We start from the raw sequence: 57,671 nt of genomic DNA on the forward strand, positions 1-57,671 counted from the left end.
GCGATTTTCTGATACTACATTGCCAAGGTTATTCAACGTTGTTGCTACATAAGGTTGGTATACCGCTGGATTATCTTTAGCAAGCGTGCGGCGAATGTTTAAAGCTTCCGTGTATAGGGCTTCGGCCTCCTTAAACCGCTGACCGTCTGCCACCACCAAGCCGCCAAGATTAGTTAATGTTGTCGCCACAGCAGGCAGGTGTACCGCCGAGTTATCCTTGGCAAGTGTGCGGTCGATGCCCAATGCTTCGGTGTACAACGTTTCCGCTTCCTTACGTCGCTGGCTGTCTGCTGATACTAAAATACCCAAATTGGTTAACGTACTTGCTATCTCTGGCTGATATGTTTCTGAATTATCTTTGGCAAGTTTGCGGTAACAGTCTAATGCCTCAGTGTAAAAGGCTTCTGCTTCATTGCGTCGTTGATTGTCGGCTGTCAACAACAAACCAAGATTGTTAAGCGAGCCTGCCATATCCGGCTGATAAAGTATCGGATTTTCCTTGGCAAGCTTGCGGCGGATAGCTAGGGCTTCAGCGTACAGGGCTTCTGCTTCCTTAAATCGTTGGCTGTCTGCTGCCACCAAGATGCCAAGGTTGTTCAGCGTATGCGCTACGTTCGGCTGGTAGGACGCTGGGTTGTCCTTGGCAAGCGTGCGGTAGTAATCCAGTGCCTCGGTGTACAGGGTTTCTGCTTCCTTAAATCGCTGGTTGTCTGCTGCCACCAAGATGCCAAGGTTGTTCAGCGTACTCGCTACATCAGACTGGTATACTGCTGGGTCGCTTTTAGCAAGCTTGCGATAGCTATCCAGTGCCTCGCGGTACAATGTCTCTGCTTGCTGATATTGATTGTTGTCTTGCAAAAAATGGGCGTAAACAAACAGGTGGTAAGGAGTACGTTCTGCTTTAAGTACTTGATCAAAATACTCACTGGTTCGTGCAATACGTTGGTCGCCTAAGCTGTAATCCTCTGCTGCTTGCTGCGCTTTTACCAACCAATCGGTTGCTGTTGCCTTAGTAGCTTGTTCTAGTAACTCCAGTGTGGAATGGTATTTACCCTCAAAAATTTTCGGGTGCTGTTTGGCTAAAGGGGCATACAGCTCGACGGCTTCTTGCAACAGTGGCAGGGCTTCAGTGGGTTCGTCCCAATCCAGATAAGCCGACCCAAAGACCCACAGTGTCTCTGCAATCTCAGGTTGGTATACCGCTGGGTCGTACTGGACAAGCGGGCGGTAAATGTCCAGTGCCTCGGTATAAAAAGCTTTGGCTTTCTCGCGTCGCTGGTTGTCCGCAGACACTAAATTACCAAGGTTATGCAGTGTGGCTGCCAAAGCAGGCTGATAGACCACCGGGTTATACTGGGCAAGCGGGCGTTGGATAGTGAGGGCTTCGGTGTACAAGGCTTCAGCCTCTTTCAACCGTTGGCTGTTGGTTGCCACCACAGTGCCAAGGTTGCTTAGCGTTGTTGCCACGGCCGGTAAGTACACATCAGGGTTGTTTTTGGCAAGTTGACGACGGATATCCAAGGCTTCACGGTACTGGGTTTCAGCTTCGTCACTCCGCTGGCTGTCTTTTTTCACCAAGTTGCCAAGGTTGTTCAGCGCGATTGCCACATCCGGCAAATACACTTCCGGCTTGTCTTCGGCAAGTTGGCGGTAGCTGACCAGTGCCTCACGAAAAAGGGCTTCGGCTTCGTCACCCCGCTGGCTGTTATTTGCTACTAAGTTACCGAGATTGCTTAGAGCCGTTGCCACTGCGTGTGCGTAAGCTGGCTGGATTGCCGTGGGCATCTGACGGTAAATGGCCAGTACCTCGCGGTAGAGGGCTTCGGCTTCCTCGCGCCGCTGGCTATCAGCCGCTACCAAGATAGCAAGATTGTTCAGGGTCATTGCCACAAAAGATATGTATACCGTTGGGTGCATCAGCTCTGATTGATCTGGGTCGATTACTACAAAGTCCACATCCTTTGAAACACCTTGGGCAAGTTGACGATAGTTAGTCAGTGCTTCGCGAAACAGGGCTTCAGCTTCCTCACGCCGCTGGCTGTCTGCTGATACTACGATGCCAAGGTCGCTGAGTATGCCTGCTATCGTTAGAGTGTAAGCCGCTGGATTGCCTTTGGTTAGCTGGCGGTAGCTGGTTAGTGCTTCATTGTAGAGGTTTTCCGCTTCCCGGTACTGATTGTTTGCTCGTAAAAATTCAGCATAGTCAAGCAGGTGTTCTGCCGTTCTGCCAGACTTGAGGACTTGCTCAAAATACTCGCTGGCTCGTGCAATGCGCTGGTCGCCTAAGCTGTAATCTACAGCCGCTTGCTGAGCTTTTGCTAGTAAGTTTTCTGCGGTTGCCTCGGTGGCCTGAGTGGTTTGTTTTGGTTCCTGTATCGCTGTTTTCTCAGATGGGGTTTTATCACTGCATCCGTTCAGGAATGGAATCAACAACAGGAGTAGTGCCAATGGACGAAAAGAGGATATGGATGGACGCATTCGCGTATTGCCTCATGCTAGTTTCACGGTTTTGTGGTTTTGGGTTGTAATGACCAAGTAAATTAGGACAATACTTTTAAGCCTATGTCTGCCACGATTGCTTTTTTGATAAAACAACCATGCCAGTATGGTTATACGTTTTGGATAGCAAAATGGGGTTAAATGCTCTTGCCTAGATATTAGCTCTTTTTAAATAAGCTGCATTGGTTTGGCGATAATTTATTCGTGCTTACTATTCCTGCTGATCCACAAACCACACCGCTGCTTCTACCCGCGACCGCAGGTTGAGTTTGCGTAGTAAATGCTTAACGTGAACTTTGACCGTGCCTTCGGTAATGCCCAGTTCCCTCGCGACCAGTTTGTTGCTTTTGCCTGCCGCGATCCGCTCCAAAATACGCTGTTCCTGCTCGGTCAAACCGGCTTCGGAGCTGGTTTTGGGGTGAATCGCGTCGTGGCGCATGGCGTGTGCCAGCAAGTTGATCAGGCGTTCGGTCAGGGTAATCCGGCCTGCTGCCGCTTCCGCCAGCTTTTCCACCAAATCTTCGGGTTCCATTTCCTTGAGCAAATAGCCGTCTGCACCCGCACGTAACGCTGCCACCAAATCACTCGCCTGATCGGAAACGGTCAGCATCACTACCCGTGCATCGCTGCCAGAGGCTTTGATGACTTTCAACACCTCAATGCCGCTCATGTCCTTCATGTTCAGGTCGAGCAGGATCATGTCAGGGGCAAGCTCCAATGCCATGTTGATGCCCTCCTGCCCGTAGGAGGCTTCGCCGACGATGATGAAATCAGGAACCATATTGACCAAATAGCGCACGCCTTTGCGAAACAAGGGATGATCGTCCACGATCAGCAGGCTTTGCGGGGTTTCAGGCGGCATGGACAATCCTTGTTTTGGGGGTGAAATCGAGTTGTACGCAAGTACCGCCGTTCGTGCGCGGTAAATATTGCAGTATGCCATGCAAGGCGCGGGCGCGTTCGTCCATAATCGCCATGCCGTAATGGTGCAGGTTGGCGGTTTTTTGGATACCTGCGCCGTCATCTTCGATGCGCAATTGCAGGCTATTGTTATCGTCTTGGCGTTGCAACGATACCCACGCTTGGCTGGCGTGCGCGTGTTTGAGGGTATTGGATAAGGCTTCGCGCACGATTTGCAACAGGTGAATTTCTTCGTTGGGGGTCAGGTTGAGGTTGCCTAGACTGACCTCCAGCGCAATCGGCAAGTTGCCGCGTTCGGCAAATTCGGTGGTGGTTTGTGCCAGTGCCATGCCTAAATCGTCGTCTTCCATACGCAAACGGAAGGTGGAGAGCAACTCGCGCAATTGCTGGTAGGAACTGTTGAGTCCATCGCGTAATTCTTCCAACGCGGCGGTGACTTCGGTGGTATCCGCCGGATTTTTTACAGCAGTGCGCAAGCGGCTGACTTGGATTTTCATGTACGCCAGCGATTGCGCCAAGGAATCGTGCAGTTCGCGGGCGATGACGGCACGTTCTTCCAGCAAGGAAACGCGGCGGTGCTGTTCGCTGCGTTGTTCGGAGGCAATGGTGACACCGATGTGGCGCGACAGGGCTTCCAGCAATTGCACTTGCCAGCGTTCGGCGGTGGTGTTGGCGGGGACATCGACAGCTAACATGCCGTAGCGTTTTTCTGCATCGGTAAGCGGCATCCGCAAGATTTGGCGACCGTCGGGGAGCGTGTCCATGCGGGCGGCGTGCGGGTCGTGGCATTCGGCGCAACTGTTGGCGCGTTGGCACAGGGGGCTTTTGCCATCACTGGCGGTGGTGGCGACGACATCGCCTTGTTGGTCGTTGTCTTCTTTGAGGCAAATCGTGCCATTGCCCAAGCCCAGCACCGCTTCGGCATCTTTCAACACGTTGTGGAAAACGGCGCGGTCGGGGGCAATGCCGTGCAAACGGGTGATGGAGCGGTACAGCAAATCCAGCGAACGGTTGCTGCGGGTAAGTTCGGCGGTTTTTTGTTCGACCCGTGCTTCAAGGTCTTGGTAAAGTTTGGAGAGATCTTCTGCCATAAGGTTAAAGGCTTTTCCCAATTGCCCGATTTCGTCTTCACCGCCGAGTTCGGTACGCACTGCGAGATTGCCTTGGCGAATCTGGTCGGTTAGTCCCAATAGCCCTTTGAGCGGGGTGACGAGAATGTTATTGACCAAGTAAATGGAGAGGATGACGGCGAGGATCGTGCCAATCACGGCAACGCCTAAAATGACCCGTAACACGAAAATTTTGGCTTCGGTGGCTTCTTCAATTTGCTTGACCAAATCATTGATGTGGGCAACGAATTGCGGGATGGCATCAAGTAACGCGGTATCGGCGGCAGTGGTGGTGCTCGTGGTCAGCAAGGGAATGAGGTCGGGTTTGATGCGTTGTTGCCAGTCGGTTTCGACTTGCCGATACACTTGTTTGAGCGGGGTGGTTTCGTCGGCGGGCAATACGGAGAGGATCGAGTTCGCCGCCAAATCGGTTTCAAAGCGTTGGATGGCTTGCTGCAAGTCGCTGCGGTGCGTGGGGTTGGGGTCATGCAGGATGCGTTGGTAGAATGATGCCATGCGCCAGCTTTGCATCCGCAAACTTCCGGCAACGTTGATGGCTTCGCCGTTGCCTTGGGTGGTTTCCGCGACCATCCATGACGTGGACATGCCGACAATCGCCAGAACCGTGATGGCAGCGATCATCCCGCCCAGCCGTAGCAGCAAGGAATTTGGGAGTTTTTTCCACAGAATGCGGTTCACTTTTCTTTCACGACCTCGACATCTTCTCCATTGGTGAGTACTACCCACACGCTGAGTTTGGGAAGCACCGCAATGGTCGGTAATTGCAAATACTCGTGTACCTGCTCAATGCCTTCTTGCCGCTTGGCATTCCAACCTTCAGCTTTGGCAGATTTTTTCGCGTATTTCAGTTCGATCAAATGCTGATGTGGAACGCTATAGGGGCTGCGTTCCAGCAGTAAAATATCGGGGTAACGCTGATTCATTTCACGTTCGCTCTGGATGAAGTACACCGGAGATTGGTAAAGCAACGTCAGTAAGAGCGTTTTGACGTGTTTTTCATCCATTTTGACAAAATCACGGTTGGACAGTAGCTGCAAAACGCCTTGCATTTCATTGATCAGCGGTTGGATGTCATCGTGCAAAGCCAGCGTTTCAATGGCTTGCAGCACCGCCTGATCAGGAATGCGGATTTGATTACGGCGTTCCAGTTCGACCTTGAAATACTGAAAGTACAGTTCGCGGATAACGTGATTGGGGATAGTAAAGACGGTCTGGGTCAAGGTGCTGCCCGCGATAGTGACAAACCCCATGTAGGCTAACAGGCTGATGAAATCGTCACGGTTGAAGGCTTTATCCAGTTCAAACTTGCGTTGTTGTTGTGCGGTTACTGTGCCTACGTTGATGAGTTCATCCAGCACTTGATAATTGGCTTCACGGTCGCCGATGTGGAATAACGCCATGATTTTACGGTAATCCGAGGCGATATTGTCATCCAACATCAGCTCAGGGTAGGCACAACTCTCCATCCTGAAGTTATCAAGGAAATACAATACCATGTTGGCGTTGTAGACGGTTTCTGTGGCTTTGGAGTGAAAGCGGTAGCCGTTATACCAGTGCGCCATGTCACCGAGTAATGTGTCAGCATCCAGCTTGCATTGCTCAACCAGCGGTTGTAACAGGCTAATGACTTCGGTCTGGGTGAATCCCATAGCGGTGTTGAAGTCGTGGTGTAGTGAAAGGTTTTTACCGATGTTAAAACCGCTAGTTAGGCTATCAAGCATTAGCGGCGTAACGCCTGTGATGAACAGCCTGTCTACCGTGCCGCGTTGGGTTGCCGTTTTGATGGTTTCGTAAAAACTACGCACGAACCCACCTTTGCCCATAACGCTTTGGAACAAGCCTTGGTCTTCAGCGAGGAGTGCGTTGGCAAAGTGGTCGTATTCGTCGATCAGCAGCAGGATTTTCTGGTTACTCGCCAAGGTGAACACATATTTCATCTTGTCCGCAGGTGTTTGGTAGTTTGCCAACCCCACTATTGCGGCATCCCCATAGCCGTAGCGTTCGAGAAATGCCTGCAAGTGCAGGCTGGTATTGGCATTGAAACCATTAAATACCTGTGCGTGGCTACCTGTCTCAATCCCGCTGAACTCCATGAACAGCACCTGATAGGTGTTTTTTAATGGGGTTGGGTGCTGACCGATGTAGAGCTTGCCAAACAGCGCCGCGAATTCATCCGTGCGTTGCACATCGTAGTAATGTTCCAGCATCGAAATGAACAGGCTTTTACCGAAACGGCGCGGGCGCAACAGAAAGTGGTAGCTGCCATGATCCTCCAGCTTAGCGATGTAAGCTGTTTTGTCGATGTAGATGAAACCTTGGCTGATGACTTTCTTGAAGTTACTTTCGCCGTAGGGAGTTTTCATGGGTGTTCCTGCGTGTGGCTGCATGGGGCAATCATAGCATTTCCGCCGAAGCGTTGCTGTAGTTGCCATGCCACCTGCTTCGTAGCCAAAACGTGCAACGGGAATGTATGGCTAAGTCTGGTGAAGATAGCGAGCGCATCCAGCAAGCGATTGATAGCCAACAATTGCAAGTCATCTCCAGTGATGCCATCTCCTCTATGGTTTTGCCCCGTAGCTTAGGTGATGGGGAAAAAGAAGCCATTTGTCTGGCAATTCAACATGAAAACTCCCTGCTGATCGTGGATGACCAGCTAGCGCGTCGGCAAGCTGCGAAATTAGGGCTGACGTTTATCGGTTTGGTGCGTTTGCTGGCGATTGCCGAGCAGCAAGGTATGGTGGATTAGAAGGTGTACCACCTCTATGCCGCCACCACCAAAATCCAATCAGAGCCTTAATGAAAATTCAAATTAAAACAGTTGCTTAGATAATTTTCCATGTACCACTAAAGTGGTATTTTCTATCCTTTACCCACCATTACCCCCACTAGAATCAGGAATTCATCAGCCTAGAATCACCTTGAAACCACTAACGGTTTTGTTACGAGGTGAATTATGGCAACGCAGCAATACAAGGCATGGTCGGTCGTCATCATGAGTACGCTGGCTTTTACGGTGTGCTTCATGATCTGGATGATGTTTGCCGTCATCGGGATTCCTATCAAGGCAACCTTGGGTCTGAACGAAACCCAGTTCGGGATTTTGATCGCAACACCGGTACTGACCGGCTCGTTGATCCGTGTGCCGCTAGGGATGTGGACGGATAAATTCGGTGGGCGCATCGTGTTCACCATTCTGATGCTATCCACGGTGCTGCCGATCTGGATGATTTCGCAGGCAACCCAATTCTGGCATTTCCTCGTAACCGGCTTGTTTGTCGGCGTAGCGGGTGGTTCATTCACGGTCGGTATCGCCTATTGCGCCCGCTGGTTTCCGAAGGAACGCCAAGGCTTGGCGATGGGGATTTTCGGCGCAGGCAATACCGGCGCGGCTGTCACCAAGTTGCTTGCGCCCATTATTGTGGTGGGCTATGGCTGGACGATGGTGCCCAAAGTCTACGCCGTGTTGATGCTGGTTATGGCGATTGTGTTCTGGTTTTTCACCTTCAGCGAACCGAGCCACAAAGTGGGTAAATCGGTCACGGTGCGCGAACAGCTTGCGGTATTCAAAGACCCCAAGGTGTGGCGTTACAGCCAATATTATTCCATCGTGTTCGGCGGCTACGTTGCGCTGGCGTTGTGGATGACCAAATATTATGTCAGCGAATACGGTTTCGACCTGAAAACTGCTGCGTTTTTAGCCGCCGCGTTCAGTATTCCTGGCGGTTTGTTGCGGGCGGTCGGTGGTTATTTCTCCGACAAACTCGGCGCACACACCATGACTTGGTGGGTATTGTGGGTGTCACTGGTGTGCTTGTTCTTCCTGTCTTACCCGCAAAGCGACATTACGATTCAAACCCTGAATGGGGCAAAAACCTTTCACTTCGGGCTGACCCCGACCGTCTTCACCATCATCCTGTTTACCCTTGGCGTGGTTTTCGCTGTCGGTAAAGCCTCGGTTTTCAAGTACATATCCGACGATTACCCCGACAACATTGGCGTGGTATCCGGCGTGGTGGGCTTGGCGGGCGGTTTGGGTGGTTTCCTGATGCCGATCATGTTTGGCGCATTGGTGGATCTCACCGGCATTCGCTCTTCCGCCTTCATGCTGATGTTCGGAATCGTGTGGGTATCGCTGATGTGGATGTATTTCACCGAAGTGCGCCCGGTTCATGCCGATTTACACGCAAAGTCCCTCACCACAACCGTTTAACGCGAGGAATACCTGATGACTGATATTAAAAATTGGGACGTGGAAGACACCACGTTCTGGGAAAGCACCGGCAAGAAGATTGCCAACCGCAATTTGTGGATTTCGATCCCCAGTCTGTTGATGGGATTTGCCATCTGGTTGATGTGGGGAATTATTACCGTACAGATGTCGAATCTGGGCTTTCCGTTTAAGACCGAAGAATTGTTTACCTTGACTGCTATTGCTGGTTTGTCGGGCGCGACCCTGCGGATTCCGGCTTCGTTTTTCATTCGTATTGCGGGTGGGCGTAACACCATTTTCCTGACCACGGCCTTGCTGATGATTCCGGCATTAGGCACGGGGATCGCCTTGCAGGATAAAGATACGCCGCTGCTGACATTCCAATTGTTGGCACTGCTTTCCGGTATCGGTGGCGGTAACTTTGCCTGCTCGATGTCGAATATCAGCACGTTTTTCCCGAAGCGTTTGCAGGGCACAGCATTGGGCTTGAACGCGGGTTTGGGTAATTTCGGTGTGACTACCATGCAAATCCTCATTCCCTTGGTGATGACGATGGGCGTGTTTGGTGTGTTGGGTGGTGATTCTTTGCCACTGGCGAAAGATTCCGGCTGGATTCTGGGCAAGATTACTGCCGGAACACAAACCTGGATTCAAAACGCGGGTTTGGTGTGGCTGGTGTTCCTGATTCCTTTGGCGTTTTTCGGCTTCTTTGGCATGAATAATCTGCTGCCGATTTCCCCGAACATTGGCGGCACGATTCCGGCGTTTATCAAAATCCTGTGGTTGTATGGCTTGGCGTTGGCAACTTCCGTCTTGGGTTTGTACCTCTACTTACCTGCACCCACAGGCTTAGGGGTGCTCAATATGTGGATTGCATTGCCACTGACCATCATCCTGACCTTGGGTGTGATGAAACTGGCAGCTTTTGGTGAGATGAAAGCCAATATCAGCAAGCAATTTGCGATTTTCAGCAACAAGCATACTTGGTCAATGACCGTGTTGTATGTGCTGACGTTCGGTTCATTCATTGGTTTTTCAATGGCTTTGCCGCTGTCCATCAATGTCATTTTCGGGAATACCCATGTGTTTGATGCGACAACGCAAGCGTGGGTACACGCGAAAAATCCGAATGCGATTGCGGTATTTGCTTACGCATGGATTGGCCCGTTCGTGGGGGCATTGATTCGTCCCATCGGTGGTTGGATTTCTGACAAGGTGGGCGGATCTATCGTGACGCAAGTCATTTCAGTGGTGATGGTCGCGGCTTCTGCTTACGCGGGTTACATCATGATGCAGGCTTACCAGTCCGCTACCCCGGAAATCTATTTCAACCAGTTTTTGATCACGTTTGTGGTGTTGTTTGCTGCTACCGGTATTGGTAACGGCTCTACCTTCCGTACCGTTGGGGTCATCTTTGACCGCCTGCAAGCAGGGCCGGTATTGGGCTGGACTTCAGCGGTAGCCGCTTACGGTTCGTTCATTGCGCCGGTGGTGATTGGCGACCAGATCAAAGCGGGTTCACCGGAAAACGCGATGTATGGCTTTGCGATTTTCTACGCGCTCTGCCTGATTTTGAACTGGTGGTTTTATCTGCGCAGTGGCAGCGAGATCAAGAATCCTTAAACCGAAGAACCCCTCACCCCAACCCCTCTCCCGCAAGGGGCGAGGGGCTAAGAATAGGAGCTAAACATGGCAATTCAACAGTATGACGACAATCTGCAAACCAACCCTTACGCGATTTATACCTTGGCGTTGGAAGTGGATGGCAAGCAAGTTCTCACCGATCAGGAAGGCTACATCCAGAACATGGATGACTGGAGCGAAGGTTTCGTGGAAGCCCTCGCCGAACGTGAAGGCTTGGTGCTGACCGACGAACATTGGGAAATCATCGAGTTCCTGCGCAACTACCATCAGGAACACGGCGTGCAAGCCCCGGTGCGCGACATGCTCAAGCACTTCAAGCAAGCGTGGGGTGAAGAGTTTGCCACCAATCATTACCTGCATGAAATTTTCCCCAAAGGCGGCCCGCAAAAGCAGGGCAATCGTCTGGCGGGTATCCGTAGAACCAAAGGGGAGCATTGATTGCCATGAGCCACTTTATTGACCGCCTGAATTTTTTCAAACGTACCCAAACGCCATTTTCCAACGGGCATGGGGCGATGACCGAGGAAAGCCGCGACTGGGAAGACGGCTACCGCAAACGCTGGCAGCACGACAAGGTGGTACGTTCCACCCACGGCGTAAACTGCACGGGTTCGTGTAGCTGGAAAATCTACGTGAAAAACGGCTTGGTGACGTGGGAAACCCAGCAAACAGACTACCCGCGTACCCGCCCTGATTTGCCGAATCATGAGCCGCGTGGCTGTCCGCGTGGCGCAAGCTATTCGTGGTATATGTACAGCGCGAACCGCCTCAAATACCCCTTGATGCGCCGCCAGTTAATGGAATTGTGGCGTTCTGCCAAAGCGAAAAACCCTGATCCGGTCACGGCGTGGGAGTCCATCGTTGAAAATCCAACCACGGCGCAATCTTACAAAACCCGGCGCGGTTTGGGTGGTTTCGTGCGTTCCAACTGGGATGAAGTGAATGAGCTGATTGCAGCGGCGAATGTGTATACCGCCAAACAATACGGCCCGGATCGCGTGATTGGTTTCTCTCCGATTCCGGCAATGTCGATGGTGTCGTATGCGGCGGGTAGCCGTTACCTGTCGTTGATTGGTGGCGTGTGTTTGAGCTTCTACGATTGGTATTGCGACTTGCCGCCTGCGTCGCCGATGGTGTGGGGCGAGCAGACCGACGTTCCCGAATCTGCCGACTGGTACAACAGCAGCTACATCATTGCGTGGGGTTCTAACGTTCCGCAAACCCGTACTCCTGACGCGCATTTCTTTACCGAAGTGCGTTACAAAGGCACGAAAACGGTGGCGATTACGCCGGACTACGCGGAAGTTGCCAAACATGCCGACCAATGGCTGAACCCGAAACAGGGCACGGATGCGGCGTTGGCAATGGCGTTTGGACACGTCATTCTCAAAGAATTCCACGTTGATAAGCCTAGCGAGTATTTCACCGATTACGTGCGCCGTTACACCGACTGGCCGAATCTGGTGTTGCTGGAAGCGCGGGACGATGGCAGTTATCAAGCGGGACGCTTTGCGCGTGCCAGCGATTTCGTAGCGGGTTTGGGCGAAGAGCAAAACCCGGATTGGAAAACGGTGGCAATTGACGATGCCACGGGTGAAATCATTTCCCCGAATGGTTCTATCGGCTACCGCTGGGATGGTAGTGGGCAGTGGAATTTGCAACAGAAAGATGGCAAAACCCACGAAGATGTCAAACTGTCATTGTCCTTGGTTGAGCGTCACGATGAAGTGGTAGACGTTGCACTGCCTTATTTCGGCGGTGTGCCGAGCGATTATTTCCAAGGCAATACGCTGAAAGACATTCTCAAGTACAAGTTGCCTGCCCGCAAAGTGACCTTGGCGGATGGTAGCGAAGGCTTGCTGGTGTCGGTGTACGACCTGAACATGGTCAACTACGGTATCAGCCGTGGCTTGGGCGATGATGACAGTGCTAAAGGTTTCGACGATGCCAAAGCGCCGTACACACCCGCATGGCAGGAAGCAATTACCGGCGTACCGCGTGACAAAGTGATCCGTATTGCGCGGGAATTTGCCGATACCGCCGACAAGACCAAGGGCAAGTCGATGATTATCGTTGGCGCGGGCATGAACCACTGGTATCACATGGACATGAACTACCGTGGCTTGATCAATATGCTCGCCATGTGCGGCTGTGTTGGGCAATCTGGCGGTGGCTGGGCGCATTACGTCGGGCAGGAAAAGCTGCGTCCGCAAACCGGCTGGTTGCCGCTGGCGTTTGGGCTGGACTGGAGTCGTCCACCACGGCAAATGAATAGCACGTCGTTCTTCTACAACCATTCCAGCCAATGGCGTTACGAAAAGCTGGAAATCAAGGAAATCCTTTCCCCGCTGGCGAACAAAGCGCGTCAATCCGGCAACTTGATTGACTACAACGTGCGGGCAGAACGCATGGGCTGGTTGCCTTCCGCACCCCAGCTCAATACCAACCCGTTGCGCATTGCCCAAGCCGCGAAAGATGCGGGCATGAGTCCGGCGGATTACACCGTTGCCAGCCTCAAATCCGGCAAGATCGCGTTTGCGGCGGAAGACCCCGATAACGCGCAAAACTTCCCGCGCAACCTGTTCGTGTGGCGTTCCAACTTACTGGGTTCATCCGGCAAAGGGCATGAATACTTGCTCAAGTATTTGCTGGGCACAAAGCACGGCGTGCAAGGCAAAGACCTCGGCGAAATGGGAGGGGTGAAACCGCAAGAAGTGAAGTGGCATCAAGACGCGCCCGAAGGCAAACTCGATTTGCTGGTGACGCTCGATTTCCGCATGTCCACCACCTGCTTGTATTCCGACATCGTGCTGCCGACCGCGACGTGGTACGAAAAGGATGACCTGAATACCTCCGACATGCACCCGTTCATTCACCCGCTGACCGCCGCCGTTGACCCGTCATGGGAAGCACGCAGCGACTGGGAAATCTACAAAGGCATTGCCAAGGAATTCTCACGGGTATGCGTCGGGCATTTGGGCGTGGAAACCGATTTGGTGACACTGCCATTGTTGCACGATGCGCCAGCCGAACTCGGTCAAGCCTTCGGCGTGAAGGACTGGAAAAAAGGCCAATGCGACCTGATTCCGGGCAAAACCGCGCCCGCGTTGATTGCGGTCGAACGTAATTACCCCGAAACCTACGCCCGCTTCACTTCCATTGGCCCCTTGATGGAAAAGCTCGGTAACGGCGGCAAAGGCATCGGCTGGAATACCGAAACCGAAATCGCCTTCCTCGGCAAGCTCAACCACCAGCACACCAGCGGTACGAATGAAGGTCGTCCGTGCCTGAACACTGCGATTGATGCGGCGGAAATGATCCTCTCACTTGCCCCCGAAACCAACGGGCAAGTGGCGGTGAAAGCGTGGGCAGCCTTGTCGAAAATTACCGGCATTGACCACACCCACCTCGCCTTGAACAAGGAAGACGAGAAAATTCGCTTCCGCGACATCGTGGCACAACCACGCAAAATCATTTCCAGCCCTACTTGGTCGGGTCTGGAAGACGAGCATGTGTCGTACAACGCGGGTTATACCAACGTACACGAGCTGATTCCGTGGCGCACTTTGACGGGTCGGCAACAGTTTTATCTTGACCATGACTGGATGCGTGATTTCGGTGAAAGCATGTTGGTGTATCGCCCGCCGATCAACACCAAGACCATCAAGCCGATGCTCAACCAAAAGTCCAACGGCAACCCCGAACTGGCATTGAACTGGATTACCCCGCACCAAAAATGGGGCATCCACTCTACTTACACCGACAATTTGCTGATGCTCACGCTGTCACGCGGCGGGCCGATTGTGTGGATGAGTGAAGACGATGCCAAACAACTGGGCATTGTCGATAACGACTGGATCGACCTGTTCAACGCCAACGGTGCAATTGCAGCGCGGGCAGTGGTCAGCCAGCGCGTCATGCCGGGGATGGTGATGATGTACCACGCGCAAGAGCGCATTGTGAACGTACCTGGTTCGGCGATTACCGGCGAACGCGGCGGCATTCATAACTCCGTCACTCGCGTTTGCCCGAAACCGACGCACATGATCGGCGGTTACGCGCAACAGGCTTACGGCTTCAACTACTACGGCACGGTCGGCTCTAACCGCGATGAATTCGTCATTGTGCGCAAGATGACCAACGTCGATTGGCTGGACGGCGAAGGTAATGACACGATTCAGGAGGCAGTAAAATGAAAATCCGTTCCCAAGTCGGCATGGTGCTGAATTTAGACAAGTGCATCGGCTGCCATACCTGCTCGATTACTTGCAAAAACGTCTGGACTTCACGCGAAGGCATGGAGTACGCATGGTTCAATAACGTCGAAACCAAACCGGGTATCGGTTATCCCAAAGAATGGGAGAATCAGGACAAGTGGAAAGGCGGCTGGTTACGTCGCGCCGATGGCAAGATTGAGCCGCGCATCGGCGGGCGGTTTCGGGTGCTGGCGAATATCTTTGCCAACCCGGATTTACCCGCGATTGACGATTATTACGAGCCGTTCGATTTCGATTACCAACACTTGCACAACGCACCGGATAGCAAGCATCAGCCGGTGGCACGCCCGCGCTCGCTGATTTCTGGGCAGCGTATGGACAAGATCGAATGGGGGCCAAACTGGGAAGAAATCCTCGGCACGGAATTTTCCAAACGCCGCAAGGATAAAAACTTCGACCAGATTCAGGCGGACATTTACGGTGAATTTGAAAACACCTTTATGTTTACCCTGCCACGTTTGTGCGAACACTGTTTGAATCCGGCGTGTGTCGCGTCTTGCCCCAGCGGTGCAATTTACAAGCGTGACGAAGACGGCATTGTGTTGATCGACCAAGACAAATGCCGGGGCTGGCGCATGTGCGTGAGTGGTTGCCCTTACAAAAAGATTTACTACAACTGGAAATCCGGCAAGTCCGAGAAGTGCATTTTCTGTTACCCACGCATTGAAGCGGGGATGCCGACGGTGTGTTCGGAAACCTGTGTGGGGCGTATCCGTTACCTTGGCGTATTGTTGTATGACGCGGATCAGATTGAGTCCGTCGCCAGCACACCCAACGAAAAGGATTTGTACAAAAAGCAGTTGGAGGTATTCCTTGACCCGTTTGACCCGAAGGTAATTGAGCAGGCGAAGAAAGACGGCATTCCTGACAATGTGCTGAAAGCCGCGCAAGAGTCCCCCGTGTGGAAGCTGGCGATGGATTGGAAGCTGGCACTGCCGTTGCACCCTGAATACCGTACCTTGCCAATGGTGTGGTATGTGCCGCCACTCTCCCCGATTCAATCAGCGGCGGATGCGGGCAAGATAGGCTATGACGGCGTATTGCCGGACGTGGACAGCTTGCGGATTCCGGTGCGTTACTTGGCGAATCTGTTGACAGCGGGTAATGAAGAGCCAGTGAAATTGGCACTCAAACGCCTGATGGCAATGCGCCAATACAAGCGGGCGGAAACCGTGGAAGGCATCCACGATACCCGTGCGTTGGAGCAAGTCGGTTTGTCCGAAGCGCAAGCTAAGGAAATGTACCGTTACCTCGCGATTGCCAATTACGAAGACCGTTACGTGATTCCGACCAGTCACCGCGAACTGGCACGCGAAGCCTTCCCCGAACGCGGCGGCTGCGGTTTCAGCTTCGGCGACGGTTGCGGCACTAGCACAGGAAATAACGAGGTCAACCTGTTCGGTGGGCGCAAGCAAACCGTGACAATGGTGCAGAAAATCGACTTCGTGAAGCAGGAGGTCAAGCCATGATCAAGATTTTTGCCGTACTGGCACGCTTAATGGATTACCCCACGGCGGAACTGATCGACGCGCGGAGTGCCTTGATTGACGTGGTGCGTGAAGAAACCCGTTTGCCGCAGAGCTTGCGCGATTCCCTGACCGCTTTTATCCAGCAACTGGGGACGGGCGATTTGCTGGATGCGCAGGAAGATTACGTGGCGCTGTTTGATCGCGGGCGTTCGCTGTCTTTGTTGCTGTTTGAACACGTTCACGGCGAATCGCGGGATCGCGGGCAGGCAATGGTGGATTTACTTCAGCAATACAGTGACGCGGGGCTGGAATTGAGTGTCAAGGAATTGCCGGATTACATCCCGTTGTATCTGGAATACCTCGCCACCCGCAGCGAAGCAGAAGCGGCGCAAGGCTTGGGTGATGTTCACCCGATTCTCGCGCTGTTATCGGCACGCTTGCAGGAGCGCGGCAGTAATTACCACCTGTTGTTTGATGCGTTGCTGGCGATGATTGGCATCCAGCCGAACATGGGGGAATTGCGCGGTAAAGTGGCAACTGAACCCCGCGACGATACCGCCGCTGCGATGGATAAGGTCTGGGAAGAGGAAATGGTCGCCTTTGTGGAAGACAAAGGCGCGTCGTGCCGACCCACCCAATCCACCAACCAAACCCACACGCTGCATTTTCGGGAGAACTGATATGTCTTACTTTGATTCACTTTTCTTTGGGCTGTACCCGTATGTGGCGGGTGCGGTGTTTCTGATTGGTAGCTGGCTGCGTTACGACCAAGCGCAATACACGTGGCGGGCGGGGTCTAGCCAGATGTTGAGCAACAGCGGAATGCGCGTGGCAAGTAATTTATTCCATGTGGGCATTCTGGTGATTTTCTTCGGGCATTTGGTGGGATTGCTGACCCCGCATTGGTTGTATGAACCGTTTATGTCGCCGGGGACGAAACAAGTGATGGCGATTCTCATTGGTGGGATTGCAGGGGCGGCTTGCTGGTATGGCGCGTTTTTGCTGTTCATGCGTCGCAAGAATGATGCACGGGTACGCGCTACGGGTTCAACAATGGACTTGGCGGTGATTGGTATTTTGCTGGTGCAAGTGACCCTTGGGTTGCTGACGATCATTCCGACTTTGGGGCATTTGGATGGCAGCAATATGCTGAAATTGGCGGAATGGGCGCAATCCATTGTGTTCTTTAAAGGCGGTGCGGCGGCGCATCTGGCGGATGTGGGTTTTATCTTTAAGCTGCACATTTTGCTGGGCTTGACCATTTTCCTGCTGTTCCCGTTTACGCGCTTGGTGCATATCTGGAGTGTGCCGGTGCAATACGTGAATCGTCAGTATCAAATCGTGCGGGCGCGGGGGTGATTTATGGAAGTTGAAACGTATACCCCCCACCCCAACCCTCCCCCGCAAGGGGTGAGGGAGCAAGAAGTTCGCGTTGGTGATCAAGTGCTGACGGAGGAGGCGATTGCGGAGGAGTTGCAATACCACCCAGCAGCACAATTGGATGAAGCATGGCAAGCAGCGGCAACCAGCTTGGTGGTGAAAACCTTGCTGGAACAACGCGCTGCACAACTGGGTATCGAAGCCGCTAGTGAAGAAGAACGCACAGCCCTGTTGTTGGAAAGGGATATGCAAGTACCCGATCCAACAGAGGCGCAGTGTCTTCACTATTTTCAGAGTAATCGGCAACGCTTTCAAACGCCGGTATTGTTGGCAGTGAGTCATATCTTGCTGCCCGCCGCGCCGGATGATGTGCAGCAACGTGACCAACAGCGCATTCTGGCGACGCAATTGCTACGGCAGTTGCAAGCTGACGCGGACAGCTTTACGGCATTAGCCCAGCAATATTCTGCCTGCCCGTCGTCGGGGCAGGGCGGCAGTTTGGGGCAGTTGTCGAAAGGGCAAACCGTGGAGGAATTTGAGCGGCAAGTATGGCGGTTGCCGGTCAGACTTGCCGAACAGCCGGTGGAAACTCGCTTTGGTTTCCATCTGGTGCGGGTCGATCAGCGTGTGGAAGGCGAGCCGTTGGAATATGAGCATGTGGCGACGCGCATCCGCCAGTATTTGCATGAGCAGGTGACGCGGCGGGCGTTGAGCCAATACTTGCAGGTATTGGGTGTGGAAATTGGTGTTGAGGGAATTGCCTTCAATGCTGCGGGTTCACCACTGGTGCAGTAAGTTTTTCACAGACCCTCCGAAACCGGTCGGAAGTAAGCCACTGACCGGGGGTGCGGGCGGTAGCAATATCGCCCGTTTTTATGTTGACGACAAATTCCCAAGCCGTTTTGCCGCTTGTGCTATCATCGGCGGCTTATATTTGAAGCCGCAGCGGAGGCGGGTGCATGAGCCGACACAGAAAACCCAAGAGCGTACAGAACAGCCCCTTAGTCGAAACCACCATCGAATCCCTTACTCTCGAAGGGCAAGGTGTCACCCACATTGACGGCAAAACCGTGTTCATCGACGGCGCATTGCCGGGTGAAACCGTCACCTTCCGCTACACGTCGCACAAGCAAAAGCACGACATCGGCAAGGTCGAAACCATCCTCACGCCATCGCCGGATCGTGTTGAACCCAAGTGCGAACACTTCGGTATCTGTGGCGCGTGTAGTTGGCAGCACATTTCACTGGAGGCGCAAATCCGCTACAAGCAACGCGCCATGCTCAGCAACCTCAAACACATTGGCAAAGCCGAGCCGGAAACCGTGTTTGCGCCACTGACGGCTGACGGCTGGGCATACCGCCGTAAAGCCCGCCTCGGTGCGAAATGGGTACGTAAAAAAGACAAAGCTCTCGTTGGTTTCCGTGAAAAAGAAGGCGGTTTCCTCGCCGAACTCAACCGTTGCGAAATTTTGCACCCTAGCATCGGCGAACACTTGCTCGACTTCCAAGCGCTGATTGCCAGTCTCGATGCTCGCGAATCTATCCCGCAAATCGAAGTCGCGGTAGGTGATGGCGACAATGCCACTGCGCTGATTTTCCGTCACATGGAAGAGCTTTCTGAAGGCGATACCGCCAAGCTGTTGGCGTTTGGCAAGCAATTCAACTACCAGATATATTTGCAGCCGAAAGGCCCTGAAACCGTGCATTGCCTCTATCGTCCCCTGAGCGAAGTCGAAGGGACTCCCTCAGAGCTGTACTACGAACACCCGCAATTCAACACACGGGTTAATTTCATGCCGCTGGACTTTATTCAAGTCAACCAGCCGCTGAACCGTGCAATGGTGGCACGTGCGCTCGAATTGCTTGCGCCCGAACCGACCGATACCGTGCTGGACTTGTTCTGCGGTTTAGGCAACTTCACCCTGCCATTGGCGCGAATGGCGGCGCAAGTCATCGGCGTGGAAGGCGAACAAACGATGGTAGAACGCGCGCGTGCGGCGGCTCATGCCAATGGCATTATGAATACCGATTACCACGTTTGTAATCTCATGGGCGACAAATTGCAGCACGAACCGTGGTTGAAGAAAAACCGTTACGACAAGATTTTGCTCGATCCACCGCGTGCGGGCGCGAAAGAAGTCATTGCCCACTTCGGCAAGCTCAATGCGGGGCGGATTGTATATGTTTCGTGTGATCCGGCAACCTTGGCACGGGATACTTACGAATTGGTGCATGAACATGGCTACCGTTTGGTGGGGGCGGGGGTGATGGATATGTTCCCGCATACCTCGCACGTTGAGTCGATTGCGGTGTTTGAAAAATAAGAGAAATAACAAGGGAAATCCCATGCAAGAAGTACAACAACAGCTTGAAACCCTGCGTGAACAACTGCGTTATCACAATCACCGTTACTACGTGCTGGACGACCCGGAAGTTCCCGACGTGGAATACGACCGCCTGTTCCGCGAGTTACAGGCGCTTGAGGCTGCGCATCCCGATCTGATCACCCCCGACTCGCCTACCCAGCGCGTTGGGGCTGCACCGTTAAGTGAGTTTGGCGAAATCAAACACGCTATCCCGATGCTATCGTTGGGCAATGTGTTCAGTGATGAAGAATTGCTGGCATTTGATAAACGCATTCATGACCGTCTCAAATCCGATGCGGAAACTGAATTCGTCGCCGAACCCAAACTCGATGGTTTGGCAATCAGCATTCTTTACGAAAATGGTGTATTCACCCGTGCGGCAACCCGTGGCGATGGCGAAACCGGCGAAGATGTTACCCACAACGTGCGTACTATTGCTTCCGTGCCCTTGCGTTTGTTGGGTGAAGGCTACCCGGCGGTGTTGGAAGTGCGCGGCGAAATCTACATGCCTAAAGCCGGGTTTGAAGCCTTCAATGCCAAAATGCGGGCATTGGGCGAAAAAACCTTCGTTAATCCGCGTAATGCCGCAGCAGGCAGTTTGCGCCAACTGGATCCGCGCCTCACCGCACAACGTCCGTTGGATATTTTTTGCTACGCGGTAGGGCAGGTTGAAGGTGGCATAGTGCCGGATAACCATTACGCGATTCTGCAACAATTCCGTGCGTGGGGGTTGCGGGTGTGCCCTGATATTCGCATCGTGCAGGGGGCGCAAGGCTGTCTGGAGTATTTCCGCGAGATTGGCGCACGGCGTAACAGTTTGCCCTATGACATCGACGGCGTGGTCTATAAAGTCAACAGCATTGCCACCCAACAAGAACTCGGTTTTATCAGCCGTGCGCCGCGTTGGGCAATGGCACACAAATTTCCCGCGCAGGAAGAAATCACTGAACTCGAGGGCGTTGATTTTCAGGTGGGGCGTACCGGCGCACTCACCCCCGTTGCCCGTCTCAAACCGGTATTCGTCGGCGGCGTGACTGTCAGCAATGCCACCTTGCACAATATGGATGAAATCGAGCGTAAGAATGTGCATATCGGCGATTTTGTGATCGTGCGCCGGGCTGGGGATGTGATTCCCGAAGTCGCCAGCGTGATCCTCGAACGTCGTCCTGCTGGTGCTGTACCGATAGTCATGCCCACGCATTGCCCGGTGTGCGGCTCAGAGGTGAAACGCCCCGAAGGTGAAGCCGTCGCCCGCTGTACTGGCGGATTGTATTGCCCCGCGCAAGTCAAAGAAGCCATCAAACACTTCGCCTCACGCAAAGCCCTGAACATCGACGGTTTAGGCGACAAAATGGTGGAACAATTGTTTGATGCCGGTTTGATCCGCCACGTTGACGACCTCTACAGTCTGGATGTGGAAGCCGTTGCCGCGTTGGAACGCATGGGCAAGAAATCCGCAGAGAATCTCATCGCAGCCTTGGAAAGCAGCAAATCCACCACGCTGGAACGCTTTATTTACGCGCTAGGCATCCGCAATGCAGGCGAAGGCACGGCCAAAGGTTTGGCACGTTATTTCGGCTCACTGGAAGCGATTCAAGCTGCCAACGAAGAAACCCTGAAACTCGTGCCTGATATTGGCGTGATCGTGGCGGCGAATGTTGCCCTGTTTTTCGCAGAAGCGCACAACCGCGATACCATCCAGCATTTGCGGGATTTGGGCGTGCATTGGGCGAACTACGAAGCCAAACCTGCCGAAGCCTTGCCATTAGCAGGCAAGACTTACGTGATTACCGGCACGCTCAGCCGTGCGCGTGAAGACATCAAAGCCGATCTGGAAGCGTTGGGAGCGAAAGTGTCGGGCAGCGTTTCCAAGAAAACCACGGCGTTGATTGCGGGCGAAAATGCGGGTTCAAAGCTGGACAAAGCGCAGAGCCTTGGGGTTGAAGTCTTGGATGAAAACGCTTTATCGGCTTTATTGAACCACTCATAACGTCATTGTAAAAAAAAACGCTTCACAGGTTGACAGAATCAGCGCTGATCTTTACTATTCGCAACCTGTTCAGCGGGAATAGCTCAGTGGTAGAGCACAACCTTGCCAAGGTTGGGGTCGCGAGTTCGAGCCTCGTTTCCCGCTCCAAATTCAAAGAAAGTACGCATACCATCCGTGCTTTTTGTAGCAAGTCAAATGCGGGAATAGCTCAGTGGTAGAGCACAACCTTGCCAAGGTTGGGGTCGCGAGTTCGAGCCTCGTTTCCCGCTCCAATTTTCTAACAGTGGTTTACCCACAACTCAGGCTGAATAGCATAGTGGTAATGCACCGGATTGCAAATCCGAGTACCTCAGTTCGATTCTGAGTTCAGCCTCCATCTGTATACTTCCTCCAAAATCATAGAAGCACTTCCTGATGACTGTCTGTGTTCCCTGTAGCCTTAGCATGGGAGTACAAGAAATCCAGTTCCTTGTACTCAAGTTTTAGCTGCTATTTATCCAATTGGAAGTTTAGTTCGTTACTGTCTGTTTTGGGCGACTCGATAGCTTGAGCGGGTGGTTGACCATCCAGCTTGAATTGTAATTCGTTACTGCCTGAACTGGCTTCTGGTGGTTTAGCGCTTTCCATTTGGAAATTGATTTCCTGACCCTGTGTCACAGGTGCATGACTTTTATCCAAGAACGCCGTTACCAGCCCCGGTGAAAACATGACAATGACTGTCATGATCATTTGTAAGCCTACCCAAGGTAACGCTCCCCAGTAAATGTCACTGCTTTTCACTTCTTTGGGCGCAACGCCGCGTAAATAGAACAGCGCAAACCCAAACGGTGGGTGCATAAACGATGTCTGGATATTCACGCTCAGGGTAATCCCAAACCAGATCAAGGCCGCCGTGGCAGCCGCTTGCTCATTACCACCGAAACTCGCTAATAACACCGGTGTCAGGATTTTCTGCGCCACTGGTGCGAGTAATGGCACGAGAATGAACACGATTTCAAAGAAATCAAGGAAGAACGCGAGGAAGAAAATAAACAGATTGACGATAATCAGAAAACTGATCCAACCACCCGGCAAATCCGAAAACAAGCTTTCCACCCAATGCCCACCATCCACGCCTTGGAACACTACCGAAAATGTGGTTGCACCAATAAGAATGAATACCACCATTGAGGTAATTCGCGCGGTATTTTTGTAAGCTTGCCTGATCAGGCTCCACCATTCTGCCGTGCCGCCAAGCTGTTTACGCCGTAAGAACGCCAAAAAGACTGCCCCCATTGCCCCCATTGCGCCCGATTCCGTTGGGGTGGCAATGCCCAGCATGATCGTGCCAAGTACCAAGAAAATCAGTACCGCCGTTGGGATAATGCCGCGCAGGGCTTTTTTCCACAAGGCAGCACCTTTCAGGCTAATCTCGTTTTCAGGAATCGGTGGCAGCCAATCAGGGCGAATGCGGGTGAGGAAAAACGTATAGGCCATGAACAAGCCGATTTGCAGCAGGGCAGGAATCCACGCCCCTAAATACATGCTGCCCACATCGGCACTCGCGGTCGGTGTTTTTAACTGATCCGCTAGGATAATGAGCACTAAGGAAGGTGGCACAATTTGTGCTATGGTTCCTGAAGCGGCTAATACGCCCGTGGTGTACCGCATATTGTAGCCGTAGCGCATCATGACTGGCAGTGAAATCATCGCCATGGCGATCACTTGTGCCGCGACAGTGCCAGTAATTGCGCCCAGCACAAAGCTCACCAAAATCACCGAATACCCCAAACCGCCGTGGACTCGCCCGAATAACTGCCCCATTGAATCGAGCATGTCTTCGGCAAGGCGGCTGCGTTCCAGCACTGCACCCATGAAGGTGAAAAACGGTATCGCCAGCAGCAACTCATTGGCAATAACACTGCCAAAAATTCGCTGCGGAATTGCCTGCAAAAAAGACAATGAGAAAAAGCCCATTTCGATCGAAATAAAGCCGAAAAACAGCCCAACCGCCATCAATGAAAACGCGACCGGAAAGCCGACCAGCATGAACAGTACCAACCCCGCGAACATGAGAAAGGGCATCATTTCTAAGGTAATCATTGCTCTGGCCTCTCGTAGTGGGTATTAAGCTGGAGTTTGCCTTTGAGTGCGGCGAAGCGTTTTACCAATTCCGATAAGCCTTGCAAGACCAGTAAGCCGAAGCCGAGTGGGAGCATGAATTTGATCGGGTAACGTGGCAACCCACCGGAATTGCTGGAATGCTCCAGAATATCCCATGATGGCAGGAACAACGTTTTCCACGACAGCCATGCAAACAGGGCGCAAGCGGGGAGCAAAAATAGCAGTAGACCAAAAATGTCGATCCACAAGCGAGTACGCTCAGAGACATTGCCGTAGATAATGTCGACACGCACATGCCCGTTTTGTGCCAACGTGTGGGATGCACCGAGCATGACCGCTGCTCCAAACAAATACCATTGCAACTCCAGCGGCCAGTTGTCGCTAAGGTCAAAGCCGTAACGCAATAAAGCATTGCTTGCACTGACCACACAGGCTAGTAAGATCAATATGTTAGCAAGCTGTCCAAACCAGCCGTTGAGCATGTCAACAGCGTGAGAGAAGCGTATGAATGGTTGCAAATTTGAACCCTCATGGTGGCAATGGAGACAATAAGTGTGCATTTACTCAGAGTGAATGGCAAGGTTATCAATGTGGTGGTGCAGTACCACGAAGCTCAAGGTGGCTAACGCTTTTTGCCTTTTTTGAGTGCTGCTGCTTTTTTGGCAAGTTTTTTCTTTTTACTACCGGCGGCTTTGCCGGATGCTTTGAGTTTTTTGGGGCCGGTGTACGTGCCTTCCAAGCCTTTTATGCTGCGCCGTTTGAATTGTTGTTTCAAAAAGCGCTCAATATTCACCATCAAATTCCATTCGCTGCTTTGTATCAACGCAATGGTCAGGCCACGTGTTGCGCCACGCCCGGTACGTCCAATGCGGTGAATGTAATGGATGCCAGTACGCGGCATATCAAAGTTAACGACCAACTCCACCCCCGGAATATCCAAACCCCGTGCAGCAAGGTCAGTCGCAATCAAGGCATTGATAGTGCCTTCCCGGAAGAGAGTCATGATACGGTTGCGTTCTTTCTGATCCATATCGCCATGTAACACCCCGCAACGTACCCGTTGTGCTTGCAAGACACCGCTCACATTATCGGCTTGTGCGCGGCTATTGGTGAATACCAAGGCTTTAACGAACGTTTCATTCAATAACAACCATGCCAGCAACCGTTGTTTGTGTTCAGTGTTATCTGCAATGATGACTTGTTGCTCGATGTTATCATGCTGATCTTGCAGGGTATTTAGCCCGATCATTTCCGGCTCGCGTAACACCCGTTCGGCGATTTTAATGATGCCCTCATGATTCAGCGTGGCGGAAAACAGGAGTGTTTGCCGTTGTTTGCTGCACTGTGCTGCAATGGCTTGCAAGTCGTGGCTGAACCCCATGTCCAGCATTCGGTCGGCTTCATCCAAAATCAGCACGTCTAGGTGGGAAAAGTCGGGTGTTTTTTCTGCCATCAATTCCAGCAAACGTCCAGGCGTGGAAATCACAATTTCAGTATTTTTACGCAACATGTTTTGTTGCACCCGGAAATCAGCCCCGCCGGTGATCAGCCCGACTTGCAAGCCCGTGAATGCCAGCAATTGTTGGCACTGCTGGTAAATTTGCTTAGCTAATTCGCGAGTGGGGACTAGTACCAACGCACGCGTACCGTACTGCTCCGCTGGATTGCTGAGTAAGTGCTGGATTGTCGGTAGTAAAAAGGCGGTGGTTTTACCGCTGCCTGTTTCCGCGCTGACCAGCAAATCACAGCGTGTTAAAGCACGGGGTATGGCCGCTGCTTGGACGGCGGTGGGTTGCGTAAAGCCCATTTTTTGCACGGCCTGTAATAAGGGTTCAGCAATGGCAAAATCCGTGAAAGCAGGGGGAGGAGATTCTGGCGTGAGGGCTGGTTCCATGGTGTGAGGTGTTTCCTTGAGAATAGCAAGATGGGGGGCATTCTGGCGTTTTAGACCGGGTGTTAACCCGGTCTAGAGCTGAGCTTAGAGTTTTTTGGAAAAAGCGAACTTGGCGTAGGATTGTTCTGCGACACTGAACCATTGGGCTTGGTTATTACGGAATATTTTCCAGTCGTCGTAGATCTTTTTGAATTTGGGGTTTTTGGCGGATTCTTCTTCGTAAGTTTCTACGGTGGCTTTGAAGCAGGCTTCCATGATTTCGTCACTGAACGAGCGCAATTTCACGCCGCTACCCACTAAATTAGCGAGTGCTTGTGGGTTCAATGCGTCGTATTTCGCCTGCATGTCGTTGTGGGCTTGTTGGCACGCGGCTTCCCACGCGGCTTTGTAAGCATCCGGTAATTTTTCCCACTGCTCTTTATTGACGTAGAATGAGAGTTGCGGGCCTGCTTCCCACCAGCCGGGAGTGTAGTAGTTTTTGACGATTTTGGCGAAACCGAGCTTTTCGTCGTCGTAAGGGCCGACCCATTCGGCGGCGTCAATCGTGCCTTTTTCCAGCGCGGGGTAAATTTCGCCACCCGGTAATTGTTGTGGTACGACACCCAGCTTACTCAATACGCGCCCTGCAAAGCCACCAACGCGGAATTTTAAGCCTTCCAGATCTTTGACGGTGTTGATTTCTTTGTTGAACCAGCCGCCCATTTGCACGCCGGTATTGCCGCCCATGAAGTTGACCACATTGTATTCGGCGAAGAGTTCACGCATCAGTTTCATGCCATTGCCGTGCAGCATCCACGCGCTCTGCTGGCGTGAACTTAGACCGAAGGGAACTGCGCAATCGAAGGAAAGGGCAGGGTCTTTGCCGAAGTAATAGTAAGACGCGGTGTGACCCGCTTCTACTGTGCCGTTCTGGATAGCATCCAAGACTTGTAATCCGGGAACGATTTCGCCTGCGGCAAATACTTTTAGTGTGAATTTGCCCCCCGTGATTTTGGAAAGGGTCGAGGCGAGTACATCGGATGCGCCGTAAATGGTGTCGAGTGATTTGGGGAAACTGGAGGTTAAACGCCAACTGATGGTGGGTAAATCGCTTGAAGCGGCAGCTTTGGTAGTCTCGTCCGCTAATAGGGTGGCTGGTACAGCGGCTAAAGCAACGGTGCTGGCAGCAGCGTGCTTGAAGAATGAACGGCGTTCCATAGGTTCTCCTCTTTCTCGTTTGTAGTGCAAGGCGTGAGTGTAGCGCATATAATGCGCGGTTTCGATTACCACAACGGGAACACTTAACACATGGCACAATCTGTCAAAAAAGTCGTGTTAGCCTACTCCGGCGGCTTGGATACTTCCATCATCGTCCGGTGGCTGCAAGAAAATTACGGGTGCGAAATCGTCACCTTTACTGCCGACATTGGTCAGGGCGAAGAAGTCGAACCTGCCCGTTCCAAAGCCTTGGCAATGGGCATTAAACCGGAAGAAATCTTTATCGAAGACCTGCGCGAAGAATTCGTGCGCGACTACGTGTTCCCGATGTTCCGCGCTAATACCATTTACGAAGGCGAATACCTGTTGGGTACATCCATCGCCCGCCCGTTGATCGCTAAACGCCTGATTGAAATCGCCAATGAAACCGGTGCAGATGCCATTTCCCACGGTGCGACCGGCAAGGGCAACGACCAAGTGCGCTTTGAGCTTGGTGCGTATGCGCTGAAACCGGGTGTCAAAGTGATTGCCCCTTGGCGCGAATGGGACATGAATTCCCGCGAAGCCCTGATGCAGTATGCTGAAAAGCACAATATTCCGGTCGATTTCAAAAAGGCGGGCAAGAAATCCCCGTACTCGATGGATGCCAACCTGCTGCACATTTCTTACGAAGGCGGCCCCTTGGAAGATCCGTGGTTTGAAGCCGAAGAGGATATGTGGCGTTGGAGCGTTTCCCCTGAAACTGCCCCTGACAAGCCCACTTATGTCGAAATCACCTTCCAAGGCGGCGACCCAGTAGCACTGGATGGGCAATGTATGCCAGCCGCTGCCATCCTCGAAACCCTTAACAAATTGGGTGGCGCGAACGGTATCGGGCGTTTGGATTTGGTGGAAAACCGCTACGTCGGCATGAAATCACGCGGCTGCTACGAAACCCCCGGCGGCACGATTTTGTTGCCTGCGCACCGTGCGATTGAATCCCTGACCCTCGACCGCGAAGTCGCACACCTGAAAGACAGCCTGATGCCCAAGTACGCTGAACTGGTTTACAACGGCTACTGGTGGAGTCCTGAGCGCAAGATGATGCAAACCATGATCGACGCATCGCAAGCCTTCGTGAACGGCACGGTGCGCATGAAGTTGTACAAAGGTGCTGCCACGGTTGCAGGGCGTAAATCTGACGATAGCCTGTTTGATGCACGTATTGCCACGTTTGACGATGACGGCGGCGCGTACAACCAGAAAGATGCGGAAGGCTTCATCAAGCTGAATGCGCTGCGGATGCGGATTGCAGCGGTCAAAGGGCGTTAATTCCTGATGGAAGCACGCTTGGAAAAACTGGAACTCCTGTTCATGGAGCAGGAGCAAACCCTTGAAGCCTTAAGTCACCAAATTTACCTGCAACAAAAAGACATTGCTTCGGCATTGCTGGAAATTGAACGGCTTAATGAAAAGCTCAAATCCATTACCCCATCTGCCGTCGGTAGTCAGGCGGATGAAACCCCACCCCCGCATTATTGATGCCTGAACGCTATCAACTGGTGCAAACATCTGCACGGCTGGAACTGCACGACACCCACGATTCCAAAGTGGGTGCGGTGTACGTCGATTTCGTGGAAGGCAAAGCCCAGCATCGCCGTTTGTTCGGTGGTGGCAAAGGGCAAGACATTGCCAAGGCGATTGGCTTGCACAAGTTCAAACACCCGAATGTGATTGACGCGACTGCGGGGTTAGGGCGTGAGTCTTTTGTGCTGGCAACCTTGGGATGCACCGTCACCTTACTGGAGCGTTCCCCGATGGTTCATGCGTTGCTTGCCGATGGTTTGCAACGTGCGCTGGCGAGTGATGATGCTGAAGCGGTGGCGATTGCCTCACGCATGACCTTGCATCAGGCGGATGCACTCGCGTGGCTGAAAACAGTAAGTGCTGATACGTTGCCTGATGTAATTTATCTCGACCCCATGTTCCCTGAGCGGCAAAAGTCGGCTTTGGTACAGAAAGAGATGCGCTTTTTCCATGCAGTCGTGGGTGCAGATGAAGATAGCGATGCGTTGCTTGAACTGGCGATCCAGCAGGCAACACGTCGTGTGGTGGTGAAACGCCCACGTCATGCCCCGGCGTTACAAGGTATTAAGCCTGCCTTTGTCATAGCTGGTAAAGCTGTGCGCTACGATGTGTATTTAGGCAAAGCAACTACGCAAGAATACGCCCATCAGGAATAAAATACCGAACCATGCCATGATTCTGAGAATGACGCGGTATAATTGACGTTTTTCATGTGTATTCATAAGGTCATTGTGTGATGGAAAGGAATCATTTTCTGCTAATCGCCAGCGTGTCAGGAATGCTCGCAGTCGTACTGGGGGCCTTTGGTGCGCACGGTCTGGAAAAATTAGTCGATGCCAAGATGTTGCAACGTTTTCATACCGGTGTCGAGTACCAATTTTATCATTCGTTAGCATTATTTTTAATAAGTATTTTAAATATATTTATAAAAAGTAAATATATTACTTATGCTGGTTATGCATTTCTGTTCGGCATGATTTTGTTCTCTGGAAGCCTTTATCTATATGTTTTAACAGACATCAAGGGGTTTGCATTGGTAACTCCCCTAGGTGGTTTTAGCTTCATTATAGGATGGGGGCTACTGGCTTTTTCTGCAAAAAACGGAATCCATTCAGAAAAAATATAAGATAAATTTATTTCTTATTGCCATTAATTGAGTTAAGATTTTTTAAGGATGGATGCTGGTAGAGTGGGTGTTACAACAAAATGCATAAGCAAGCCCTGTACTAACTAGCTAATTTTAGTTAGGTTATTCTTGGAATATGACCATGAGTTATACACCATTTAAATTTTTCGGTAAAAATGCCCGTGGACGCGATTTTGTTGTGGGTGACATTCATGGCTCTTTTTCAGCCTTGGAACGTTTGTTGCGTCGGATCAACTTTAACCCAGAGGCTGATCGTGTGTTCTCGGTAGGCGATTTGATTGATCGTGGTAGCGAATCACATCGCGTCATCGAGTTTCTCAATCATGATTGGTTTCACTCGATTATGGGGAACCATGAGCGCATGTTGCTGGATTCAGAACACAATGCGGCGGTCTTGGAAAACTGGACGCGCTATAACGGTGGCGCTTGGTGGAAGCGTGTCCCGGAACATGTTCGCCCGCGTATTCGCAAGGTGTTAGAGCAATTGCCTCTGGCGTTTGAAGTGTCAACCGCGAATGGGCACATTGGGATTGTCCACGCCGATATTCCTACGGGTATTCCTTGGCATCAGTTTGTGCGTTCACTGGAGTCTGATCCTGATATGGAGGAGTACGCACTGTGGTCGCGTAATCGTTACAAGCATTTTAAAATGCTTGGGCGTACTGTTCCCGTCGATGGCATTGATTTGGTGGTATTTGGGCACACGCCGATGAGTCAACCATTACACACCGCTAACTTCTATTACATTGATACGGGGGCAGCGTTGCTGGACGACAAAGCATTAGGGAAATTAACGCTGTTGCAAATTCATCCAGTTATGGAATTACACCAATTAAATGTGCGCACTGAAGCAGAGGTGCACATACTGGTGTGAATATTTCGGGACGCATAACAAAAAGGGCGACTAAATGTTCGCCCTTTTTTATTTTCACAACCCGCATGTGCAATTACCTATTAGCAACTAGCGTTTGCAATTGCGCCAATCGTTGGGCGGGGTGGGAACATGGTGGCTATGCGGCTGGCAATGGTGTCTTGACGACGCGATACTTCCCGAATTTCTGGTCGGTTAATGAAACTAGCCAGTGTGAGGTTATCAAGGAACTCATACAAACGTCCGCTCAAATCTTCCCACAGTTGATGGGTTAAGCATTTCTCACCACCGTGGCAGTCTTTGCTACCCAAGCAACGGGTCACGTCAATGTTTTCGTCTACTGCATTAATAATTTCAGCAATACTAATCTGGCTAGCAGGACGCCCTAAGCGATAGCCACCACCAGGGCCGCGTACCCCTTCGACTAAACCTTCTTTACGCAGCTTAGCAAACAACTGCTCAAGGTAGGACAAAGAAATACCTTGGCATTGTGAAATATCTGCCAGCGTAACGGGGCCTTGATGATCATGAATGGCTAAATCCATCATGGCAGTGACCGCATACCGGCCTTTCGTTGACAGTTTCATTGAGTGTACTCCTTAGCAGTATAACTGCGTTTTAATTCCTGACTGGATTACTCAGCATTTTAAATAAACCTAGTATTGTAGTCAAGAATATTTGCATATTTAAGTTGTACAATATGTAAATTTCTTGAATGGATAGAGTATAGATGTACAATTTTTCAAATGCAAAACCTATACATTGTTATTGTGTGGTGTTGACCCTAGGCAAAAGAATGTCCTTGTCTGCGTAAGTAATTTGTCCATTTGTATAAAAAACGGTTCATTTTCCAGCGACATAACAACATGGTGTCTAAGTCTTTGTTCCAATAATGTACAGTTTCTTCGGTGAGTCGGCAGCGATGACTCACCACTTCTGCTTGGCGCGAGTCATGGTAAATTCGCACCAGCATATCGGGGCGGTTATCTTTGGCATGGCGACCTTCTTCAAACAAGTAAGTCAACATCAAGGTTGTGGTATGAATGGTGTGATCCGTAATGATGAGTGATACGGGAATACCACCAGCCACCCTTGATACTATTCTTTTCGGTAATATACGGATGTCGCCGCACAATAGACGCAGTTGGATATAATTTATTTCGTACATTTCCATCAGCGCCGCGAAAGATTTTGGGCGAGGTGAGAAGGTGGCGGGTTGTTCTTTGACTAACATAAATCCATAATGAGTGCGTGATTTGTGCGGCTGCGATGCTGTGCAGATGAAACCATGATCCTAACAAAAACCTACTGGTAAGCGTACCCTCATGACTATCCAGACCATTAAGACCACACCTTTCGATGACCAAAAGCCGGGAACCTCCGGTTTGCGGAAAAGTGTCAAACACTTCAAGAAGCCCGATTATTTGCAAACTTTTGTACAAGCTATTTTCAACACGCTGGAGCATGTACAAGGCAGCACGCTCGTATTAGGCGGTGACGGGCGTTATTTTAACCGTGAAGCGATTCAAATTATCCTGCGGATGGCGGCAGCGACTGGTTTCGGGCGTGTCATTGTTGGGCAAGGTGGCATTCTGTCCACCCCAGCCGCCTCTAACGTGATTCGCCAATACCAAGCCATCGGCGGCATTATCTTGTCGGCAAGCCACAATGCAGGCGGGCCGGAAGGTGATTTCGGGATCAAATTCAACGGTGCGAATGGCGGCCCAGCGCCAGAAAGCATGACCGAAGCGATGTTTGCCGCCGCTAAACAGATTCATGAATACCATATTGCGCCGATTCAACCGATTCCGGTTGATAAATTAGGGGTGTATCAACTGGCGGGAATGCAGGTTGAGGTGATTGATGCGGTGAGTGATTACCTCGCTCTGATGGAACGTATCTTTGATTTTGATAAGATTGCAGCATTGTTGACCTCTGGTCATTTCAAGATGCGCTTTGATGCGATGCACGCGGTGACGGGACTATACGCGCACCGGATTTTGGAGCAGCGTTTGGGCGCACCGGAAGGAACCGTGATTCATGGGGAACCCTTGGCGGATTTCGGCGGTGGGCATCCCGACCCGAATCAGGCACATGCCAAAGAGTTAATGAGTCTGTTGTATGCGCGGCATTCCGACATTGATTTCGGCGCTGCCTCCGACGGTGACGGCGACCGCAATATGATTTTGGGTAAACGGTTCTTTGTGACACCGAGTGATAGCCTTGCGGTGTTGGCGGCGAATGCCCGCCTGATTCCGGGGTACAAAGATGGTATTGCGGGCATTGCACGTTCTATGCCGACCAGTCAAGCGCCAGACCGGGTGGCAGAGAAGCTGGGCTTGCCGTGCTTTGAGACGCCTACCGGTTGGAAGTTTTTTGGCAACTTGTTGGATGCTGGCAAAATCACGTTATGCGGCGAAGAAAGCTTTGGTACAGGTTCTGATCATGTCCGTGAAAAAGACGGGTTGTGGGCGGTGTTATTCTGGCTGAACTTGCTGGCGGAAAAGCAGGATTCGGTGGAAAATATTGTGCGCCAGCATTGGGCAGAGTACGGGCGTAACTATTATTCACGCCACGATTACGAGGCCATTGAGATGCAAGATGCCAATGCACTGGTGGATGCTTTGCAAGCGCAGTTGCCGGGTTTGGTTGGCAAGCCGTTTGGTGATTTGACCGTGAGTGCTGCGGATAACTTTACGTATACTGATCCGGTGGACGGTTCTGTGAGTCAGAATCAAGGTATCCGTATTCTGTTTGCCGACGGTTCGCGCATTATTTTCCGCTTATCGGGTACGGGAACGCAGGGTGCAACCTTGCGCGTTTACCTTGAAAAGTACGAGGCGGATGTCAGCAAGCATGACCAAGATGTGCAGGAAGCCTTAGCGGATCTGCTCGCAATTGTGCAACAGGTTGCCAGAATTGAGCACTTTACCGGACGTGCAGCGGCGGATGTGATTACCTAATGGTCGGGTAGTTCGCATTACATGCCCCATACCCCTAGCGTATGCTCTTGCCAGTTTTCTTGGCGTTGCCAGATTTTGTCTTCCCAGGGAATGGTGGGGCGGCGGTCGAAAATGATCAAGTACATCTCGTCTGTGCCACACAGGTCGGCGTAGCCTGCGGTTTGTTCCACGCCTTCTGCTAGAGTGGTTTCAAGGCTTTTATAGAGAATTTTTAGTTCCAAGACGATGCGTTGCACTTCGCCATAGAAACCTTGTTCCTCATCCACTGGCCATTCGATGTACAGGTCAGTACGCTTACGCCCCAGCCCGTATTCGCGGTTGATGCGCCCACCACCGTTGATAATGCGTTGTAGAAAGGCTTGCAGCAAAAGCTGCGGGCCTGCTTCTTTGTAGTCGAAACGTTCGATCCAACTGTCAGCGTTTTCGCGGAAAAATTGCTGGAAGGCGTTGAGGAGTTTGGGCATGTCGAGGTGACGGGTTGGCGTCAAGTACCATGCTTGTTGGTGGGCAATGGTGATTTGTTTTGTCCACGTCAATTCCCTTGGGATCACTTCCTGATAGATGCGGTTACTGATGCGTAACTGGGGGCGGTTTTCGATTAAACCGAGGTCGGTGACGTATTCGACATCATCCATTGCAAGGGTATCAGGCGTGGTTTCGCCCGAAAGCAGTGGGCTGATAATGGCGTGGACACGGGGTTCTTTGAGCTTGTCTGACAGTTGCGAGAGGTGGGTGGTGCGGGAATAGATTAGGCGTTCACGGGCGGCGCGGTAGCGTTCTATGGTGATCGGGGTGCTGCGGTCGCGGGCGCTTTTGTCTTCCCACGTCAGTTCTTGTCCTAAGGCGTTGACGAGCCAAGGTTGCCCGTGGGTATCTTCCCAAAGTTCTGGGAAAATGTCGGGGTTGAAGGTTTGCCCAGTGGCGGCGGTGTGTTGGGCGTAGAGGGTTTCGACTTCGGTACGGTTGAAATTGCCCATGACGAGGGATTTGGCTTTGACGTTGAAGGCGCTGCCGCCGGTAATGATTTCGTGGTGCGCGGTGTGGATGCGGTAGTCGCGCACGTCACGTACTCCGCAGAGGATGACGCTTTGCGGGAATGCGACAACGGGGCGGCCTATGTAACCTTCGCGTAATTGGCGCAATAATGAAATCAGCGTGTCGCCCACGAGGGCATCCACTTCGTCGATCATTAGGACGATGGGTAGGGGGGATTCTTGTGCCCAGCGGCTGAGCATGGCTTTGAATGCGCCATCTGCGCCGTGGGTTTCCCAGATGTCATCACGCCAGGCACGTAAACGGGTATCTTTTAGGCGGGCGGCTACGCTGTCAATGAGGTTGCCGACGATGGTTTTCATGCCGCGTACCACTTCACCACGGGCGGATTGGGCGGATTCGACGTTGATGTAGAGTGCGAGGTATGCGCTGGAGCGGTTGAGTTCGTCCATCATGGCAAAGAGAGTGGTGGTTTTGCCAGTTTGACGCGGGGCGTGGAGGACGAAGAATTTTTTGGCATCAATGAGGTTGCGAACCTCTTCCCAGTCGAGTCGGGTCATTGGGTCGATGCAGTAGTGGTCTTCGGGATGGACGGGGCCAGTGGTGTTGAAGTGCTTTTGCATGGTGTTTAGCGTGTGGGTGGAATGGGAAGAGTATAGCATGATGGGGGTGGATCATGGGGTAGGGACACCCGAAGTCGGTTTTGGCTAAAATTTATACTTATTTTACGATAAAAATCTTGATTAGGCCAACCGCTGTTTACATTTCACCTGTTATCATAAATAAGTTGATTTTATTGTTTTATCGCGTTTTTGAGAATGGGGGCTTCGTTATGGGATTGATTCCATCCGGTGGTAGGCTGCTGCCAGCACAGCACAGCACAGCACAGCATTTTAATTTTACTAGCGTTCTAGTTTTATCTGTCATTTGCACTGGTACTGCGGTTGCGGGTGGTAGCCCTTTATTTGCGTTTAAGGATGCCCCTCAGGTCAAGGATCGGCTGGCAATCCACGTGGAGCAGTATACTTATGACTGGGAGGGACGCAGAAATGTCCATAACATAAGCTCATCATCCAGTAAACGTTGGCACTGGTTGGCGGTTTTAGTGGGCTTATCAGGATGTTGTGCTTGCCGTAAGCCGCTACCTGCCAACAATGTCTGGCGGAAGGCTTCGCGGAGTTTATCCATGCGTTGCCGGTAGAGTCTGTCAGCGTAAGCGCCTGCGAGCTTGCGGTTATGCAAGTGGACAATCAGGCGTGCCAGACGCAGTAAACGTTTCCCTAAGATGCCTGCACGCCCGTAACGTTGTGCCATTTTTTTGAACTTACGGATGATATGCGCCCAGCACAGTTGCCGCCGTTCAGTGGGGTGGTGGTTATAGCCGCCGTGCTGGTCGGTCACGAGTATGCCATCGAATGCGCCCAATAACTCATCCGCAGCGCCTTTGCCGCGTGAGTAATGCGTCATAAAGTACACCACCTGTGGCGAACACATCACCCATAGCCATTCACGTTCGCGCCCACGGTAGTGACTGGTTTCGTCCGCGTTTACCACCGGGCTGCTACGCACCGCTTCACCTGCCTGCGCATATAAAGGCGCTAACCAACCGCTGACGGGTGCAGTCGCTTCACTGATCGCACCGCTACTGAAGGATAACTGCCATTGTTCTTCCAGCAGTAACTGGATTTGCCGCGTGGATAGGCGGCAAGCCCCGTTCATCAGGGTAATCCAACTGATCAATCCTGCTCCCATCTGCCCGCTGGGGACGTTTTCGGGCAACTCAGCTACCTGACGTTTCCCGCAGCAAGTACACGTACCCGCATACAGGCGGTGTTCCGTTACATGGTAAGCGACTTCCGGCAGGTCAAACACCTGATGACGCTGGCTCGGTGTGGTTTCCATCGCCAGATGCCCTCCACAACGGCAACAGCTTTCAGGATAATAGTGCTGGATAGCGTCCAGCCGCGATTCCTCCACTAAGGCACGTTCATGTTTGCTGTGCCCCGGCTGACCGCCGCGTTTTAGCGAGCTTTTGGGTTTGCGTTCGCGCTGGGCGCGTTGTTCGGGCGTGTCCCGTGAGGGTGGGTTAGAGGAGTTACTGGAGGAGTCATTCAGGCGTTCTTTTAGTTCTGTCAGTTCCGCTTCCAGTCGTTTGACCCGTGCTTGCAACGCAACCACCAACGTCAGCAGATCACGGTTAAGCTGCTGGGAGGCTGCCAAATCGGTGGGCAACGCAATGTCGGTAAAATCGGTGGTGATGGTCAGATCGTTCATTCGTCAAGCATAGCTCAAGCTGGGTGTGAACAAAAGTGCGGTAAACCTCATGCCGCCTCAGCGGTGTTTCGCCAATAATGCTTCCATTGCTGGTTTCCCCGCATGACCCTCAACGCCAACATATCCGCCGCATTATCACTTTTCCACCATGCCCCCGATTTTTTTAAGCGTTGCTGGATGATGTAACGGTGTGCACTTTCTATTTCGCCCGACCCCACGGGCAATCCGAGGGATTTTGCTGTCGGGTAATCCAGTTGCTCAATGCGGTTGCTCAGGTAACGGTGACAAGCTCGTACTGGGGCGTTACTGTCTTCTACCGTTTCTGCTTCGAGGAAAGGTTTCAGTGTGTCGATGACCGCTTGAGCTTGACCATCCTGTAGGGCTTTTTTCTGTTTGGCAAACCATTTATCCTTGTCCTTGAGGCATGAACAGCTTGCGGATGCTGCTGATAGGTATTCACAAACATGATAAAAATCAATCAGGTAATGTCCTTGTGTGCCAAATTGTTCATCCACTTGACGGTTGATCCAGCTTGCCCCATCACCCACCGCATGGAGGAACGTGCTTTTTCCAAATCCAGCACGGCAGGCGGTGTCGAATAAGATTTTTCCAGCATCTTCTACCGTGCCACCGAATATTGCGCCAAACGTTGGCGTAGCACTGCCTTTGGCGTGGGCAAGACACAGGCGGGCTTCTTTCCAGCTTTCCTTTTTGCCTTTGCGCTTGTCGGGGGCTGTTTCGTCAATCTCGACGATGGGGATCATGCTGCCGTCCATTTCGGCAATGACATAGGCTTTTCCCAACGTGCTTGGATAGTCTTTTATCAACACTTGGGATTCATGGATGCGTTTGGCGTGACCTTCGGTGATGTGTCGGATGCTGCTGGATGCCAGCCGTATCCCGTAATGTTCTTCTAATTTATCAGGCACTTGAGCAAATGAACAGTCCGCCCCAAAGTCCGTCACCGCCCGTTGCAGCGGGAGCGAACAGCCTCGGCAAACAACCTCGGCACTCTGGCTAAAGGGGCGGACACGCTTGCCGGGAATCCGGTAGACCGGTTCGCTTATGTGGATTTTTCCGTAGGTCGTGTGCCAATGACAGTTTTTTTTCCACTCTTTACATACTTCCCAATGCCTTCTTCACAGGCTGGGGCTGTGCATTTTTCTACACGTTTGTTTGCCCATGCAGTGATCGCATCATTTCCCATTTGGCGCAGTTCTTCTATCACCCGCTGTTCGGCGTCTGCTGCTTTGATAATGTCATCACCGGCATTTTCAACCACCTCGATTAGCCCTTCCATCCGAGCTTTTAATGCGGGGTTGCGGTTCAAGGCTTCTAAAAGTTTTTGGTCGCGGGAGCTAACTGTCAACATGGGAAAGTCCTTTTTCTCTGGTTTTAGGGGATGCCATCTTAGTCTACAGGACACCGCACTTTTGTTCACACCCGCTCAAGCTGTGGCAGTTGCAAGCTCGTGAACAGTTACATACAATACACCTTTGGCTAAACATATCAGGCAGGGTTATGGATATGAATAAATTTTCAATAAATGATATCGTTAAGCCTGAGCCAGGTTCTTTTGACTCAAAAAATACTACAATAATTAAAAAGCCATCAGTAGTTGATAAATCAGTATTGCCTACAGTATTAGCTAATAATAATCAGATGGGGAGTTCTCATCTTGGTACTGCACAAGGGTATTTAGCTCCTGCAATTAAGTTATCGACAAGTTATGCTGATGTAAAAGCTTACTCTACATCGACTGATGCGAAAATTAAATCAGGGACGGAACAAGTTGCTTTGGTGCAGAATACGCAGGTATTTGAGGTGTTGCAGGATTGGACGGTAACAGAAGGCGATCAGGCAACACATTTCAGTATTGGGGATGATTTTGGGTCAATCACTGCACCTGATCCAAGTAAGCCAACGATTGCCGCATTGAATAATGCAGATATGCAGCAAATGACAATGACCAAGATTTATAAAGTGCCCGTCGGCACAAAGCAGGTAAATGTCGATATGTTGGCAAATTTTGTCACCAATGAATATCCAGAATTCGTGGGAAGTCAATTCAACGACAAAGCGAGGGTGTGAACAAAAGTGCGGTAAACCTCATGCCGCCTCAGCGGTGTTTCGCCAATAATGCTTCCATTGCTGGTTTCCCCGCATGACCCTCAACGCCAACATATCCGCCGCATTATCACTTTTCCACCATGCCCCCGATTTTTTTAAGCGTTGCTGGATGATGTAACGGTGTGCACTTTCTATTTCGCCCGACCCCACGGGCAATCCGAGGGATTTTGCTGTCGGGTAATCCAGTTGCTCAATGCGGTTGCTCAGGTAACGGTGACAAGCTCGTACTGGGGCGTTACTGTCTTCTACCGTTTCTGCTTCGAGGAAAGGTTTCAGTGTGTCGATGACCGCTTGAGCTTGACCATCCTGTAGGGCTTTTTTCTGTTTGGCAAACCATTTATCCTTGTCCTTGAGGCATGAACAGCTTGCGGATGCTGCTGATAGGTATTCACAAACATGATAAAAATCAATCAGGTAATGTCCTTGTGTGCCAAATTGTTCATCCACTTGACGGTTGATCCAGCTTGCCCCATCACCCACCGCATGGAGGAACGTGCTTTTTCCAAATCCAGCACGGCAGGCGGTGTCGAATAAGATTTTTCCAGCATCTTCTACCGTGCCACCGAATATTGCGCCAAACGTTGGCGTAGCACTGCCTTTGGCGTGGGCAAGACACAGGCGGGCTTCTTTCCAGCTTTCCTTTTTGCCTTTGCGCTTGTCGGGGGCTGTTTCGTCAATCTCGACGATGGGGATCATGCTGCCGTCCATTTCGGCAATGACATAGGCTTTTCCCAACGTGCTTGGATAGTCTTTTATCAACACTTGGGATTCATGGATGCGTTTGGCGTGACCTTCGGTGATGTGTCGGATGCTGCTGGATGCCAGCCGTATCCCGTAATGTTCTTCTAATTTATCAGGCACTTGAGCAAATGAACAGTCCGCCCCAAAGTCCGTCACCGCCCGTTGCAGCGGGAGCGAACAGCCTCGGCAAACAACCTCGGCACTCTGGCTAAAGGGGCGGACACGCTTGCCGGGAATCCGGTAGACCGGTTCGCTTATGTGGATTTTTCCGTAGGTCGTGTGCCAATGACAGTTTTTTTTCCACTCTTTACATACTTCCCAATGCCTTCTTCACAGGCTGGGGCTGTGCATTTTTCTACACGTTTGTTTGCCCATGCAGTGATCGCATCATTTCCCATTTGGCGCAGTTCTTCTATCACCCGCTGTTCGGCGTCTGCTGCTTTGATAATGTCATCACCGGCATTTTCAACCACCTCGATTAGCCCTTCCATCCGAGCTTTTAATGCGGGGTTGCGGTTCAAGGCTTCTAAAAGTTTTTGGTCGCGGGAGCTAACTGTCAACATGGGAAAGTCCTTTTTCTCTGGTTTTAGGGGATGCCATCTTAGTCTACAGGACACCGCACTTTTGTTCACACCCACAAAGCGACCATTGAAATTAAGACGGGCAGCGGGAATGTTTATAATGTCCAGCTTTACAACAAAGAGCTAAACGCAGCGAATTTCACCCCAGTAGGCGGGTTACCTTCACCAATGGGCAATACAGGTGGGCAAACTGGGTTTGAAAACTTAAATAAAACCATCAATGTCGCCAATGGTGGCAATCTGACTATTACAGTCAAGACTGCCAATATCGGTGATACCGCAGTACCGAGTGCAACCTTGATTAATGCAACCAGTGTTAAATAATGGCTGTGAATTTGGAGATAAGCATGAAACCTATGATTAAATACCTGACAGCCACAGTGTTGTTATCCTTGACAATGAGCTATCCCGCTCATGCTGCTAGTATTCGGTGCAAAGATATTAGTTCCAGTTCAGAACGCTTAAAAGACACCTTGTCACAATTTCGTTATCTTGGTTGGGGTATCTTTTCCGAAACTATTGAGAGCAAAATTTACAAATACATCAAAGATAAAAATGATGATGTCGCTGATCTCAGCGGATTTTGTGCTGCATTACAAGGGCATGACGAGTTGGAAGCTTATTTTATTGCCCTAGATAGACTATCCAGTTTGGCAGGGCCAGCAGGTGGCTATATTAATGAACAGGTCAAGGCAGGCAGGTTTATTATCGCTAGGGCTAAAGACATTGCCGAAGAAAAAGGGCTGCAAGTGTTGCAGTTTGACTATGGGCTTATGGGATTTTCCATCAATATCGACAAAGACAGTGGTCATTGGTTTTGGCCTAATTCATCATTAAAGCCGAACGAAATGCGTAAATTGATTGAAAAAGTCAGTTTGGTGCATTCAGGTAATACTACTGGATTTGAGTTAATGGATGCAGGTGTTTTCCTGCATCGCCCCGGCTACGAAATGCGCAGTGATGGTGAGGTTTATTCATCAATGACGGGTGAAGCTTTATCAGATGAAAAGGTACTTAGTTTTAACAAAACCTATGAACCTTATCAGAAATCAGTAGGGTATATAACCGGTGGCAGCTATACGAACCCTAGCAGTGGAGTCGTTTATTGAGCGACTTGCAAAATCCGACAAACTGAGTTGCTCAATTTTCAGCATTGACCGAACGCCGCATATTCAGCCGATTTTTTACTCAATTTGACCAACGAAACCTGAGCTTTTTCAGTTTTACCGTAACTTTTGCTAAATTTCACCCATACCGATGCGACTGCTCCTGTTTTTCAGTCAGTCTTCCCGTGTTTTTTCAAACCCAGTCGCTTTATAACAAGACACGCATCAGTTGATCAGCACTCAACACCAAAATCCCAAACATCAAGTGGCTGTAAACTTTTTGCGCACCTTGCACCCACACATTCCGACCACCAAATTCATCCTTCAGGCGGGCATTGGTTCGTTCTACGGTGCTGCGAATTTTGTAACGCTCGGCATCAGCAGGTTCAAACGCTTCTTTCTGTCCGCCGCGAGGATTGTGATCAATCAGAGGGACATGCCCCAGATGACGGCTGTATTCGTGCAAATCAGCACTGCAATAGGCCGCATCCATCAGGTCGTAGAGACTGGTGACACGTTGGGCACTGATTTGAGAGAGTGGGATGGCTGCCCCGCTGTCGTGAAAGGAGGCGGAAGACAGAATGGCTGCTATCGGGACACCACAATCGGCGGTATCGATATGCAGTTTGTAGCCGTTCCAACTGTGCTTGTAGCCTTGGGCATTCTTCTTCGTCCCCCGGTTACACTGAACCGGTATCTCATCGAGTGCTTGCTGAAGTGACTGTTCCCGTTGGCGCTGAATCCGTGTTTGCCCTTGTTTTTTCTTTGGCTTTTCCTCGGCAACAGGCCGTTCACGTGCCTCAATGGCTGTTGAATCCCGACACAGGTGGCCGATCAGCGCATCGCCCAAATACGTTTTCACCAACGTTTCATGCACACGTTCCGCTAAACGCTGTTCAGCAAATTCAGCGAAGGCACGTGAAAAGGTGGATTCGGAAGGCAGTTTCTTGGTCAGGGGAAACCCGCAGATGCGTCGCAGGGAGCGATCGTTTTGCAGCCGGTCAATGAGTGCTCGCGTATTGACAATATTGAGCACGCTTTTGGCGACAAAAGCATTGGCAAACCAAGATCGCTCCGTCGCTGGCCGTCCAGACCCATCACGAAAAGAGCGCACAAAATCTTCAATGCGCGTCAGCTCCAGTACGTGAATGAGCTTTTCAAGCTTGGGGGTCAATGTGCCAAAGGCATCATTGAAGCAAGGCAGTATTTCAATTTGCAGCAAACTCCAGCGTTGTGCAATCAGGGCGCGTTCGGTAGAATTCATAGCGTGGGCTTAATGGTTGTTTTGATGCTTCTATTATCGCCGAAAACGGCAGCCCACACTTCTTTTTTCCTTCAGATGAAGGAAGGTTCACGCTGAAAATGTAATTTTGCAAGTGGCTCTTATTTAAAAGTTGAATTTAAAGATGCGAATACCGTGGTGGTTCCCATTAGCAGTGAGTTTATGACGATCACAGCAAATGAAGTAAACATCAGATTTTTGAAACATCCTGATGGTCAATATGGCTTCGCAAAGTGATCAATTTAAAAATTGGGGTATATTTCTATGAAACTTTATTTACATTTGACTGGGGTTTTAATGCTTTCTCTGCTTGCTGTTGCTTGTGGTGGTGGAGGCTCAACGAATGACACGAATTCAAACAATAGCGGCAGTACAGGAATATTGCCGACTAACCGGGTTGGTTACGCAATTGATGACTATGTTGTCGATGTAACTGTTCACGGAACAGCTCCCCTTAAGCGGCAAGAAATCCAGTAACCGGATTCAGTACTTGCGGTGGAGGAATCGGCAAACGCACCGTCACTGGTTTTTTGGTCAGTGCCTGCTGGCACGCCTGGCGGATAATTCGGTAAGCACTGACACCTAGGCGTTTGCAGGTTTCCACGATAGTCAGTATTAACGGGCGGAATTGGTCGCCCCGGAAAGATTGGCTGAAAAAACTGGTCTTACGCCAGATGACATAGGGGCGGATGGCACGTTCGGCGGCATTATTGGTCAGAGGAACACCGGGATGACGCAGAAATGTCCATAACATAAGCTCATCATCCAGTAAACGTTGGCACTGGTTGGCGGTTTTAGTGGGCTTATCAGGATGTTGTGCTTGCCGTAAGCCGCTACCTGCCAACAATGTCTGGCGGAAGGCTTCGCGGAGTTTATCCATGCGTTGCCGGTAGAGTCTGTCAGCGTAAGCGCCTGCGAGCCTGCGGTTATGTAAGTGGACAATCAGGCGTGCCAGACGCAGTAAACGTTTCCCTAAGATGCCTGCACGCCCGTAACGTTGTGCCATTTTTTTGAACTTGCGGATGATATGCGCCCAGCACAGTTGCCGCCGTTCAGTGGGGTGGTGGTTATAGCCGCCGTGCTGGTCGGTCACGAGTATGCCATCGAATGCACCCAACAATTCATCCGCTGCGCCTTTGCCGCGTGAGTAATGCGTCATGAAGTACACCACCTGTGGCGAACACATCACCCACAACCATTCACGTTCGCGCCCACGGTAGTGACTGGTTTCGTCCGCGTTTACCACCGGGCTGCTACGCACCGCTTCACCCGCCTGCGCATATAAAGGCGCTAACCAACCGCTGACGGGTGCAGTCGCTTCACTGATCGCACCGCTACTGAAGGATAACTGCCATTGTTCTTCCAGCAGTAACTGGATTTGCCGCGTGGATAGGCGGCAAGCCCCGTTCATCAGGGTAATCCAACTGATCAATCCTGCTCCCATCTGCCCACTGGGGACGTCTTCGGGCAACTCAGCTACCTGACGTTTCCCACAGCAAGTACACGTACCCGCATACAGGCGGTGTTCCGTTACATGGTAAGCGACTTCCGGCAGGTCAAACACCTGATGACGCTGGCTCGGTGTGGTTTCCATCGCCAGATGACCCCCACAACGGCAACAGCCTTCAGGATAATAGTGCTGGATAGCGTCCAGCCGCGATTCCTCCACTAAGGCACGTTCATGTTTGCTGTGCCCCGGCTGACCGCCGCGTTTTAGCGCGCTTTTGGGTTTGCGTTCGCGCTGGGCGCGTTGTTCGGGCGTGTCCCGTGAGGGTGGGTTAGAGGAGTTACTGGAGGAGTCATTCAGGCGTTCTTTTAGTTCTGTCAGTTCCGCTTCCAGTCGTTTGACCCGTGCTTGCAAAGCAACCACCAACGTCAGCAGATCACGGTTAAGCTGCTGGGAGGCTGCCAAATCGGTGGGCAACGCAATGTCGGTAAAATCGGTGGTGATGGTCAGATCGTTCATTCATCAAGCATAGCTCAAGCTGTGGCAGTTGCAAGCTCGTGAACAGTTACGTTGTCGATGGTACTGTCATTGTTTATCAAGCCGGTACAACCAATGAATTGTTCACAACGACCACTGGTGAGTTAGGATCATTTACTTTGCCGAATAACTTAAGCGGGATTCTTAGAGTTGACATTAGCGGTGGTTATGAAGACATAGATGGCTTGTCCAACACTACAGGTGATCGTAAGCCTTTTACCAATAGTTTGTCTACGTTGCTCAATGCAGATGATGGTACTTCTACGCCCTTTGTAGTTAGTGCATTAGGCATTATCTATAAATAATAATTATCGAAAAGTTTTTAAAACTTTCAATAGATTGGATTTCGCATGGAGTTTCTCAGGTTGTGTAGTCCGCAAGCAATTTCCATAATCTGGTCATCAAAGTCATCTTTTAAATTACGGTACACATCTTTCAGGCATCGGCAGCGTTTAATACCACTGATGATATGTTCAACGACTACCCTGCGGGCAGAAATTTGACGGTTTTCTTCTTTTTCTTGTGGGGTCAGGCATTTATTCCGTGGCTTCTTTTTTGGCTCAATGACGGTGACACCTTTTCCCATGTCAGCCCCCTTGAAGCCTAAATCACGTAAAATCACAGAACCCTCCGGTAATTGGGTCTGCTCCTCATCGGCAATTTTCTTGTCATGCTTCTTGCCTGAGTGAGTATCCCCTAAGTATTTGATATGTCTGTCAGCACAGCCAACGATGACATTGTTTTTAACCGTATGGACTTTTTTTTTACCACTATAGTATTCGCGCTGGACATCATTATCCACGGGGCGCTGGATTCTCCGCTCTGTTCCGTCAATAATCAATTCCTGTTGCCCTTCTTCTGCTAGCCGTTCCATTAATTCTGAGGATAGTCGAATGGGCTTATGTCCCATGTTATCCAATGCACTTTGTAATACGGGACACAAGCGGTGTATCCAGTGGTTTGCCACACTTTGGGGAAGATCAAATGAATACGCCAGCACTTCTTGTAAAGGATAGGTCTTCAGGTAAAACAGAATGAAAAACAGTTTGTCTTCTATTAATGCCAGTTTCCCATCAGAACGACCCCGCGTCTCATCAACACGTTTGCCCCGGGCGTGTAGGTCAGTTTGGTAAGCTGCACTGAACCGTTCGAGCAAACCCAAAAACTCCTTAACGTTGAGACTGGTCATGGCAACAAATGCCTTTTCATTGGATTTCAATGCGTTAAAGCTGTACTCCGCCATGCCGTTAGTCCCTACTCTAGGCTATTATTACTGTCAGGAATTTACACTCTGGCTGTGTATCTTGCCATTGATAATTATTATTTATATATTTCAGTTTTTTATAGATAATGTCTATTAACTACAGGTATTAATACTTATGCTGATGGTGATTTCTCTAAGTTTCAACAAGCGCTCAATGCGTTGCCTACAGACGTAAAAAAACTGGCTGACCTTTCCGATGTGATTAGTGATTTTACTAAGCAAAAAGAACGCTTTGAGACTGTCAAAACCATGACGCGGGTTATCGGTTTTGAAGGTTTAGTCAATGAGTTGCAAGATGATGGTCACTTAAATCAATCCAATAGCAGCACGGATGCTAGTAGTTTGGCGAGTGTGCTACAGGATGTTAAACCCCAAGGGCGTTTAATACCAGTCAAGGATGCATCATTGAGAATGTGTATTGCAGCAGCCTTACAAACGACTCCTGATGCTGTAAGTTACAATCAGCTTCTATACCGGTCCGTGCCATAAAATAGTTTTTTTTGATCAAGGAAATATGGTTAGATGACTGGTAACAAAAGCAGCCATGAGTAATGTATGACATTAAAAATCACTTTCACTGAGGATGAGATAGCGGAGCTGTTCTACTGGAAGGAGCGCCATCCTCATCCCAGAGTCCGTAAGAAAATGTCCGTGCTGTACCTGAAATCCCAACAGTTGACGCATAAGGAAATCAAACGATTGGAAAGGATTACAGAAGCCACGCTGCTTGCCTACCTAAACGCCTACCTACAACCTAACGGTTTAGAAGCTCTTAAAGAAATACGATTCAATAAACCACAGAGTGATTTGATGGCATATAAAGACAAGATTGAAGCCTATTTTCGTGAATATCCCCCCGCAACCAGCAAGGCGGCAGCCGCTAAGATTGAGGAGCTGACAGGCATCAAACGCAGTGAGGACAGGGTACGTGTCTTTATGAAGAAAATAGGGATGGACATCCATAAAGTGGGGATGATACCCGCCAAAGCTGATGTGGAAGCACAAGAAAAGTTCCTGGAAAATGAACTAAAACCGCGCATTCAGGAGGCTAAGGAGGGCAAACGCGCCCTTTTTTTGTCGATGCCGCCCACTTCGTGTTAGCACCGTTTCTGGGGTTTTTGTGGTCATTTTCCCGCGTATTCATCAAAGCCCCCTGTGGTCGACAACGCTACAACGTATTGGGCGCACTCAATGCGATAACGCTACAACTCATCACGATCACTAACGACTCCTATATCAACGCTAACAGCGTGTGTGAATTATTGGAAAAAATTGCAGCGTTAGCACTCAAAATACCGATCACTTTGGTCTTGGATAATGCCAAGTATCAACGCTGTGAAGCCGTGTTTGCCTGTGCGAAAAGGCTCAATATTGAACTATTATTTTTACCGACCTATTCACCCAACCTCAATCTGATTGAACGGTTGTGGAAGTTCGTCAAGAAAAAATGCTTGTACTCGAAATACTATGATAAGTTTCCCGCTTTCAAGGCGGCCATCACCAACTGTCTCGACAAGCTGGATACCGATCACAAGAAAGAACTGACCCAGTTGATGACAACAAATTTTCAAACCTTTAAAAATGTTCAGGTCTTGACGCTGTAAGGTATATCTATAACAGATTTATCCTGTGTTGGGGCTGGGGTAACATCTATCACGGGCATTGGTATTCTGAAAAATCTGGAATATCTGAATCTTGCAAATAATGATATTATTGACATTAACCCATTGATTGATTTATCTAAGCTCTCTTGGTTAAGTATTTTTGATAACCGTGTGGCGAGTGTTGCTGATTTAAATTCTGGTAGTTTTACAGGGCTTGGCGTTAATCTTGGAGAGAACTGCATTACTGACCTTGATACTATTAATGGTAATTTGAATGTGGTTCTTGAGGGTTATACTTCACCCACGAGCAAACAATATACAGACTGCAATAAAAATGCTGCCAGAGTGACTTTATTCCGAGCATCCATTTCACCATCTGGTGAATACAGGTTGTTATACCGTGCTACGCATAATCCTAGTGCTGTGTGTACGATCGAATGGGGCGATGGGCAAATCGAAACAGCACGGTGCGATGCTAAACCACATGCGCGTTCACATGTTTACGCCATGACGCCTGCTGAGCCTGTTATATTCAAGATCAATGGAATTGAAGCAGGGCGTGCAACCTATAACTATATAGACAGCACCGGACTCGTTGCCCACTGGTCTTTCGACGACTGCACAGCAAAAGACAGCAGTTCGGCGAATAACTCAGGTGTATTGATAGCGTCGCCGGGTTGTGTAACTGGGGTATTGGGTAAGGCAATAGACCTCAATACGACCAACTACGCAGAAATTCTAGATAGCAACAGCCTTGATGTTTCTACTGCCTTTACTCTCTCAGCTTGGTTTAATGGTAGGAGCTTAGGTAGTCAATCTTCTGAGCAACGACCATTCCGTTTGATTGATAAAGTTACAGCAGGATCTGGAGATGGGTATCTGCTGGATGTGTGGGCTGGTGGAATTCGTTTTGGATCAGGGAGTAATGAGACTATTGCGTATACCCCTGTATCTGAAAATACCTTCCATCACGTTGCTGGTATTTTTTCTCAAGGGAAAGCATCCATTTATCTTGATGAAAAATTAGTTATATCGACAACCACTACTACAACTGACACCCCAATTAACACTTTTCCAGTGAGAATTGGAGCGTCACAAGGAAGTGGAGCAATACAAACAGATAACTTTAATGGTCTTATTGACGACGTTCGCATCTACAACCGTGCCCTCAGCGAAACCGAAATCCAAACCCTCTACCAACAAGGCGGAGGCAACGTAGACAACACCGGCTGGATACTCAACCCCACCACCGGACACTACTACAAAGCCCTCGACAACTGCGGCAACTGGGAACAGTGCGAAACGGCTGCGCAAGCGGTGGGAGCGCATCTTGTAGTTATCGAAGATCAGGCTGAAAATGATTGGGTTGCCAATACGTTTAACGTCGCAGCAGTGACTTACGGCTATTGGATTGGCTACACTGACAAAGAGCAGGAGGGTGTTTGGAAAACGGTTGCAGGTGAAATCGCAACATATACGAATTGGTTTCTGGGAGAGCCGAATGATTACTACGCATGTATTCAAGGTGAAGACTACGCACATATTAGTGGTACAACAGGTGGGTGGAATGATCTAAATTTTGAAGATAATTGCAACGGTGGTTACAGCCTCAAGAGTGGAATCATCGAGCGCACTACCACCCCAACAGGCAACGCCAACCCCTTCACCGTCCAAGCCGCCGACGAAACAGGCACAGCCTTCACCGTGCCAGCGGGGAAAACGCAGTGTACGTTTACTGCGACGGGGACGTGGGGAGAAAGCGTGTCTTCTTCCACGTATGACGCTAGTGGTGCAATTGGTTGGTACGTTTCTTATGCCGCATTACCTTCCAGTCCTATAGGGCATTGATAATGAAGCGTGCAGATGGGAGTTACGATTTTGTTGGAATCAGTGCCAACAAATCGTTGAGCGCGGGAGAAACTGTGCGTTTTCTGTTTAACGATATAAATGCGTATGGAGATAACCACGGTTCGCAGTCGGTAAGCTGGTCGTGTCAGTAGGCACTGTGACCGTTTGATGGAAAGGGAAAAGCCGGACGTGTTCCGGCTTTTTCTTGAGCAAAATTGAATACCATCTTGTCAGTCAACATGGAATGTTGTAATCTTAAAACATTCCATGTAAGGAATGTTTTAATGATTGAGGCACTATGACGTGGCAAGTTGAATACACCGATGAGTTTGGTGAATGGTGGGATAGTCTTGCACAAGCAGAGCAAGTTTCCGTCAAAGCGTCGGTTGATTTGCTAGAGATGTTTGGTGCTGGACTGCCATTCCCTCATAGCAGTGGTATCAACGGTTCAAAACATTCCCACATGCGCGAATTGCGGACACAACACGGTGGTCATCCGTTGCGGACATTGTATGCATTTGACCCTCGCCGCTGCGCCATTCTGCTGATTGGTGGTGATAAAACAGGTGATAAGCGTTGGTATGACGTGCATGTGCCGATAGCCGACCGTTTGTATGATGAACATTTAGATGAGTTACGGAAGGAAGGTTTACTCAATGGCTAAGAAATTTTCTGAATTAGCAGCCAAAATGCCCCCTGAAGCACTCGCTCAGGCAGAGGTTAAGCTGCAAACCCTACTGGCAGCCATGCCGCTACACGAATTGCGCCGCGCCCGTGGCTTGTCGCAAAAAGCGCTGGCAGACATCCTCCAGGTGCAGCAACCCGCTATCGCCAAACTGGAACGACGCACGGATATGTACATCTCAACCTTGCGCAGCCACATTGAGGCAATGGGTGGGCAGCTCGACATTGTGGCACGTTTTCCTGATGGCTCAGTCAACATCAACAATTTTGCAGACGTGGATATGCAGCAAGCATAGCCCCTAGAAGATTTATGCAAACCAATTCAGATGATATGTACGACAAATTCAAAGATTACGACTTCGCTGATGCCAAACCCGTAGAAAAAATACCTGCCTTGGCAAAATTACAGGCGGAATCTGGCGGCAAAAGCCGTATCACCATGCGTGTTGACAACAGCATCTTGGCAGCCTTCAAAGCGCGTGCCACCCTAACGGGTGGCAGCTACCAAAACATGATGAACGAAGCACTAAGGCAATTTCTTCAGGGGAAAGCATTAGAGGATGTTGTTAGGCAGACAATCCAGCAAGAGTTGCATCCATCCAGCTAGCACAAGGCGGCTTACTAAAAGTTCACTTGTAGGTTAACATTGCATCCATGAGAGAAATCCACTTTTACAAAACGCCATCCGGTGAATCCCCGATAGAGGAATTCTTGGACAGCCTTACCAGCAAGCAAGCCCAAAAAGTCACTTCAAAAGAAAACGCAGAAAACACCCAACGCTGAAATTGTCTTGGCAGAGGAGCGTAAACAAGACTATTTGGAGAAAAAAGCATGAGCGACTTAAAAAAGTACATCAGCAAACACCAACAACGCGATGCTACATTCGCAGACAATTTTGACAATGGCTATCAGTCCTTCAAAATAGGCGTTCTGCTACGGCAAGCGAGAGAAGCCGCAGGTATTACCCAAGAAACTATTGCGGAACGCCTGAATACCCAAAAATCTGCCATCTCCAGAATGGAAAACCACGCAGAAGAGGTGAAGTTATCTACGTTGGAAAAATTTGCGCACTCCCTCGGCAAGCGTTTGGAAATCCGTATTTGCTGACTTATGTACGACAAATTCAAAGATTACGACTTCGCTGATGCCAAACCCGTAGCAAAAATACCTGCCTTGGCACAATTACAGGTGGAGTCTGGCGGCAAAACCCGCATTACCATGTACGTGGATGATGACGTGCTGGCAGCCTTCCGCACCCAAGCAGAAGAGCAAGGCATCGGCTACCAGACCGCCATCAATCAAGTATTGCGTGATTACTTGCACCAAGGTGAGTCAATGCTAGAACAATTACTACGCAAGGTCATTCGCGAAGAAATGCAAATACGCGGCGGAAGCTGAGTGCGGCTTGCAGCATAGTCTAAGCCTGACTCACCATTCACGCCACTAACCCAGCATTCCATCAGAATGCCCCAACAAACAGCCCATCCCCTGCTACACTCCCCGCATGGGAAACAAAGACATCATCAGCAAATCACCAACACCTGATTTACATCGGGCGTGACCGCTTAACCATGCCCAAACGCTTGCCTACCATTACCCGATCCTCGATATGCACAACGTCGATTGCAGTCTGTTGCTGGCACAAGACACGCCCGATGCTTTGGTTCTGGCAATTCTGTGTGATTTCAAAGGGAAACCAACACAGGATATGGTAAACTACATCGTGTTGCGCCTACGTGAACTCATGGGCGAAGACGAACGTGGTTTCCGCAACTACTTCGAGATGCTCGAAACCCTCGCCGAAAACCGTGACCTGCAACCCAATATCAAAGAGGCTGAACAAATGCTAACACAAGTGGATGTAACCAAATTTGCCTCCTATAGCTGGGGCATGAGGGATGGAATCGAGAAGGGTATCGAAAAGGGCATTGAACAGGGCATTGAACAGGGACGCAAAGAAGGTGAGTATAAAAAAGCTCAAGAAGTCGCCCGCAGTTTACTACAACTGGGCGTAATTCCCGAAGCTGACATTGCCCGTATCGCAGGCTTGCCACTGGAAGAAGTCCAGAAACTGCGGATTCAGCACTAATTCTGAACAATTTAATCCAAAGAATCTGTCGGTAAACTTATCCTGCTGGTACAAGACAACTAGCTAATTCCTTGAGCACGCAAATAGTCGCGAACCTCGGCTGGTGAACCCGTAAATACCAGCCTATCCTGCTTCTTACTGATCTGGTAATCGTACATCGGATCGTAGTAATCCAGCAAAATGAAACGCACCCAATCGTAATGCGCGGTAGTCGACTGATCACGCGCTTGTTGTTGCAAAGCACGCTCCATCATTTCCCGCGCTTGTTGGTAACGTACCCCCCCTAAGCGGCGTTGCACCTTCGCCAAACTACCCAGCAGATAAGCACTGAATGCGGCAAAGCCCGCTTGTGCATCACCGCTGTGTACGGCGGTAAAGGCGGCAAGGTTATCCACGACGTATTCTTGATAGCTGATTTCTACCCGTTCTTCATCAGGCACTTGCATTAATACAAGCGGCGCATTGAGCAAAGTCTCAAAAAAGGTGTCGGGTAGATGCAACGAGCCAATGGTACGGCTTTCATCTTCAAATACCAGAGTGGTTTGCCCTTGATGACACTTGCGCAGTAATTGGATAGCGAGATTATTCTCAAAACTGATTTGTGAGGGTTGCGGTGTAGGTTGTGTGCCAAATGCTGAACCACGGTGATTTGCGCAGGCTTCTAAGTCAATTTGCTGTTGCAAGTCACGTAGAAAGCGTGTTTTCCCTGAACCTGTGCGCCCACTCAGGATGATGGGGCTGATTTTGCGGGGCAAGCTTTCCAATTGTTCCAACAAAAAGCGCCGCATGGCTTTGTAACCGCCCTGGACACGCGGGTAGCGAATGCCGGTTTGTTCATACAGCCATTGTTGGGAAGTCCGTGAACGCAAGCCACCCCGAAAACAATACAACACACCTTCAGGGTATTTGTCGGCAAAGTGTTGCCAAGCTGTAACCCGTGCCGCTTTAATTTCACCACTAACCCGCTGCAAGCCTAATGCAATCGCGGCATCTTGCCCTTGTTGTTTGTAACGTGTACCAATTTCGACACGATCGTCATCATCCATCAATGGCAAGTTGGTGCTGCATGGGAAAGCACCTTCGTGGAATTCTACGGGGGCACGTACATCTAACAACGGCACGTTTTGCAAAAACAAGTGCAGCAAGTCGTCGATGACAGGTAAATCGTTACCAGCGTTGCGCAGTGACATGAATTACTCCACCGTAATCAGGGCGCTATCTGCCACAGGTTCGCGCAAGTAGCCGATGGGTTGTAAGTTCATGCCAGCCTGTCGGCTCACGGCTAAGAACTCTATCTCCCCTTCAGGCGCAACCGCGACCAGCAAGCCGCCGCTGGTTTGCGGGTCGCAGAGGATTTGCCGCTGACGTTCTGTCATTGCACCGAGTGCGTAGCCGTAGCTGTCGAAATTGCGTTGCGCCCCACCCGGTGAGCAATCGAGTTCCAGATAGTGCGAAATGTGTGGCAGCACTGGCACTTGGGCGAACTGGATGACGGCTTGCAAGCCACTGCCTTCGCACATTTCGCGCAAATGCCCGCCCAGCCCGAAGCCAGTGACATCGGTCAGGGCAGTGACGGCCGACATTTCGCCAAATTGTGCGCCGATGCTGTTCAGTTGGCACATGGTGTCAATGGCGAGATTGCGGTGCTCCGGTAGGAGCACTTTGCGTTTTTGTGCGGTAGTGAGAATACCAATACCGAGTGGTTTAGTGAGGTACAGCTTGCAACCGGCTTGTGCGGTGCTGTTTTGCTTGAGGTGGCGGGTTTGCACAATGCCCGTGACCGCCAAGCCGAAAATGGGTTCGGGTGCGTCAATGCTGTGACCGCCTGCGAGGGGAATACCGGCATCCTGACAAGCTTTGCGCCCACCTTCAACCACTTCACGCCCCACTTCTGGTGGCAATTTGTCGAGCGGCCAGCCAAAAATTGCAATCGCCATAATAGGCTTGCCACCCATGGCGTACACGTCGCTGATGGCATTGGTGGCGGCAATGCGCCCAAACGTGAACGGGTCATCCACAATTGGCATGAAAAAATCGGTGGTGCTGATGACGGCAGTGCCATTGCCCAGATCGTAAACGGCAGCATCATCACGGGAACTGTTGCCAACCAGCAGGGCATCGCAGACATCTGGCGGTAATTGGCTGTGCAAGATCACATCGAGAACAGCGGGGGCGATTTTACAACCACAGCCTGAGCCGTGGCTGTATTCGGTCATGCGGATGGGGGTATCCATGCGTGGAATCCTTGGCTAAGCAAAAGGGGGAATCATACTGGAAAGTGAGGCATGACGCGATTAGGTGCTTTTCGGATCCAAGGCATCCCGCAGCCCATCCCCCAGAAAATTGAGGCAAAATAGCGTCACTGCCAGGAATCCCGCAGGGAATAGCAACATCCACGGCGCGGTTTCCATTTGCGCGGCTCCTTCCGCAATCAATACGCCCCAACTGGTCAAGGGTTCCTGTACCCCCAGCCCTAAAAAGCTGAGGAACGATTCAAACAAAATCACCTGCGGCACGGTTAGGGTGGCATACACGATCACTGATCCCAAGGTATTTGGCACAATATGACGCCGGATAATCCCGAAATGGCTCACGCCACATACCCGTGCGGCTTCCACAAACGCCCGCCCTTTTAACGACAACGCTTGTCCGCGTACAATCCGTGCCATGGTAAGCCACTCTACTGCCCCAATTGCCACGAAAATGAGGAAGATGCTGCGTCCAAAATACACCATTAACAAAATCACAAAAAACATAAAGGGCAGGGCATACAGCACATCCACCAAGCGCATCATCAGGGCATCGGTACGTCCACCCAGATAGCCTGCGGTTGCGCCATACAATACCCCGATCAATAAACTCACGGCGGTGGCAGCTAAGCCGACCATCAGCGAAATTTGCCCCCCAATCAGGGTACGCACGAACAAATCACGCCCATTGGCATCCGTACCAAACCAGAATCCTTGTTCCGCATTGGGGGGAATACCCATACTGTCCCAGTAAATCTCATCGTAAGGGTGTGGGCTAAACAACGGCCCCAACACGCACAACAAGCCAATCGCGAGCAACACCACCGCACTGCCTACTGCCATTTTATTGCGCCGTAAACGCCGTAAGGCTTTGTTCCACAACCCTTGGTTGAGCGGCTTAGTCATAACGCACCCTTGGATCCATTAGCCCGTAAATCACATCGACCAATAAATTCATCAGAATAATCAACGCGCCATAAAACACTACCACCCCCATGACCAAGGTGTAATCACGGTTTAATGCACCTTGTACGAAGTGTCGCCCAATACCCGGAATGCCAAATATCTGTTCAATCACCACCGAGCCGGTAATAATGGCAGCGGTCGCAGGCCCTAGCCAAGATAGCACAGGCAATAACGCGCCCTTTAGCACATGCCGCCACAAAATGAGCCGCATGGGTAGACCTTTGGCAAATGCGGTGCGGATATGTGCGCTAGACAGTGTTTCCAACATACTCGCCCGCATTAGCCGCGCTGCATAAGCAACTTGTGGTAAGGCCAAGGCAATGACGGGTAATACGGCTGATTTCCAACCTGCATCCCACCCCGCTACCGGCAACCAGTGCAAAAACACCCCAAAGACCAGCGCTAATAAGGGAGCCATGACAAAATTGGGTACTGTAATGCCGGTCATGGCGACTGCCATCACAGCATGATCCAGCGGGCGGTTTTGATGCAAAGCAGCCAGTATCCCTGCCGGAAGCCCGATCAATAATGCCAATAACATCGCCAATACCCCCAGTTGCAGCGATACGGGGAAACCCTCTGCAATTAATGCGCTAACGCTGTGATCTTTGTATTTGAACGATGGGCCAAAATCACCCTGTAACACATTAAGCAAGTAATAACCATATTGCACGGGCAGGGGTTGATCAAGGTGGTAGGCACGTTCAATATTCGCCGCAATTTCTGGTGGAATAGGGCGTTCAGTATCAAATGGCCCGCCCGGTGCCAAGCGAATCAGAAAAAATGCCAAGGTGATGATGACCAATAAGGTGGGCAGCGCACCGAGCAGGCGTTTGAAGACATACTGCAACATATAAACATTGAGCCTTTTTAGCGAATCATTAAACGTGGAGCGGTAAGCAGGTCGGTTTCTTAGAGCTATTCGTCCTGATTATGATTGTCTGTTAACACCGATGCAATGCAAAATATAAGCTACAATCACATGATTATGTATCATGTGAATGACAAAATTAAGGAAAAATAAGTGAATATATATTATCTAAGCCTAGCCAGTCTGGGCAAAAATCATTGGTGGCGCTATGCGCTGGGTTTGGTTGTCATTGCTATTTTCTGGCAGGTATTAGGTGCTATTCCCTTAGGCATTATGATCATGTTTATCTTGGGAGATAATAACCCCGCGACTAATGTAAATTTGGATACGCTGAAATTTGAAGGCATTGATAGCTTGTGGCCTTATTTGGGTATTAATTTTACTTTATTTTCCATGTTGGCTGGGGTATTTCTGACAGTGCGTTTTTTGCATCAACGTCACTTCACCAGTGTGATTACCCCGTTGGCAAGTGTTAATTGGATGTTGATGCTGAAGGGTTTTTTCGTCTTTTTGGGATTGATAGGTTTGGCTACATTGCTTGAAACATTATGAGCCACTTGCAAAATTACATTTTCAGCGTGAACCTTCCTTCATCTGAAGGAAAAAAGAAGTGTGGGCTGCCGTTTTCGGCGATAATAGAAGCATCAAAACAACCATTAAGCCCACGCTATGAATTCTACCGAACGCGCCCTGATTGCACAACGCTGGAGTTTGCTGCAAATTGAAATACTGCCTTGCTTCAATGATGCCTTTGGCACATTGACCCCCAAGCTTGAAAAGCTCATTCACGTACTGGAGCTGACGCGCATTGAAGATTTTGTGCGCTCTTTTCGTGATGGGTCTGGACGGCCAGCGACGGAGCGATCTTGGTTTGCCAATGCTTTTGTCGCCAAAAGCGTGCTCAATATTGTCAATACGCGAGCACTCATTGACCGGCTGCAAAACGATCGCTCCCTGCGACGCATCTGCGGGTTTCCCCTGACCAAGAAACTGCCTTCCGAATCCACCTTTTCACGTGCCTTCGCTGAATTTGCTGAACAGCGTTTAGCGGAACGTGTGCATGAAACGTTGGTGAAAACGTATTTGGGCGATGCGCTGATCGGCCACCTGTGTCGGGATTCAACAGCCATTGAGGCACGTGACAGGGCAATCGCTTGAAAGTTTGGTTGCAAAACATGCATAAATAAGGTTTTTCCCGAAAGGACAAAACCGATGCCGAACTTGCCGTCCAGCGCTATCAGCCGCCTACTGGAACAGTTGTCAGTTTTAGAAGACCCACGCCAGCAAGCCAAAGTTCTCTACCCCCTACCTGAAATCCTATTGCTGGGTTTGGCAGGCAGCTTAGCAGGGGCAGACGATGTGGTGGAAATGGTGCGCT

Annotated in this window: 51 protein-coding genes, 3 tRNA genes and 4 pseudogenes (2 of these 58 cut by a window edge); 37 read left to right on the forward strand and 21 right to left on the reverse strand. The window is 50.6% G+C overall.

Annotation, left to right across the window (positions count from 1 at the left end):
* The 4 genes from QJT81_07370 to QJT81_07385 form a co-directional block, all read right to left on the reverse strand.
* Positions 1-2,478 carry the 5' portion of a tetratricopeptide repeat protein gene (locus tag QJT81_07370; protein WGZ95799.1) on the reverse strand. 846 nt of this gene lie to the left of the window's left edge, so the window shows 2,478 of its 3,324 coding nt (coding positions 1-2,478); it begins with the start codon at positions 2,476-2,478; its stop codon lies off the left edge, out of view.
* Between the two features lie 232 nt (positions 2,479-2,710).
* Complete coding sequence (gene narL, locus QJT81_07375; GenBank protein WGZ95800.1) at positions 2,711-3,361, reverse strand: two-component system response regulator NarL; 651 nt, start codon at positions 3,359-3,361, stop codon at positions 2,711-2,713.
* Positions 3,351-5,228 carry a type IV pili methyl-accepting chemotaxis transducer N-terminal domain-containing protein gene (locus tag QJT81_07380; protein WGZ95801.1) on the reverse strand — a complete coding sequence of 626 codons (1,878 nt, stop codon included), beginning with the start codon at positions 5,226-5,228 and terminating at the stop codon, positions 3,351-3,353. The genes narL and QJT81_07380 overlap by 11 nt, the downstream gene beginning before the upstream one ends.
* Positions 5,225-6,913 carry an AAA family ATPase gene (locus QJT81_07385; GenBank protein WGZ95802.1) on the reverse strand — a complete coding sequence of 563 codons (1,689 nt, stop codon included), beginning with the start codon at positions 6,911-6,913 and terminating at the stop codon, positions 5,225-5,227. Before QJT81_07385 ends, QJT81_07380 begins: the two co-directional genes overlap by 4 nt.
* 107 nt (positions 6,914-7,020) lie before the next feature.
* Between QJT81_07385 and QJT81_07390 the strand changes: the two genes are divergently transcribed.
* The 14 genes from QJT81_07390 to QJT81_07455 all read left to right on the forward strand — a co-directional run bounded on the left by QJT81_07390 (position 7,021) and on the right by QJT81_07455 (position 22,262).
* Positions 7,021-7,296: a hypothetical protein gene (locus QJT81_07390; protein WGZ95803.1), complete on the forward strand. Its 276-nt coding sequence runs from the start codon at positions 7,021-7,023 to the stop codon at positions 7,294-7,296.
* 207 nt (positions 7,297-7,503) lie between these two features.
* The gene (locus QJT81_07395) at positions 7,504-8,760 is read left to right on the forward strand and encodes a nitrate/nitrite transporter (GenBank protein ID WGZ95804.1); all 1,257 of its coding nucleotides are present in this window, start codon (positions 7,504-7,506) and stop codon (positions 8,758-8,760) included.
* Between the two features lie 15 nt (positions 8,761-8,775).
* Complete coding sequence (locus tag QJT81_07400) at positions 8,776-10,383, forward strand: MFS transporter (protein ID WGZ95805.1); 1,608 nt, start codon at positions 8,776-8,778, stop codon at positions 10,381-10,383.
* Positions 10,384-10,449: 66 nt separating this feature from the next.
* Positions 10,450-10,842, forward strand: coding sequence for a TusE/DsrC/DsvC family sulfur relay protein (locus tag QJT81_07405; GenBank protein WGZ95806.1), 393 nt, complete (start codon positions 10,450-10,452; stop codon positions 10,840-10,842).
* A gap of 5 nt (positions 10,843-10,847) precedes the next feature.
* Positions 10,848-14,600: a nitrate reductase subunit alpha gene (locus QJT81_07410; GenBank protein WGZ95807.1), complete on the forward strand. Its 3,753-nt coding sequence runs from the start codon at positions 10,848-10,850 to the stop codon at positions 14,598-14,600.
* The gene (gene narH / locus QJT81_07415; GenBank protein ID WGZ95808.1) at positions 14,597-16,150 is read left to right on the forward strand and encodes a nitrate reductase subunit beta; all 1,554 of its coding nucleotides are present in this window, start codon (positions 14,597-14,599) and stop codon (positions 16,148-16,150) included. The genes QJT81_07410 and narH overlap by 4 nt, the downstream gene beginning before the upstream one ends.
* Positions 16,147-16,830: a nitrate reductase molybdenum cofactor assembly chaperone gene (gene narJ / locus QJT81_07420; protein ID WGZ95809.1), complete on the forward strand. Its 684-nt coding sequence runs from the start codon at positions 16,147-16,149 to the stop codon at positions 16,828-16,830. The genes narH and narJ overlap by 4 nt, the downstream gene beginning before the upstream one ends.
* Before the next feature lies 1 nt (position 16,831).
* Entirely contained in the window at positions 16,832-17,509 is a 678-nt protein-coding gene (gene narI / locus QJT81_07425) for a respiratory nitrate reductase subunit gamma (GenBank protein ID WGZ95810.1), read from the forward strand.
* A gap of 3 nt (positions 17,510-17,512) precedes the next feature.
* The gene (locus QJT81_07430; GenBank protein ID WGZ95811.1) at positions 17,513-18,325 is read left to right on the forward strand and encodes a peptidylprolyl isomerase; all 813 of its coding nucleotides are present in this window, start codon (positions 17,513-17,515) and stop codon (positions 18,323-18,325) included.
* A gap of 164 nt (positions 18,326-18,489) precedes the next feature.
* Positions 18,490-19,854, forward strand: a complete 1,365-nt coding sequence (gene rlmD, locus QJT81_07435; protein ID WGZ95812.1) for a 23S rRNA (uracil(1939)-C(5))-methyltransferase RlmD — start codon at positions 18,490-18,492, stop codon at positions 19,852-19,854.
* 22 nt (positions 19,855-19,876) lie between these two features.
* Positions 19,877-21,886: an NAD-dependent DNA ligase LigA gene (ligA, locus tag QJT81_07440; GenBank protein ID WGZ95813.1), complete on the forward strand. Its 2,010-nt coding sequence runs from the start codon at positions 19,877-19,879 to the stop codon at positions 21,884-21,886.
* Positions 21,887-21,958: 72 nt separating this feature from the next.
* Positions 21,959-22,033 (forward strand) — tRNA-Gly (locus QJT81_07445).
* A gap of 50 nt (positions 22,034-22,083) precedes the next feature.
* Positions 22,084-22,158: transfer RNA gene (locus QJT81_07450), tRNA-Gly, on the forward strand.
* 30 nt (positions 22,159-22,188) lie between these two features.
* Positions 22,189-22,262 (forward strand) — tRNA-Cys (locus tag QJT81_07455).
* Between the two features lie 113 nt (positions 22,263-22,375).
* On the opposite strand, the gene QJT81_07460 is transcribed toward QJT81_07455, so the two are convergent.
* The 4 genes from QJT81_07460 to QJT81_07475 all read right to left on the reverse strand — a co-directional run bounded on the left by QJT81_07460 (position 22,376) and on the right by QJT81_07475 (position 27,080).
* Positions 22,376-23,968, reverse strand: a complete 1,593-nt coding sequence (locus QJT81_07460; protein WGZ95814.1) for a TRAP transporter large permease subunit — start codon at positions 23,966-23,968, stop codon at positions 22,376-22,378.
* Positions 23,965-24,507, reverse strand: a complete 543-nt coding sequence (locus QJT81_07465) for a TRAP transporter small permease subunit (GenBank protein WGZ95815.1) — start codon at positions 24,505-24,507, stop codon at positions 23,965-23,967. The genes QJT81_07460 and QJT81_07465 overlap by 4 nt, the downstream gene beginning before the upstream one ends.
* Before the next feature lie 104 nt (positions 24,508-24,611).
* Complete coding sequence (locus QJT81_07470; protein ID WGZ95816.1) at positions 24,612-25,883, reverse strand: DEAD/DEAH box helicase; 1,272 nt, start codon at positions 25,881-25,883, stop codon at positions 24,612-24,614.
* Between the two features lie 84 nt (positions 25,884-25,967).
* Positions 25,968-27,080: a TRAP transporter substrate-binding protein gene (locus tag QJT81_07475; protein ID WGZ95817.1), complete on the reverse strand. Its 1,113-nt coding sequence runs from the start codon at positions 27,078-27,080 to the stop codon at positions 25,968-25,970.
* A 90-nt stretch (positions 27,081-27,170) separates the two neighbouring features.
* Between QJT81_07475 and QJT81_07480 the strand changes: the two genes are divergently transcribed.
* The 5 genes from QJT81_07480 to QJT81_07500 all read left to right on the forward strand — a co-directional run bounded on the left by QJT81_07480 (position 27,171) and on the right by QJT81_07500 (position 30,667).
* On the forward strand, positions 27,171-28,391 hold the full coding sequence (locus QJT81_07480) for an argininosuccinate synthase (GenBank protein ID WGZ95818.1): 1,221 nt from the start codon (positions 27,171-27,173) through the stop codon (positions 28,389-28,391).
* 6 nt (positions 28,392-28,397) lie between these two features.
* Positions 28,398-28,601 carry a SlyX family protein gene (locus QJT81_07485; GenBank protein ID WGZ95819.1) on the forward strand — a complete coding sequence of 68 codons (204 nt, stop codon included), beginning with the start codon at positions 28,398-28,400 and terminating at the stop codon, positions 28,599-28,601.
* Positions 28,601-29,302: a class I SAM-dependent methyltransferase gene (locus QJT81_07490; protein ID WGZ95820.1), complete on the forward strand. Its 702-nt coding sequence runs from the start codon at positions 28,601-28,603 to the stop codon at positions 29,300-29,302. Before QJT81_07485 ends, QJT81_07490 begins: the two co-directional genes overlap by 1 nt.
* Before the next feature lie 80 nt (positions 29,303-29,382).
* Positions 29,383-29,772, forward strand: coding sequence for a DUF423 domain-containing protein (locus tag QJT81_07495; protein WGZ95821.1), 390 nt, complete (start codon positions 29,383-29,385; stop codon positions 29,770-29,772).
* A 142-nt stretch (positions 29,773-29,914) separates the two neighbouring features.
* Entirely contained in the window at positions 29,915-30,667 is a 753-nt protein-coding gene (locus QJT81_07500; GenBank protein ID WGZ95822.1) for a metallophosphoesterase, read from the forward strand.
* Positions 30,668-30,747: 80 nt separating this feature from the next.
* Here QJT81_07500 and iscR read toward each other — a convergent pair whose 3' ends face one another.
* Positions 30,748-31,251 (reverse strand): Fe-S cluster assembly transcriptional regulator IscR, encoded by a 504-nt coding sequence (gene iscR / locus QJT81_07505; protein WGZ95823.1) that lies wholly within the window; start codon positions 31,249-31,251, stop codon positions 30,748-30,750.
* A gap of 197 nt (positions 31,252-31,448) precedes the next feature.
* On the reverse strand, positions 31,449-31,898 hold the full coding sequence (locus QJT81_07510; GenBank protein WGZ95824.1) for a DUF1249 domain-containing protein: 450 nt from the start codon (positions 31,896-31,898) through the stop codon (positions 31,449-31,451).
* 91 nt (positions 31,899-31,989) lie between these two features.
* On the opposite strand from QJT81_07510, the gene QJT81_07515 reads away from it, so the two are divergent.
* On the forward strand, positions 31,990-33,627 hold the full coding sequence (locus tag QJT81_07515; GenBank protein ID WGZ95825.1) for an alpha-D-glucose phosphate-specific phosphoglucomutase: 1,638 nt from the start codon (positions 31,990-31,992) through the stop codon (positions 33,625-33,627).
* Positions 33,628-33,644: 17 nt separating this feature from the next.
* Here QJT81_07515 and QJT81_07520 read toward each other — a convergent pair whose 3' ends face one another.
* The 3 genes and pseudogenes from QJT81_07520 to QJT81_07530 all read right to left on the reverse strand — a co-directional run bounded on the left by QJT81_07520 (position 33,645) and on the right by QJT81_07530 (position 38,266).
* Positions 33,645-35,243, reverse strand: a complete 1,599-nt coding sequence (locus QJT81_07520; protein WGZ95826.1) for an ATP-binding protein — start codon at positions 35,241-35,243, stop codon at positions 33,645-33,647.
* A 403-nt stretch (positions 35,244-35,646) separates the two neighbouring features.
* Positions 35,647-36,894 carry an IS66 family transposase gene (locus QJT81_07525; GenBank protein ID WGZ95827.1) on the reverse strand — a complete coding sequence of 416 codons (1,248 nt, stop codon included), beginning with the start codon at positions 36,892-36,894 and terminating at the stop codon, positions 35,647-35,649.
* 47 nt (positions 36,895-36,941) lie between these two features.
* A pseudogene (locus QJT81_07530) lies at positions 36,942-38,266 on the reverse strand (UPF0236 family protein).
* 155 nt (positions 38,267-38,421) lie between these two features.
* On the opposite strand from QJT81_07530, the gene QJT81_07535 reads away from it, so the two are divergent.
* A complete protein-coding gene (locus tag QJT81_07535; protein WGZ95828.1) occupies positions 38,422-38,985 on the forward strand; it encodes a hypothetical protein in 564 nt (187 codons plus the stop codon).
* An 18-nt stretch (positions 38,986-39,003) separates the two neighbouring features.
* Here the strand turns inward: QJT81_07535 and QJT81_07540 are convergent.
* Positions 39,004-40,328, reverse strand: a pseudogene (locus QJT81_07540) (UPF0236 family protein).
* Between the two features lie 186 nt (positions 40,329-40,514).
* Here QJT81_07540 and QJT81_07545 point away from each other — a divergent pair.
* Together QJT81_07545 and QJT81_07550 are read left to right on the forward strand one after the other, a co-directional pair.
* Positions 40,515-40,670, forward strand: a complete 156-nt coding sequence (locus QJT81_07545; GenBank protein ID WGZ95829.1) for a hypothetical protein — start codon at positions 40,515-40,517, stop codon at positions 40,668-40,670.
* 23 nt (positions 40,671-40,693) lie between these two features.
* Positions 40,694-41,455 carry a hypothetical protein gene (locus QJT81_07550; protein ID WGZ95830.1) on the forward strand — a complete coding sequence of 254 codons (762 nt, stop codon included), beginning with the start codon at positions 40,694-40,696 and terminating at the stop codon, positions 41,453-41,455.
* Positions 41,456-41,660: 205 nt separating this feature from the next.
* Here the strand turns inward: QJT81_07550 and QJT81_07555 are convergent, their stop codons facing one another.
* A complete protein-coding gene (locus tag QJT81_07555) occupies positions 41,661-42,716 on the reverse strand; it encodes a transposase (protein ID WGZ95831.1) in 1,056 nt (351 codons plus the stop codon).
* Between the two features lie 282 nt (positions 42,717-42,998).
* On the opposite strand from QJT81_07555, the gene QJT81_07560 reads away from it, so the two are divergent.
* Positions 42,999-43,211 carry a hypothetical protein gene (locus tag QJT81_07560; GenBank protein WGZ95832.1) on the forward strand — a complete coding sequence of 71 codons (213 nt, stop codon included), beginning with the start codon at positions 42,999-43,001 and terminating at the stop codon, positions 43,209-43,211.
* Here the strand turns inward: QJT81_07560 and QJT81_07565 are convergent.
* Positions 43,189-44,700, reverse strand: a complete 1,512-nt coding sequence (locus QJT81_07565) for an IS66 family transposase (protein WGZ95833.1) — start codon at positions 44,698-44,700, stop codon at positions 43,189-43,191. The two genes, QJT81_07560 and QJT81_07565, sit on opposite strands and share 23 nt — an antisense overlap.
* Before the next feature lie 38 nt (positions 44,701-44,738).
* On the opposite strand from QJT81_07565, the gene QJT81_07570 reads away from it, so the two are divergent.
* Positions 44,739-45,023: a hypothetical protein gene (locus QJT81_07570; GenBank protein WGZ95834.1), complete on the forward strand. Its 285-nt coding sequence runs from the start codon at positions 44,739-44,741 to the stop codon at positions 45,021-45,023.
* A gap of 26 nt (positions 45,024-45,049) precedes the next feature.
* Here the strand turns inward: QJT81_07570 and QJT81_07575 are convergent, their stop codons facing one another.
* A complete protein-coding gene (locus QJT81_07575) occupies positions 45,050-45,961 on the reverse strand; it encodes a transposase (GenBank protein ID WGZ95835.1) in 912 nt (303 codons plus the stop codon).
* A gap of 180 nt (positions 45,962-46,141) precedes the next feature.
* Between QJT81_07575 and QJT81_07580 the strand changes: the two genes are divergently transcribed.
* The 9 genes and pseudogenes from QJT81_07580 to QJT81_07620 all read left to right on the forward strand — a co-directional run bounded on the left by QJT81_07580 (position 46,142) and on the right by QJT81_07620 (position 52,207).
* Complete coding sequence (locus QJT81_07580) at positions 46,142-46,471, forward strand: hypothetical protein (GenBank protein ID WGZ95836.1); 330 nt, start codon at positions 46,142-46,144, stop codon at positions 46,469-46,471.
* A 66-nt stretch (positions 46,472-46,537) separates the two neighbouring features.
* Positions 46,538-47,586 (forward strand): annotated as a pseudogene (locus tag QJT81_07585) (IS630 family transposase).
* A gap of 123 nt (positions 47,587-47,709) precedes the next feature.
* The gene (locus QJT81_07590; GenBank protein ID WGZ95837.1) at positions 47,710-49,434 is read left to right on the forward strand and encodes a lectin-like protein; all 1,725 of its coding nucleotides are present in this window, start codon (positions 47,710-47,712) and stop codon (positions 49,432-49,434) included.
* Positions 49,435-49,732: 298 nt separating this feature from the next.
* Positions 49,733-50,098: a type II toxin-antitoxin system RelE/ParE family toxin gene (locus QJT81_07595; GenBank protein ID WGZ95838.1), complete on the forward strand. Its 366-nt coding sequence runs from the start codon at positions 49,733-49,735 to the stop codon at positions 50,096-50,098.
* A complete protein-coding gene (locus QJT81_07600) occupies positions 50,091-50,414 on the forward strand; it encodes an XRE family transcriptional regulator (GenBank protein WGZ95839.1) in 324 nt (107 codons plus the stop codon). The genes QJT81_07595 and QJT81_07600 overlap by 8 nt, the downstream gene beginning before the upstream one ends.
* 14 nt (positions 50,415-50,428) lie before the next feature.
* Complete coding sequence (locus QJT81_07605) at positions 50,429-50,725, forward strand: BrnA antitoxin family protein (GenBank protein WGZ95840.1); 297 nt, start codon at positions 50,429-50,431, stop codon at positions 50,723-50,725.
* A gap of 224 nt (positions 50,726-50,949) precedes the next feature.
* On the forward strand, positions 50,950-51,225 hold the full coding sequence (locus QJT81_07610; GenBank protein ID WGZ95841.1) for a helix-turn-helix transcriptional regulator: 276 nt from the start codon (positions 50,950-50,952) through the stop codon (positions 51,223-51,225).
* A 3-nt stretch (positions 51,226-51,228) separates the two neighbouring features.
* Positions 51,229-51,516: a BrnA antitoxin family protein gene (locus QJT81_07615; protein ID WGZ95842.1), complete on the forward strand. Its 288-nt coding sequence runs from the start codon at positions 51,229-51,231 to the stop codon at positions 51,514-51,516.
* Between the two features lie 211 nt (positions 51,517-51,727).
* Positions 51,728-52,207 (forward strand): hypothetical protein, encoded by a 480-nt coding sequence (locus tag QJT81_07620; GenBank protein ID WGZ95843.1) that lies wholly within the window; start codon positions 51,728-51,730, stop codon positions 52,205-52,207.
* A 59-nt stretch (positions 52,208-52,266) separates the two neighbouring features.
* On the opposite strand, the gene mnmH is transcribed toward QJT81_07620, so the two are convergent.
* From mnmH to oppB, 4 genes are read right to left on the reverse strand one after another with little or no spacing between them, the layout of a single operon-like run.
* A complete protein-coding gene (gene mnmH, locus QJT81_07625) occupies positions 52,267-53,397 on the reverse strand; it encodes a tRNA 2-selenouridine(34) synthase MnmH (GenBank protein ID WGZ95844.1) in 1,131 nt (376 codons plus the stop codon).
* A gap of 3 nt (positions 53,398-53,400) precedes the next feature.
* Positions 53,401-54,441: a selenide, water dikinase SelD gene (gene selD, locus QJT81_07630; protein ID WGZ95845.1), complete on the reverse strand. Its 1,041-nt coding sequence runs from the start codon at positions 54,439-54,441 to the stop codon at positions 53,401-53,403.
* A gap of 60 nt (positions 54,442-54,501) precedes the next feature.
* On the reverse strand, positions 54,502-55,362 hold the full coding sequence (locus QJT81_07635; GenBank protein ID WGZ95846.1) for an ABC transporter permease subunit: 861 nt from the start codon (positions 55,360-55,362) through the stop codon (positions 54,502-54,504).
* Positions 55,355-56,275: an oligopeptide ABC transporter permease OppB gene (oppB, locus tag QJT81_07640; GenBank protein ID WGZ95847.1), complete on the reverse strand. Its 921-nt coding sequence runs from the start codon at positions 56,273-56,275 to the stop codon at positions 55,355-55,357. The genes QJT81_07635 and oppB overlap by 8 nt, the downstream gene beginning before the upstream one ends.
* Positions 56,276-56,446: 171 nt before the next feature.
* Here oppB and QJT81_07645 point away from each other — a divergent pair, with 171 nt between their 5' ends.
* The 3 genes and pseudogenes from QJT81_07645 to QJT81_07655 all read left to right on the forward strand — a co-directional run.
* A complete protein-coding gene (locus QJT81_07645; protein ID WGZ95848.1) occupies positions 56,447-56,845 on the forward strand; it encodes a hypothetical protein in 399 nt (132 codons plus the stop codon).
* A 117-nt stretch (positions 56,846-56,962) separates the two neighbouring features.
* Positions 56,963-57,439 (forward strand): annotated as a pseudogene (locus QJT81_07650) (transposase).
* 66 nt (positions 57,440-57,505) lie between these two features.
* Positions 57,506-57,671: the start of an ISAs1 family transposase gene (locus QJT81_07655; GenBank protein WGZ95849.1), read on the forward strand. Its footprint extends 956 nt past the window's final position; only the first 166 of its 1,122 coding nucleotides appear in the window; it begins with the start codon at positions 57,506-57,508; its stop codon lies beyond the right edge, outside the window.

The organism is Candidatus Thiothrix putei, assembly GCA_029972225.1.
In the GTDB taxonomy this organism is placed as follows: Bacteria; Pseudomonadota; Gammaproteobacteria; order Thiotrichales; family Thiotrichaceae; genus Thiothrix; species Thiothrix putei.

Excerpts from the sequence above, each read along its gene's own strand:
- narL (WGZ95800.1), bottom strand. The coding sequence starts at position 3,361 with ATGCCGCCTGAAACCCCGCAAAGCCTGCTGATCGTGGACGATCATCCC.
- QJT81_07385 (WGZ95802.1), bottom strand. The coding sequence starts at position 6,913 with ATGAAAACTCCCTACGGCGAAAGTAACTTCAAGAAAGTCATCAGCCAA.
- QJT81_07390 (WGZ95803.1), top strand. The coding sequence starts at position 7,021 with ATGGCTAAGTCTGGTGAAGATAGCGAGCGCATCCAGCAAGCGATTGAT.
- QJT81_07395 (WGZ95804.1), top strand. The coding sequence starts at position 7,504 with ATGGCAACGCAGCAATACAAGGCATGGTCGGTCGTCATCATGAGTACG.
- QJT81_07400 (WGZ95805.1), top strand. The coding sequence starts at position 8,776 with ATGACTGATATTAAAAATTGGGACGTGGAAGACACCACGTTCTGGGAA.
- QJT81_07405 (WGZ95806.1), top strand. The coding sequence starts at position 10,450 with ATGGCAATTCAACAGTATGACGACAATCTGCAAACCAACCCTTACGCG.
- QJT81_07410 (WGZ95807.1), top strand. The coding sequence starts at position 10,848 with ATGAGCCACTTTATTGACCGCCTGAATTTTTTCAAACGTACCCAAACG.
- narH (WGZ95808.1), top strand. The coding sequence starts at position 14,597 with ATGAAAATCCGTTCCCAAGTCGGCATGGTGCTGAATTTAGACAAGTGC.
- narJ (WGZ95809.1), top strand. The coding sequence starts at position 16,147 with ATGATCAAGATTTTTGCCGTACTGGCACGCTTAATGGATTACCCCACG.
- narI (WGZ95810.1), top strand. The coding sequence starts at position 16,832 with ATGTCTTACTTTGATTCACTTTTCTTTGGGCTGTACCCGTATGTGGCG.
- QJT81_07430 (WGZ95811.1), top strand. The coding sequence starts at position 17,513 with ATGGAAGTTGAAACGTATACCCCCCACCCCAACCCTCCCCCGCAAGGG.
- rlmD (WGZ95812.1), top strand. The coding sequence starts at position 18,490 with ATGAGCCGACACAGAAAACCCAAGAGCGTACAGAACAGCCCCTTAGTC.
- ligA (WGZ95813.1), top strand. The coding sequence starts at position 19,877 with ATGCAAGAAGTACAACAACAGCTTGAAACCCTGCGTGAACAACTGCGT.
- QJT81_07460 (WGZ95814.1), bottom strand. The coding sequence starts at position 23,968 with ATGATTACCTTAGAAATGATGCCCTTTCTCATGTTCGCGGGGTTGGTA.
- QJT81_07470 (WGZ95816.1), bottom strand. The coding sequence starts at position 25,883 with ATGGAACCAGCCCTCACGCCAGAATCTCCTCCCCCTGCTTTCACGGAT.
- QJT81_07475 (WGZ95817.1), bottom strand. The coding sequence starts at position 27,080 with ATGGAACGCCGTTCATTCTTCAAGCACGCTGCTGCCAGCACCGTTGCT.
- QJT81_07480 (WGZ95818.1), top strand. The coding sequence starts at position 27,171 with ATGGCACAATCTGTCAAAAAAGTCGTGTTAGCCTACTCCGGCGGCTTG.
- QJT81_07485 (WGZ95819.1), top strand. The coding sequence starts at position 28,398 with ATGGAAGCACGCTTGGAAAAACTGGAACTCCTGTTCATGGAGCAGGAG.
- QJT81_07490 (WGZ95820.1), top strand. The coding sequence starts at position 28,601 with ATGCCTGAACGCTATCAACTGGTGCAAACATCTGCACGGCTGGAACTG.
- QJT81_07495 (WGZ95821.1), top strand. The coding sequence starts at position 29,383 with ATGGAAAGGAATCATTTTCTGCTAATCGCCAGCGTGTCAGGAATGCTC.
- QJT81_07500 (WGZ95822.1), top strand. The coding sequence starts at position 29,915 with ATGAGTTATACACCATTTAAATTTTTCGGTAAAAATGCCCGTGGACGC.
- iscR (WGZ95823.1), bottom strand. The coding sequence starts at position 31,251 with ATGAAACTGTCAACGAAAGGCCGGTATGCGGTCACTGCCATGATGGAT.
- QJT81_07510 (WGZ95824.1), bottom strand. The coding sequence starts at position 31,898 with ATGTTAGTCAAAGAACAACCCGCCACCTTCTCACCTCGCCCAAAATCT.
- QJT81_07515 (WGZ95825.1), top strand. The coding sequence starts at position 31,990 with ATGACTATCCAGACCATTAAGACCACACCTTTCGATGACCAAAAGCCG.
- QJT81_07520 (WGZ95826.1), bottom strand. The coding sequence starts at position 35,243 with ATGCAAAAGCACTTCAACACCACTGGCCCCGTCCATCCCGAAGACCAC.
- QJT81_07525 (WGZ95827.1), bottom strand. The coding sequence starts at position 36,894 with ATGAACGATCTGACCATCACCACCGATTTTACCGACATTGCGTTGCCC.
- QJT81_07535 (WGZ95828.1), top strand. The coding sequence starts at position 38,422 with ATGAATAAATTTTCAATAAATGATATCGTTAAGCCTGAGCCAGGTTCT.
- QJT81_07545 (WGZ95829.1), top strand. The coding sequence starts at position 40,515 with ATGGGCAATACAGGTGGGCAAACTGGGTTTGAAAACTTAAATAAAACC.
- QJT81_07550 (WGZ95830.1), top strand. The coding sequence starts at position 40,694 with ATGAAACCTATGATTAAATACCTGACAGCCACAGTGTTGTTATCCTTG.
- QJT81_07555 (WGZ95831.1), bottom strand. The coding sequence starts at position 42,716 with ATGAATTCTACCGAACGCGCCCTGATTGCACAACGCTGGAGTTTGCTG.
- QJT81_07560 (WGZ95832.1), top strand. The coding sequence starts at position 42,999 with ATGAAACTTTATTTACATTTGACTGGGGTTTTAATGCTTTCTCTGCTT.
- QJT81_07565 (WGZ95833.1), bottom strand. The coding sequence starts at position 44,700 with ATGAACGATCTGACCATCACCACCGATTTTACCGACATTGCGTTGCCC.
- QJT81_07575 (WGZ95835.1), bottom strand. The coding sequence starts at position 45,961 with ATGGCGGAGTACAGCTTTAACGCATTGAAATCCAATGAAAAGGCATTT.
- QJT81_07595 (WGZ95838.1), top strand. The coding sequence starts at position 49,733 with ATGACGTGGCAAGTTGAATACACCGATGAGTTTGGTGAATGGTGGGAT.
- QJT81_07600 (WGZ95839.1), top strand. The coding sequence starts at position 50,091 with ATGGCTAAGAAATTTTCTGAATTAGCAGCCAAAATGCCCCCTGAAGCA.
- QJT81_07605 (WGZ95840.1), top strand. The coding sequence starts at position 50,429 with ATGCAAACCAATTCAGATGATATGTACGACAAATTCAAAGATTACGAC.
- QJT81_07610 (WGZ95841.1), top strand. The coding sequence starts at position 50,950 with ATGAGCGACTTAAAAAAGTACATCAGCAAACACCAACAACGCGATGCT.
- QJT81_07615 (WGZ95842.1), top strand. The coding sequence starts at position 51,229 with ATGTACGACAAATTCAAAGATTACGACTTCGCTGATGCCAAACCCGTA.
- QJT81_07620 (WGZ95843.1), top strand. The coding sequence starts at position 51,728 with ATGCACAACGTCGATTGCAGTCTGTTGCTGGCACAAGACACGCCCGAT.
- mnmH (WGZ95844.1), bottom strand. The coding sequence starts at position 53,397 with ATGTCACTGCGCAACGCTGGTAACGATTTACCTGTCATCGACGACTTG.
- selD (WGZ95845.1), bottom strand. The coding sequence starts at position 54,441 with ATGGATACCCCCATCCGCATGACCGAATACAGCCACGGCTCAGGCTGT.
- QJT81_07635 (WGZ95846.1), bottom strand. The coding sequence starts at position 55,362 with ATGACTAAGCCGCTCAACCAAGGGTTGTGGAACAAAGCCTTACGGCGT.
- oppB (WGZ95847.1), bottom strand. The coding sequence starts at position 56,275 with ATGTTGCAGTATGTCTTCAAACGCCTGCTCGGTGCGCTGCCCACCTTA.